The organism is Staphylococcus simulans (assembly GCF_002994445.1).
Lineage (GTDB): Bacteria > Bacillota > Bacilli > Staphylococcales > Staphylococcaceae > Staphylococcus > Staphylococcus simulans_B.
The window spans coordinates 1-57,671 of sequence record NZ_MRZJ01000007.1; the positions used below are offsets into that span (position 1 = coordinate 1).

A 57,671-nucleotide genomic window follows, 5' to 3' on the forward strand; every position below is an offset into this window, starting at 1 on the left:
CGTAAGTTATATATTTATGGATGCGATGAGCCGCATTGAGATCTCAGGTTTGAGGTCTTTTTTTATGCCTAAATTCCTGTGTATATAGCATTTAGTCTAGTAGTATTCTATTTCTGGAAGGATAGGCGATGATAATTAGAGCTTTATACATAAAAAGAGAAGCCATGCATCCTGAGGGGAAACACGGCTTCTCTCTGTGGTTTAAATCAATAATGAATACAACATTTTGTTTTCATTAATATAGATATTAGATGGATCGAACTCATGGACCTTTTCTTTAAGGCGAGTCAGATCATCATGATTGTTGAGCTGGATACCGATGATAACTGTACCTGTGTTTTGAGAAGACTTTTTCAAGTACTCAAATTTAGTAATATCATCATTCGGTCCTAATACATCATTTACGAACTCTTTTAACGCACCTGGACGTTGAGGGAAGTTGAAAATGAAGTAATGTTTCATTTCTTCAAAGAGTAAAGAGCGTTCTTCGATTTCTTTCATGCGGTTGATATCATTGTTTCCGCCGCTGATAATACAAACTACTGTTTTGCCTTTAATTTGATCACGATATTGTTCTAGAGCGGATACGCTTAAAGCACCTGCAGGTTCTGCGACAATTGCTTGTTTAGAATACATATCTAAAATTGTCGAACAAACCGCACCTTCATCGATTTGAAGATAATCATCAACGACTTTTTTCGCAATTTCAAAAATAATTTTGCCGACTTGTGCTACAGAAGCACCATCTACAAATTTATCGATTTCAGGTAGTTTCACACGTTTGTTTTCTAATACAACAGAAGTATACATACTTGCGGCACCTTTAGGTTCTACACCTATAATTTTAGTTTGCGGTGATTTTTCTTTGAAGTAGCTGCCTACACCAGAAATCAATCCACCGCCGCCGATAGCTGAAAATAGATAGTCAACTTGGATATCCTCTTGTTTCGCTTCTTGTAAAATTTCAGTCGCAATTGTACCTTGACCAGCAATTGTATTGACGTTATCAAATGGGTCGATAAAGTTCATTGCGTGTTTCTCAGTGTACTCTAAAGCTTCTTTTAAGCAATCATCAAAAGTATCGCCGACTAATACGACTTCTACATTTTCTCCGCCGAAGAATTTAACTTGGTTAATCTTTTGAAGGGGAGTAGTGACTGGCATAAAGATGACTGCTTTCAAGTCTAAACGACGTGCAGTAAATGCGACACCTTGTGCATGGTTGCCTGCACTGGCACATGTAATACCTTTTGCTTTCTCGCTATCAGATAAGACTTGAATTGCGTTGTAAGCACCTCTCAATTTAAAAGAACGTACCCATTGTAAATCTTCTCGTTTCAAATATACATTACAATCGTATTTTAAAGATAAATAGTGATCCTTTTCTAGAGGTGTTTCTTTTACAATCGGCTGTAATGATAAAAAAGCATCCTCTATATCTTTCGCTGATACAGCAGTTTGTACTGTCATTTCGCTCACTCCTTAATTTTGTTGGAATTTATGTTCATATTGTTCAATTTGGTCTTCATACTCTAATGTAATCGCAATATCGTCTAGTCCTTGAACGAGCTTGTTTTTCCAAGTTGAATCAATATCAAAATGTAATTCTCGATCAGGTGTTTTGATGACCTGATTCGGAAGATCGATTTCAAGTTCTTTATAGTTAGATAAGAACTCGCGATCTTCTTGGTTTAATACTATTGGTAATAAAGCATTTTTAGTTGCGTTCATGTAGAAGATGTCACTGAAACTGCCGGCAATAATAATATTAATACCGTAGTCTTTAAGCGCCCATGCCGCATGTTCACGGCTTGATCCGCATCCGAAGTTATCTCCTGTAATCAAAATGGAAGCCCCTTTATATTGAGGTTGGTTCAATTCGAATTCAGGATTGTCCGAACCATCTTCTAAATAACGCCATTCATCAAATGCATATGGACCGAGTCCTGTTTTTGATACGCCTTTTAAATGTACTTTCGGGATGATTTGATCCGTATCAATATTGTCGTGGAAGAGTAGTGCAGTTTTGCCTTTATATTGAGTAATCGGTTCAATTTTAAGCATGTTCAATCGCCTCCCATTTTCTTACATCTACAAAGCGTCCTTCAATCGCAGCTGCTGCGGCCATTGCAGGTGATACTAAGTGTGTACGTGCTCCCTTGCCTTGTCGTCCTTCAAAGTTGCGGTTGCTGGTAGAAGCACAATGTACACCAGCTGGTACTTGGTCAGGGTTCATACCCAAACACATTGAACAGCCAGGTTCACGCCATTCAAAACCAGCATCTTTAAAGATTTTATCAAGGCCTAATGCTTCAGCTTGATGCTTAACACTTCTAGAACCCGGTACCACAATTGCTGTGATATTTGGATGTACTTTATGGCCTTTGACAAACTTGCTTCTTTCAAGTCTGAGAGGCGGGCATTTGTACAAGATCCTAAGAAGACATAGCCCAATTCAATATCCTCTGCTTTCTCTCCAGGTTTAAGGTCCATATAGTGATATGCGCGTTCATCGTTGATATTTTCAATTTCTGGGAATGGGGTATTAAAGCTGACACCCATTTCAGGACTTGTTCCCCAAGTAACTTGAGGTTCAAGGTCTGAAACATCTAATTCAATAACACGATCAAATTGTGCATCTTGATCACTGTAAAGTGTTTTCCAATAATCTGCAGTTGCTTCATCGATATGTGCATAAGGACGTCCTTTCACATATTCAAGTGTAGTTTCATCAGGCTCGACTAAGCCGTATTTTGCGCCGGCTTCGATTGCCATATTACAGATTGTCATGCGTTCATCCATTGAGAGACCGCGAATCGTTGATCCTGCAAATTCAAGTGCATAACCTGTACCGAAATCTACACCGTATTGGTTAATAAGATAAAGAATAATATCTTTGGCATAAACACCTTTAGGCAATTCACCGTTAATATCAATCAAAAGGTTTTTAGGTTTTGTTTGCCATAGTGTTTGTGTCGCAAATACATGTTCAACTTCACTTGTGCCGATACCAAAAGCAATCGCACCGAAAGCACCATGTGTTGCTGTGTGAGAGTCTCCGCAAACAATGGTTTTACCAGGTTGAGTTAATCCCATCTCTGGTCCGACCATATGTACGATACCTTGTTCTTCAGTACCATTATCAAAGAGCTTAACACCAAATTCAGCACAGTTCTTTTGAAGCGTCTTGATTTGTGTTGCGGCAATTTCATCTTTGATGTTAAAGATATCTTGTGTCGGTACGTTATGATCAATTGTCGCAAATGTTAAATCAGGGCGACGCAGTTTTCTATGTTGAATTCTTAATCCTTCAAAGGCTTGAGGTGATGTGACTTCATGGATAAGATGCAAGTCAATATATAATAATTGCGGTTCACCTGCATTTCCTGTGAGTACATGTCTATTCCATATTTTATCGAACAAAGTTTGACCCATTTCAATCACCATCCTTTAAAGTTGTTGTAAAATTTTATCGAAAATTTCCGAAGTATGTGCATTACCGCCTAAATCAGGTGTTGTAAAACCTGATTTGAGCAAATCATAAACAATAGATTCTAATTCTTCTGCAGCTTGTACTTCATTAAATGTTTCTCTGCAGCACATTGCAAGTGAAAGAATCATACCTGTAGGGTTTGCTATATCTTTGCCAGCAATATCAGGTGCAGAACCATGAATAGGTTCGTAAAGTTTTGTTCCTTTTTGTCCATAGCTGACAGAAGGGGATACACCTAAAGAACCTGGAATGACTGAAGCTTCGTCACTTAAAATATCACCAAACAAGTTTTCAGTAACAATGACATCAAATTGTGTAGGATTAGTAATGAGATGCATACTGCACGCATCTACGAGTAAGTGCTGAACTTCTACATCAGGGTAAGATGCTGCGACTTCATTAATTGTTTTGCGCCATAATTTACTTGAGGCTAATACATTTTCTTTATCAACAGAAGTCAGCTTTTTACGTCTTGATTGTGCAAGCTTGAATGCTGCATGTGCAATACGTTCAATTTCTGCTTTAGAATATGTTAATGAATCAATCGCATGATCATCAGCTAGTGTTTTAGGTTCTCCAAAGTACAATCCGCCTGTTAACTCACGTACTATCACAAAGTCAGTACCTTTGACTCTTTCTTCTTTTAAAGGAGAGAATTTGCTTGCGCCTTCGACTACAGCAGTAGGGCGGAGGTTCGCAAATAATTCAAGGTTCTTTCTTAAAGCGAGTAAACCAGCTTCAGGACGTTTTGGACTATCATTCCATTTCGGTCCGCCGATTGCGCCTAATAAGATAGCATCAGATGCTTTGCAGGCTTTTAGTGTAGATGATGGAAGCGGGTCGCTATAGTTATCTATAGCGGCCCCTCCAAAATCATAGGTTTCTAATTCATAATCAATGTTATATTTTCTGCTTAATTTCTCTAATATTTTTAAAGTACCTTCTAGTATTTCGGGTCCGATTCCATCGCCTGGAAGGGCAGTGATTTTATAACTCATGCATTCACCCCATCATTCGCTGTTTGTTCAGCAATATGATTAGAATATGCTTCAACATAAGCTTTGCATGAAGCAAGCAATACGTCATGATCAATACCAATACCATAATAAGAACGGCCATGAATACTGATTTCTACATTAACTTGAGCTTGTGCATCAGATCCTTCAGTAATAGAAGTGATTTGATAGTTTAAAAGTTCTGACTTAGCATCAAAGATTAAATCAACTGCATTGTAAACAGCTAGGATAGAACCAGTGCCTGTTGCGGCAGATTGATATTCTTTACCGTTTTGGTCTCGAAGTTGAACGACTGCGCTTTGAACACCTTCAGCAACAAATTGAAGCTGTAAGTTTTCAACGTGATAAGCAGCATTTGTTTCGTGAGAATGACCTTGAACAAGGGCATGCACATCATAATCAGAAACATTTTTCTTTTTATCAGCAATCGATTTAAATTGTTTGAACAATTCAACTTGTTTTTCTGGACTGATTTCGTATCCAAGTTGTTTTAATTTTTCAGCAAAAGCATGTTTGCCCGACAATTTGCCAAGCGGCAATTCTGAAGTTTTGATACCGACTAATTGCGGAGTCATGATTTCATAAGTTTCACGATGTTTTAAGAAACCATCTTGGTGAATACCAGATTCATGACTGAACGCGTTTTGACCGATAACCGCTTTATTTCGAGGTACAGGAATACCTGCAAAGCGTGCAATCAAATCTGAAGTTTCTTTTGTACGACCAAGATCAAGATTAGATTCAATACCATAATGATCTTTACGAACATATAAACCTAAAGCAACTTCTTCAAGTGCTGTGTTGCCGGCACGTTCGCCGATACCGTTAATACAGCCTTCAATACGTTTCGCACCGTTTTCAATGGCAGCCATACTGTTTGCAACAGCTAAACCTAAGTCATCATGACAGTGCGCACTGTAAATGATTTCTTTGTCAGATTTCACATTTTCAAGCAATACTTTAAAGATATTTCCAAATTCAGCAGGGTAGCTATAACCTACAGTATCAGGAATGTTGATTATTGTTGCACCTGCATCTACAGCTGTTTGGACACTTTTAATAAGGAAGTCTAAATCTGTTCGTGTCGCATCTTCGGGTGAGAATTGTACAACATCGAATAAAGATTTGCCGTAAGCAACGTTTTCAGTAATTTGCTCAAGCACTTCTTCTTGAGTCATTTTCAACTTATACTCTAAGTGGATAGGGCTAGTAGCGATAAATACGTGTAATTGCGGATATTTTGCATCTTTAGTAGCTTCGTATACAGCATCGATATCTGATTTTTTACATCTTGCTAAACCAACTACTGCTGTTTTTGTTAAGGCTCTTGAGATCGCCTGTACTGAATCAAAGCTGCCTTGACTAGATGCTGGGAATCCTGCCTCAATTACATCAACTCCCCATTTTTCTAGCTGCTTTGCGATGGTCAGTCTTTCATCAAAAGAAAAACTGACGCCTGGAGTTTGTTCACCGTCTCTAAGTGTTGTATCGAAAATTTGAATATGACTCATTTTAATCAACCTCCTGATTGTGTATTATTCTTCAATAGTTTTATTTTCAACGAAAGGCATCATTTCGCGAAGTTTTTTACCAACGCCTTGGATTTGATGACCTTGAGCTTCTTTACGAAGTTTGTAGAATTCTTTGAATCCATTTTCATTGTCTTTGATGAAGTTATTAGCGAATGTACCGTTTTGGATGTCAGTTAATACAGCTTTCATGTTTTCTTTAACGTCTGGAGTGATAACACGTGGACCAGATACATAGTCACCGTATTCTGCAGTGTTTGAAATTGAATAACGCATAGTTTCCATACCGCCTTCGTACATTAAGTCAGCGATCAATTTCATTTCATGTAATACTTCAAAGTAAGCAAGTTCTGGTTGGTAGCCAGCTTCTACTAATGTTTCAAAACCGCTTTGGATTAAACGAGTTACGCCACCGCAAAGTACTGCTTGTTCACCGAATAAGTCAGTTTCAGTTTCTTCTTTGAATGTAGTTTCGATAACACCAGCTTTAGTAGCGCCGATACCTTTTGCATAGCTTAATGCGATATCAAAAGCATTGCCAGTTGCATCTTGGCCTACACCGAATAATGCAGGAACTGAGCTGCCTTCTACGAAAGTACGTCTTACAAGGTGTCCTGGACCTTTAGGAGCTACTAAGAATACATCAACATCTTTAGGTGGTTTGATTACATCGAAGTGGATGTTGAAACCATGTGCAAATGCTAATGCGTTGCCAGCTTCTAAGTTAGGAGCGATTTCTTCTTCGTATACTTTACCTTGGATTTCATCTGGTAATAATACCATTACTACGTCTGCTTGTTTTACAGCTTCTCCAACTGGATAAACATCGAAACCATCTTTTTTAGCTCTGTCGAAAGAATGTCCTGGGCGGATACCGATTACAACGTCATAGCCATTGTCTTTAAGGTTTTTAGCGTGCGCGTGACCTTGTGAACCATAGCCTAATACCGCGATTTTTTTACCTGCTAATGCGTCTTTTTTTACTGATTCGTCATAATAAACTGTTGTCATGATAAATTCCTCCAAAATTTTGTTTTATTTTAAATTCACAAATTTGCGAAAATTAAAATTATAATAATGCTGCTGTTCCTGTTCTTGAAACTTGATCAATCTGTTGTGATGATAGTTGTTCTAAAAATGCATCTAAAGCTTGTTGTGTACCTGAAGCTTGCAAATACGTATAACCATCTTCTTCATTTAATACTGAAACTAGCGCATCACTGCGATTGATAATATTTTCTAACACTTTTTGATCTACAGGTGTTGCTACTTTTACTAATAAAAGCTCCACATTGTAAAGACTTGTTGTAGTAATATCTTCTACAGATAATACATTGATTTGTTTTTCTAAATGGCGGATGAGTGATTGTGTCTCTGATTCATCATCGATTTCTGCTACAAAAGTCAAATCCGAAATGCCAGGCTTGATGCTTGGTGTTACGCATAGGGTAACGATATTGAATTGACGGCGTAAAAATGTGCTTGTCAATCTGTTCAATGTACCAGATTTATCGATTACTTGAGTTTTGAATGTATGTCTCATAGTACACCCTCCATTTCGTTATTGGCTTTACCGCTTGGAATCATTGGTAATACATGTTCTTTAGGTGAGATTCTTACTTCAATCATTGCAGGGCCTTTATATGCAAAGGCTGCATCTAATTGTGATTCCAATTGTTTCGGATCATCGATTAAGAATGCTTTCACACCATAAGCTTCTGATAATTGCTGGAAGTCAGGTTGTCCGTTGAATACTGAATGAGAGAAACGTTGGTTAAAGAACTTATCTTGCCATTGTTTTACCATTCCAAGTGTTCCGTTATTGATAAGGACAATTTTAATATCTAACCCATATTCATTTAAGATAGCCATTTCTTGGTTGGTCATTTGGAAGCCGCCGTCGCCTACGAAACAAACTACTGTTTTATCAGGTGCAGCAAGTTTTGCTCCGATAGCAGAAGGGATACCAAAGCCCATTGTTCCTAAACCGCCGCTTGTCACAAATTGATTATGATGTTTGAACGGATAGAATTGTGCTGCCCACATTTGATGTTGACCAACATCTGTTGTAACGACTGCTTCACCATTTGTGATTTTACCGATATATTCGATAGCTTGTTGCGGTTTAATGAATAAATCAGCATCTTCATCTGTATAAGCGAAAGGATGCTCTGTATTATTATTTACGCATTCATCCACCCAATCTTGATGGTCATCGAATTGCTTTGTTTCTTGGAGCAATGCTTCTAATAATAATTTACAATCTGCTACAACACCTAAGTCAGTTTTGATGATCTTATCGATTTCAGAAGCATCGATATCTACATGAACAACTTTAGCGTTTTTGGCAAATTCTTTAGGGTTGCTTGCAAGACGGTCATCGAAGCGGCTGCCTAAGTTGATCAGTAAGTCGCAATCTGATAATGCCATGTTGCTCGCATAAGAACCATGCATACCGCCCATGCCTAAGAATAGTGGATTGCTGTATGGAATAGTGCCTAAACCGTGCAATGTAGTTACTACTGGGATTTGATGACGTTCTGCAAATTCAGTCATTAATGGACCGGATTGCGAATGTCTGACACCAGCACCTGCTAAGACAACGGGTTTCTTCGCTGATTTTAACCAATCAAGAATCGTCAATACATCTTTAGGATTCGGTGCATCTGCTAAACGATAACCTGGTAAATCAAGTTCCTCGCAAACATCTGCTTCTGTTTTTAGGATACCTACATCTTTAGGGAAGTCGATAACAACCGGACCTTTACGTCCTGTATTTGCGATGTGGAAAGCTTGATGAACGACTTCAGGGATTTCATCTGGATGTTTAACTTGGAAGTTGTGTTTTGTGATTGGTGTCGTCATTGACAACAAGTCAGCTTCTTGGAAAGCATCTTTACCAATACCTGGTGTTGCAACTTGTCCTGTAAACACAACTAACGGTAGTGAGTCGCTGTAAGCATCTGCGATACCAGTAATAACATTTGTTGCGCCTGGACCGCTGGTAACAACGACTACGCCAGGTTTGCCAGAAACTCTGGCATAACCTTCCGCAGCGTGTACTGCACCTTGTTCATGTCTTGCTAAGATATGTCTGATTTTTCCATCATAGAATGTATCATATAACGGTAAAACTGCGCCGCCTGGATAACCGAAGATTTGTTCAGTACCTTCTTTTAATAGTGCTTCAACGAGCAGTTCTGAACCGCTTCTCTCTGTCGACTTGGCTGTTTCATTTTTTCGTTCTGCTTGTGTGCCGGGTGTCTCATTTTGATTCTTAGTCATTTGTGGGTTAGACATAAAGCATCACTCCTCATCGATTAGATATTCTGGAACTCTCATTACGCCGCCTGTGTTTGCACTTGTAACGAGTGCTGTGTAACGTGCAAGATATCCAGATTTTACTTTAGCTTTGAATGGTTTAAGTTCTGATTTTCGTTTGTCTAATTCTTCGCTTGAAACTTCAACATCTAATGTTCTGTTTGTTAAATCGATTGTGATTTCATCACCGTCGTTGATTAATCCAATCGGACCGCCTGAAGCTGCTTCAGGTGAAATATGTCCGACAGCGATACCTCTTGTGGCACCTGAGAATCTTCCGTCAGTGATTAAGGCAACATCTTTGCCTAAGCCGCGTCCTACGATTGAAGAAGTAGGGGCCAGCATCTCAGGCATTCCTGGTCCGCCTTTAGGACCTTCGTAACGGATAACAACCACATGTCCTTCGCGAACTGTATGATTATCGATAGCTTCAACAGCTTCATCATGTGAATCGAAGCAAATTGCTTTTCCTTTGAAGACTTTGATTTCAGGGTCTACACCGCCGACTTTGATAACTGCACCGTTAGGAGCCAAGTTGCCGTATAAGATAGATAGACCGCCTTCTTTATCATAGGGTTCTTCCAATGTATGGATAACATCAGTATTTTTGATTTCTTTGCCTTCATTGTTTTCACGAAGTGTTTTACCTGTAGCAGTGATTCTATCCGGATGCAATGTTCCTTCTTTTTTCATTAATTCGTTGATAATCGCTGGAACACCGCCGGCTTCATGAACGTCATGCATAGAATATGAAGAACTTGGTGCGATTTTAGATAAATAAGGTGTACGTTTTGCGATTTCATTGATGCGGCTTAAATCATAGTCAATGCCAGCTTCATTCGCAATCGCAAGTGTATGAAGTACTGTGTTTGTAGAACCGCCCATCGCCATATCTAATGCGAAAGCATCATCTAATGCTTCTCTTGTAACGATGTCACGCGGTTTTAAATCATTTTTGATATTGTCTACTAATTTGAAGGCTGCTTCGCGAATCATTTCACGACGTTGGTCTGAAACAGCTAAAGCAGTACCATTATATGGAAGGGCTAGTCCTAAAACTTCCATTAAACAGTTCATTGAGTTGGCAGTGAACATCCCTGCACAAGAACCGCAAGTAGGGCATGCATTTTGTTCCATATCCAAGAAATCTTCCTTACTCATTGAACCGCCTTTAAATGCGCCGACAGCTTCGAACATTGAAGATAATGTTAAAGCTTTGCCTGTTGATGATAATCCGGCTTTCATCGGTCCGCCTGAACAGAAGATTGCAGGTACGTTGGTTCTGACTGCTGCCATCAACATTCCTGGTGTGATCTTGTCGCAGTTAGGAATGTAGAATACACCATCGAACCAATGGGCATTGATTACTGTTTCTGCCGCATCTGCAATGATTTCACGTGATGGTAATGAATAACGCATTCCTATATGTCCCATAGCGATACCATCATCGACGCCGATTGTATTGAATTCAAATGGAATAGCGCCAGCTTCTCTGATTGCTTCTTTAGCGATGTCTGCAAGTTCTCTAAGGTGTACGTGTCCTGGAACGATATCAATGTAAGAGTTGCAAATTGCTACGAACGGTTTGTTCATATCTCTTGGGTCTTTGATTTGTCCTGTGGCATGAAGTAAACTTCTGGCTGGAGCTTGTTGGTCTCCTTTTTTGATAGTGTCGCTTCTCAATATAATTCCTCCCGTATATTCAAATAAAAAAACGTCCCAATAATATTGGGACGTCAATGAAGTCCCATTCAATCGGAAATAGGACTTAAACATTTAGTAGTTTCAATTACTAAAGTTCGAGTCCTAGCAAATTAATAAAATGACTAAAATATTTGTTGTTGTCGGTAGTGTATTCGTATGTGTTCTGTTAGTCATTTCAATTTGCTCCTTTCGAATGGTTTTATGAATAAATTTGAATTGTCTAAAAATTTGATAAACTTAATTTACTACATGGGAAGGGCAATGTCAACAGATTTCAGAAAATTTTCTAAATTAATTTTTGAAAAGGTTTTCTTTAATTACATATTTCAATTTTCATGCAATCAGTCATTTGATGCTGAAGGTATTGCTTAGCATGTTACAATATAGAAGACGAATTTTCTGCAGTACGCAGAAACATAAATAGGAGATTTGAAAATGATAAAAATCAACAACATTGATCAAATGAATCAATTTGCTGAAATTCTGACTAAGCATTTACAACCCAAAGATTTAATTCTATTAGACGGTAATTTAGGTGCAGGGAAAACAACATTAAGTCAATTTATCGGAAAGCACTTAGGCGTGAAACGTACGATCAATTCACCGACCTTCAATATTATTAAATCCTATAAAGGAACAAACATGAAATTTCATCATATGGATTGCTATCGTTTAGAAGATTCAGAAGAAGATTTAGGATTCGATGAATATTTTGAAGACAATGCTGTCATCGTAATCGAATGGAGCGAATTTATTAAAGACTTGCTGCCGAACGCATTCTTGCGTATTCAAATCACTGCTCAAGATGCGCAGACAAGAACGCTTAATATAGAAGCAAGCGGACAACATTATAAAGCATTAAAGGAGGAAGTCGAACGTGAACTATCTGCTGCTGGATACATCCAATAAGCCTATGTCGCTTGCAATTATGCAAGATGATACAGTTTTAGTTGAACATACTACGAATATTAAACGCAATCACTCTGTACAGTTGATGCCTGCGATTCAAACAATTATCTCAGAAGCAGGAATGACAAAGCAGGATATTGATGCCATTGTTGCCGCAAAAGGACCGGGTTCTTATACAGGTTTAAGAATCGGAGTAACGATTGCTAAAACATTAGCGTATGCACTGAATACGCAATTGTATGGTGTATCATCTCTTGCTGCTTTAGCTGCAACGATACCAAACATTCATGCAAATCAACTGATTGTTCCAGTGTTTGATGCGAGAAGAGAAGCGGTTTATACCGGCGTTTATCGTTATGAGCAAGGCAAACTTGTCACTATGCTGGAAGATCAGTATATGACAATTTCTGAACTTAACAACTATCTTGAACAAAATGCATTGCCTTATGTATTTGTCGGATATGATTTAGAAAACATCCAAGATCTGCTCCATGGGAATATCTTGCATCAACTTCCAAAAGCCAGTGCTATGCATGCATTAATCGAAAATCCTGAAGACATTCATACCTTTAAACCAGACTACCTGAAATTATCTGAGGCAGAACGCAATTGGTTAAAAACACAACAGGATTAGACAATTTAAATATACGATTAATGACTTTGGAAGATGTACCGCAAGTATTTGATTTAGAACGTACCTGCTTTAATGACAGCTCTTGGACAATTGATGCGTTTTATCATGAAGTAGAGAAAAATAAATTTGCACGCTATTTTGTGATGGAATACAACCAAGAAATCATCGGTTATATCGGAATGTGGGTTGTGATTGATCAAGCACAAATCACAACGGTAGCCATTACTGAAACGATGCGCGGTTACGGTTTAGGAAAATTGATTATCGAATATGCAATGAGCTATGCAAGACAAACATGTGATGTAATGAGTTTAGAAGTACGTATAGAAAATCGTCCGGCACGCCATGTTTATGAAGCTTTAGGCTTTAATTATGGCGGCAAACGCAAAAATTATTATGGAGAGGGTGAGGACGCACTCGTAATGTGGGTGGATTTATAATGGAAAAAGATACATTAATTTTAGCAATAGAATCAAGCTGTGACGAAACTAGTGCTAGTGTGATAAAAAACGGTAAAGAAATTTTAAGCAACGCAGTATTAAGCCAAATCGAAAGTCATAAACGATTCGGCGGTGTTGTACCTGAAGTCGCAAGCAGACATCATGTAGAAGGTATTACAGGTACAATTGATGAAGCGTTAGAAACAGCACAAACAGATATGAAGGATATAGATGCGGTGGCTGTAACAGAAGGACCGGGACTTATCGGTGCATTATTAATCGGCATCAACGCCGCAAAGGCTTTAGCTTTTGCTTATGATAAGCCTTTAATCCCAGTTCATCATATTGCAGGGCATATCTATGCGAATAATTTAGAAGAACCTTTTGCATTTCCGTTAATGGCTTTAATTGTTTCAGGCGGTCATACGGAACTTGTATATATGAAAGATCATTTGAACTTTGAAGTTATCGGAGAAACAAGAGATGATGCAGTGGGGGAAGCTTATGATAAAGTTGCACGTACGATTGGTCTGCCTTATCCAGGCGGACCAAAGGTAGATCAATTAGCAGCAAAAGGCAAAGATGTATATGACTTTCCGCGTGTATGGTTAGAACCAGACAGTTTTGATTTCAGTTTCAGCGGACTTAAAAGCGCAGTTATTAATAAGCTGCATAATCTAAAACAAAAAAATGAAACAATTGTCCCTGAAGATGTAGCAGCAAGTTTCCAAAACAGTGTCGTTGAAGTATTGGTTGGAAAAGCAATTAAAGCGTGCGAAGCATACGAAGTCAATCAATTGATTGTCGCTGGCGGTGTCGCAAGCAACAAAGGATTGCGACAAGCTTTGAAAACAGCATGTGCAGAACATGATATTAAGCTTTCGATTCCTAACCCTAAACTTTGTACAGATAATGCGGCTATGATTGGCGCAGCAGGCTACTATATGTATGAAGCAGGGATGAAAGCTGACTTAGATTTAAATGGTAAAAGCAGTATAGATATCGAAGAATTTTCAGTTGAATAACATTGAGGTGTCTTGAATCATTTCTATTCAAGGCACTTTTTTTATACCATGACATAGTAATATTACTAGATAATGAACTTTAAAAACACTTTACAAAGTTAATGGTTTGTCAATAGCGAACGTGCGTACTTATCAACAGAAAGTGAATAACTTGTGGATAGTTGTGTGTAATTATGTGAATAACTGTAGATTTAGATGTGAATTGTTGAAAAAACAGTGTCTTTTTACTTGTGGATAAAGTGGATAACTCTGTGGATAGTTGATGTAATGGGGTTTCGGATGTGCATAATTTTGTTAAGGAATTGTAATAAAAGAGGTGCAAAAATGAGTATTCATTTCTGCACCTCTTAAACTATTATTGCTTATATCATTTTTTCTTGTAATTCTTCCCATTTCAACATCACTTGTTCGAGTTGCTGTTCGATTGTATCTTTTTCTTCAGCTAATTGTGCTGCTTTTTCTGGATCATTAAAGACTTCAGGTTGTGTTAAAGCAGTATCGATCGCTTCTATTTGCTGCTCGAAGGATTCAATCTCTGATTCGCAGCTTTCAATTTGACGTTCCAATTGGCGCAATTCTCTTCTTTGCGCTTTTTGGTCTTCATATGAATGGTTAGTATCGTCTTTGGCTGTTTCGACAGCTTGTTCAGCTTCTTGTTTGGCCAAAATAGCAGCTTGTTCCTCTGTTTTATCTAAGTAATATTGATAGTCGCCGGCATAAACTGTACCGCCATCTGGCTGCATATCAAAGATTTTATTCGCAAGCTGATTAATAAAGTAGCGGTCGTGCGAAACGAAAATTAATGTACCCTCAAAGTTTTGCAGCGCTTGTTCGAGCATTTCTTTAGAATCAATATCTAAGTGGTTAGTCGGTTCATCTAATATTAAAACGTTGTTGCGTTCTAACATTAATAACGCCAGCTGCAAACGTGCTTTTTCTCCGCCTGATAAGTCATTGATAATTTTTTTAACATCTTCTTGTACGAATAAGAAACGGCCTAATACCGCACGTACATCTTTTTCAGGCATCGTAGGATATTGATCCCATACATAATCTAGAATCGTTTTGTTAGATTTGAACTCCGCTTGCTTTTGATCGTAGTAACCGACACGCAAGTTTGCACCGTGAGTAATCTCTCCGCCGAGTTTAGGGAGTCTATCCGCAACGGTTTTAATAAAGGTAGATTTGCCGATACCGTTCGGACCGATAACACCGATATGATTGCCTTTTGTGACTTCCATCGTAATAGGGGCAATGACTGGTTCTGTATAACCGATTTCTAAATTGCGGATATGGTAAACGTCATTGCCTGTATTGCGGTCGAAATCAAATTGGATGTTAGCACTGCGTGCATCGAGCATAGGTTTATCGATACGTTCGATTTTTTCTAATACTTTTCTTCGGCTTTTAGCCATGCCGCTCGTTGAAGCACGTGTGATATTTTTTTCGACAAATGTTTCTAAACGTTTGATTTCAGCTTGTTGACGTTCATATTCTTGCATACGTTTTTGATAGTATTGATCGCGCTGTGTGATAAATTTACTGTAATTGCCTACATAGTGCTGAACTGCACCTAAAGCCACGTTATAAATTTGGTTGACGGTTTTGTCTAAGAAGAAGCGGTCGTGACTGATAATCACAATAGCGCCTTTAAAGAAGTTCAAATAATCTTCAAGCCATTGTGTAGTTTCCATATCTAAATGGTTGGTAGGTTCGTCAAGCAGTAATAAGTCCGGTTCGCTGAGCAGCATTTGTGCAAGTGAAAGACATGTTTTTTGTCCGCCGCTGAAGTCGTTTACAGGACGGTGAAAGTCTTCTTCATTAAAATTCAGACCATGAAGAACTGTTTTGATTTTACTTTCAAATTGATAACCCTCTAAGCGTTCAAATTGATTGGATAACGATTCGTATTTGGCCATATGTTCTTTAAACGTATCAGTTTCATATTCATCCGCATGCTCAGCAAGCCATGTTGTTTCTGCTTGCATCGCTTGTTCCATTTGTTTCAAATGAGCGAAAGGTTTAGACATTTCTTCCCAAACTGAGTGGTGGGTATCGAGTGTCATTTGTTGGGTTAAATAACCGACTTTCAAATTTTTGATTTTTGATACATTGCCGCTGTCGTAGCCATCGACACCTGCAATGATTTTCATTAATGTAGATTTGCCGGCACCGTTTCTGCCGACAATTCCGATTTTTTCATGACTCTTTACTTCAAAGTGGACATCGCTAAAGATTTCTTCACCATCGAAGGATTTTGAGACATTGTTAAGTTGCAGTAATATCATTCTTTTGTTTACGAGATGAATCTAATTAATATCTCGTAGTCCTCCTTCCTAAAAAAGCGTCGCTTAGTTACTATTATAAGCGCTATCGGCATTATTTCCCAACATATCATGTCAGACATTATTTTTTGTCGTTTTGCATCGATTCGGTGTGATTTTAAAGTAATTTTGGACAAGTAATTTTGATTTGTTTCGAAAATATGTATTCAAAACAATAATATAATCGTATAATAGTTACTATATTGCTGTAATTTGTATAGGCAAGTTTCATTAATTCTGAATACGGTAGGGAGATTTCACGAAACTGTTGATATTACAGTCATTCCTTTTTTTGATACCATGGGGTATACTTAAGTAATAAAAAACGTTTACAGAATTTTTGTCAGATGCAATATAACAAAATAAAAACTATAAGAACACTATAATCTGCTTGATCTGCGTAAATGATTCAATATTTGCGCAACTCCATCACTGTGCTATCAAAATTGTACTATAAGAAGCAGTATTAATATGGGTAAATTGAAAAGTTCTAGGATAGTAGTTTGAAAGATTTGGAGGAAAACAGATTGGCAAATCAAAATAATAAAATTCCTCGCGCGACTTTGAAGCGATTACCACTATATTACCGTTTCGTGAACACACTGCATATTAAGGGCATAGACCGCGTGAATTCTAAAACAATCAGTGAAGCATTAGACATTGATTCAGCTACAATCAGACGTGATTTTTCCTATTTCGGAGAACTTGGAAAAAAAGGTTATGGTTATAATGTCGAAAGCTTAATGGAATTCTTTAAAGGTGAAATCAGCGAAAGTGATGTTATAAGTATCGGCTTAGTCGGCGTAGGTAACTTAGGTAAAGCGTTGCTTTCATATAACTTCTCAATCCATGATGATATGGTGATTACCGAAGCTTTTGATATTAATCCCGATGTGATCGGCAAACAATTCGGTAAAGTAACAGTCAAAGATATGAAGGATATAAAAGATATCTTAGATAAAGGGAATTTGGATGTAGTTATTTTAACAACACCGGGAGAAGCGGCTCAAACTGCAGCGGATGAGCTTGTTAAAAGTAATGTGAAAGGTATTTTGAACTTTACACCTTCACGCATTGATGTTCCTGATGATGTGTCTGTTCATCATATAGATTTAGGGATTGAATTACAGTCATTGTTATTCTTTATGAATAACCTTAATCGTAAATAAAGAAAAGGAGTTTGCATGAATTATTGAATTCATCGCAAACTCCTTTTTATATTAAGCTTTTTGAACTGTGATTGTCCAAGAAGCATCGCCAAGTTGTTCGTAATTAGTTACGGGATAAGCTTTTTCAGCTGCCCAGTTTGGAATTGCTTCTGTTGCTTGAGTGCAATCAAAGTCGATTTTCAATTCGTCTCCGACATTCAGTTCTTCCATTTTCTTTTGTGCTTCAATTAAAGGGAAAGGGCAAACCATTCCTACAGTACCTAATTCGTATACCATAATTGAATCCTCCTTGATTTATAATGCATTCGTGTGAATAGCTTATGATTGAGCAGCAGGTTGTGCTGATGATTGTGCAGAGGCTTTACGTGCCGCTTTCATAGGTTTGATGAAAATGAAGTAACTCATTAACCATGTACCTAAAATCATTGATGCTAATGCAATCCAACCTTGCCATGAAAGTGCTGCTGTTGCAACTAATCCGTTACCGATAGAGCAACCGCCGGCTACAGATGCACCGAAGCCCATTGCCGCGCCGCCGATAACACTGTTGCGCAATGTCTTTTTATCCGGTAAACGCCAAGCAAATTCTCTTGAGCCTTTTGCTGCAATATATGATCCGATAAAGATACCAAGTACTAAGAAAACGCCCCAGTCTAAGAATGATGTCTTACCAGATAAAATAAATTGTACCAAGTTCGATGAAGGTGTTGTGATACCAAGTCCGCCTTCACGTCCAGTAGAATAACTCATAGGCCAAGCAATTAATGCAATCAGACCTACAGCAATTGCCGCAACGAAAGGATGGAATTTCTTTTCAAAGAAGAAGTGGCGTACACCTGTGAATTTTTGTTTTAATTTCGGTACTGCAATTTTAGGTTTAGGCTTGCGTAATGTTTTCGTTACTAAATAACCTGTAATTGCGACAAGTGCAATCACCCAAATCCATGATGGAATACCTGTGCTTGTTGCCATGTCTGCGTTAACATTCGTTTTAGAATTCAAACCTTCCATAACGGGTTTGAGTAAACCGACTTTTGTAATCGCTGAGAAAATCGCATAAGAAATTAATGCTAACCAGCTGCCGATTAATCCTTCACCTGCACGGTAGTAAGTGCCTGTTGCACAACCTCCGGCAAGTACGATCCCGATACCGAAAATAAATGAACCTACAATTGTTCCGATAATAGGGAATGTGCCGTTATCTAAAGGTTTGCCGATAATGGCTGTAAATGCTAAAAGACCAATTGCTTGTACAGAAATCGCAATAAGCAAAGCATAAAACATTTTATTGTTCTTTTGTATATACATATCTCTGAATCCGCCAGCTAAGCAAAAGCGTGTACGTTGCATAACAAAACCGAGCAAAATACCCACGATTAAGCCGCTGATAATCATCCAAATCATGAATCTCCCTCTTTTCCGATAATGTTAATATGTTTTATCCTAATACAGAATGGTATTAATTGCAAGGTGTAAATTTTCCGTAACGCTTTTTAATTTGATTTCGAACTGAAAACTGTTGTTATGTTCAATGGAATGAGATAGGTGAGGGGCTGAAAATATGCTAAAATAAAGGAAATGACGATTATCGATGTTTTAGGAGGATATGGTAGATGCAAGATTTTACAAATGAAGAAGAATTTCAACGAATTGAACAGCTCCCTGCTGAAAGAATTACTGAACTCAAAGAAAAGTTCGCACAATCACCTTATAAACAAACCTTTCATTTACAGCCTCCATTTGGTTCAGCAGGCAAACCTAATGGTCTAATCTACGACAACAGCCAATATATAATGAGTCACGAATGGTATCCGTTTGCGATAAATAATGGTTTAAGCTACAGCTATGCTTACTTAAGTGCAGCATTGAATCACTTTGAATCTGAACATATATTGCTAAAACCTGATAGCGCTTATGATAATGAAGGAATTAAAGGAGGCAGTGCACTTAAAATAAATGAGCAGGTGCATTGGATTTATTCCGGCCAAATTTCTGATGCTGCGAGAGAAGGGCAATATACTCAATTGCTTGCACGAAAAAATCAAGAACAAGAGATTGTGAAGCAGACAACACCGATTGAACTAGAAGTTCCAAAAGGCTATCAAGATAGTCTGCATGATCCGAAGGTCTTTGAAAAAGAAGGACAACGCTATGTATTTATCGGTGCACAAACTGAGAAGCAGCAAGGAAGACTGTTAGCTTATGACGCAAATCAAGTCGATAAGTGGCAATTACTTGCACCGATTTATACGAATTTATCCAATTTCGGCAAGTATTGGCATTCACCTGATTATTTTGCGATAAATGGATATGATGTGCTGATGTTTACTGCTGAATCCGAAGGTCATGCTTTAAGAGCAGGTTATTTAATGGGACACTTTGATTTTAATCATTTAAAAATGAACCATGGCGACTTTAAATTATGGGATGACGGGTTTGGATTTGTGTATCCTCAAACTTGTGTCGGCCAGCATGGTGAACGTATCCTTATCGGATTGCTTCAAACAGAAGGAGAGTATGAAAACATTTCAGAAATTGATCAAGTCCCATGTCTTGCTTTGCCGCGACAATTGAATGTAATGAAAGGCAAAATGTATCAACAGCCGCATCCTAGCTTAAAAGCGTTGAGATTTAATAAAGAATCGGCATTAGGTTATGCGAATAAATTTGCGAAACAGCTGCATCCATACGAAGGTACAAACTTTGAATTGCATGTTGATATTTTAGAAAACGATGCGACTGAAATTTATTTTGAAGTGAAGGTTTCAAAATTCAATTCCACAAAGATTATTTATAATACACATTCAAGATTAGTAACTTTAGATTGCAGCGAAAGCGGGGAAGTTCCGTTAAATGATGCTGAAACAAAATGTTCAGTACAACTCAGTCAAGATTTAGAACACTTGCAGATTTTTGCAGATCAATCGAGCATTGAAGTCTTCTGCAACCATGGAGAGCGTGTGATGTCATCACGTATCTTCCCGCCTGAAAATAGTACAGGTATCAGAGTAGGGACTGAATCAGGTCAAGCTTACTTGCAATTTACAAAATATGATTTGCATTCGCTATATGAAGAAAATGACAGTGAAGTTTAGAAGGGGACGTTGAAGCGGGGATTATAATAAATAGTAATAACCAATAAAGAAGGGCTGAAATCCAATGCGATTTCAGCCCTTAATGTTATATTTTTTTAAGATTTCTTACAGATATATAGCAATGTTCGCCATTTTTAAAGTAGACTTCACGATCTTTAGAAATGACTTCTTCAATATTATTGCGATTGAGTACAAAACTGTTGTGGCAACGGAAGAACCGTTCATCTAATTGACTTAAATCTTTCAAACTGCCGTAAAACTCAATTTGGCGATTGTCTAAATGTGCAATCAGACGGTGTGATTTTGATGAGGATTCAAAGAACATCACATCATCATAATTCACATACACAGAATTGCTGCCGCGTTTAAGTTCAATAGTTTCGACACTTGATTCTTTTGAAAGCAGCTGCAAGCGTGTTAAAGCCGTTTCGATACAATCAATAATACGTGTTTTCATTTCTGAAGGATCATCTTTAAATATGAAATCCATTGCTGCTACCTTATAAACAAATGTGAGATAAGTTAATTCACTATGACTGGTAATGAATATGATACTGCCGACAGAATCATAGTTTCTCAGTTCGCTGCCCAATTTAATGCCGTTAATATCTGCATCTAATTGAATATCTAAGAAATAGCAGCAAATCTCATTAGTAGATTTCGCAAATTCTAATACTTCATAAGGATCTGCTGTAGAAAGTGCGATTTCTAAAGGTTTCTCTTCAATCATAATGTAATTCTCAATAATTTCTTCAATATGTGCACGTTGTTGCGCATCATCTTCACAGATTATAATTTTCACTTCTATTTCACATCCTCGCGACCTGTATTCATGATTTCAAGCTTTTGAATAAAGTAATGATTTTCAATTACTGTATCCAATAAGATATTGTCGGCATTATCCGCAATTTCTCGTAACGTTGATAACCCTAAACCTCTGTTCGAACCTTTTGTTGAAAAGTTCTCTTTAAAGAGTTCATGTACTTTAGGGATATCTTTTGCACATTTATTCATTACAATAATCGTAACCGCTTCTTCATTCTTCATAAATCCTATTTGAATTAAAGGATCTATAATCTCAGTAGAAGCCTCAATCGCATTATCTAAAATAATGCCCATGATTCTAGACAAGTCAATCATATTCAAAGATATTTTAGTAATTTCATCTGGTACTTCTACACTGACTCTAATATTGTTTTCTTGTGCTTGAATAATCTTAGTCGTCAATAATCCTTTCAGCTCTCTGATCTGCAATCTTTCCAGACCATTGATTTTAAATGAATTCGTTTGAATATTATCCTTCAAAGGCACAATATTTTTATCAAAATACTCCTTCAAACCAGGCATATCATCATCTCTGATATATTCAGACATAGATAATAATATATTCACATAATCATGTCGGAACTTACGCATATCGTTATTAATCTTTTCAATACGCAACGTATATTTATAGTAATTCTCTATTTCTTGTACTTGACGTTTATACTTCATTTCTCGTAATACAGTGAAGCTGATGACAATCACAAGAATAACGATAGCTATGATAAAAGCAACATATACTAATACGACAAACTTGAATGATTGGCTAGAACTAATATTAGATGGCATCAGTAAGTATATAACCACAAATGTTACGGCTAAAAATACTGTTACAGTACCGATATAAAATTTGTTTGTCGAAAGATATGACCTTTTTAACTTCTTAGTTAAAAATCGAACTGCATATGCCAATAGAATAGATACAATCGTAAACATGAATAAATAAAGGAAATTAATAAATATTCTTTTAGGATCATATGCATCGAGAAGTATAAAAACAGACATGGCAGAAAGGTTACCTAAATATAAAATCAGGACGCTTCCTACCATTGCCAGTAAAGAGTATAATTTAATTTTTTTGTATAAATAGATTGTGGTAAGTAGTATCACGATAAAAAGCGCGTATTTACCAATGATAAAATATGAAAAGCTACCCAATATATTTATGACTACCATCATTGCTATTTCTTTATAAGAATAACGTAAATTCAAAATAATTTTAGCTATTAAGAAGAGTAACATCCCTTGGTAAGTAGCTATGAAAATACCATTTAATAATTCCATGTTTTACACACTTTCTCTCACAATAAAGAATATACTTTTATTTTATTTCTCTTCTTCTAACAGTTCTTTAGGAATTTCTGATTCATCGAAGTAGCCCCAGCAAGGGTTGTACTTAGCCAAGTTTCCAATTTTTTCAAAGATAAAAGCAAATAATTTAAAAATAGTGTTTAAAATGTCCATTACAATACATCCTTTCTGTTTTTAGGGAAGAATATAGGCAATTGTGAACCACCTTGTAAAATGAGTCCTAACAAAATAAGTTGCTGATAAGGACTCGGTACAAAGAATGACATTGCGAACATTAACGTTGCAAGAGTGATTGCCATAATTTTCTTTTTCTTTATAAGTCGTGTGGGAATTGGTTGCTTAACTGTGGCAGCGGGTGCATATATAAATAGTGCAATTAATGCCATGACTGCCAAAATAATGATAATGCTGCTGGGAATGTTAAAGGTTACTAATCCTAACGGCAACATTACAAATAAAACAATACTTTCTATATAGCATGCAAAAGTAGATTTAGCATGCGCCCCGTGTGCGTAGTGTCTAATAATAAAATAGCTAAGATGAACAGTTAGTGTGTATAAGAAAACATGGAATAGAAGAGCAAGTCCATAAACGACAATAGTTTTGAACAGGTTATTGAAAAAGACTTCTAGACCGAGCTTTATTTTTAAATAAGCGATACGATCAAGATTATTTCTCTTTTGCAGCGCTTGCGCCCAACGATCAATTTGTCTATTAAAAGCCTTTTGCATAGCCCCACTCTCCTTATTTTCATTATACTACCAAAACGTATAATATAATGATTCATTGCCCAACTGTTCATTTTTCATTCCAAACTGTAGGAAATCTACTAATATGGTCATTTTAACATATTTTTATAGACAGTTATGATTGAAAAAACATAAGTTAGGGATTATTCAACAATTTCTTTGGAATCGATGTTTTAATAAGGATGTATCACAGAGATGTGATAGGAAGTTGCGATAGCAAATTGCTTAGAAACAAATCGTTGTCTAAGGAATGTTGACTATCAGACTTTTACTTAAGATTGCAAAGTAATCAGTTTACGGCATCGTTAATATTCTTCGTAGAAATAACATGCTTTAAACTAACTGATCATCCAACATGAAAATGAAAGGGGGCAATCAACATGGCAGGCGATATCGTAGGTACTATCGGTGAATTCGTAAAATTAATCATCGAAACAGTTAAAAAATTCACTCAAAAATAATCCCTTATTTTTGTTGTCCTTTGAGTATAAGCACTAAATTGTTTAATCCTTTAGCAGGCATTAATGTTTGTCCTTGCATTAATGCTTGCTTCTCTCAAAATTTGTACATCGAAAATGAAGCGTTCGATGGGCGAATAATTGTAGTTAAAAAATTATCGTGAGTAGCATTTAATTTATCAAATATCGGTAAATTCACTAAAATTTTTTCATAATTAATAACATCCCCAAAAATAGATAGAAAAAATAACTGTAAACATTCCCTTAATAATAAGTTAAAACCCATGAGTTACTCCCAAACTCATGGGTTAATTTTTGCCTTGAAATAAGGATATTAATCATGTTGATATAAATGCGGACGACGATTATCAAAAACAGGAATATTTTTACGCTGTTGTTTAACTTCATCTAAATTAAGCTCAACAGTTAAGACTTCTTCTTGTGTTCCAGCTTCTGCCAGTATTTCTCCATTAGGATTAATGACAATAGAATGACCCGCATATTCAGTACTGCCGTCTTTTTCAAAGCCGCATGTGTTGCATGCTACGACAAAGATATCATTCTCGATAGCACGGCTTTGAAGCAATGTACGCCAGTGATTTAATCTTGCCATCGGCCATTCTGCAACATAGAAAAGAATATCTGCACCTTCAACAGCAGGATGGCGTGCAATTTCAGGGAAACGCAAGTCATAACAAATAATCTGAGATGCTTTCACTTGATCAGAGAGAGAAAAAAGGTAAGGTACTTTTTCTCCGCCTGTTAAATACAGGTGCTCATCCAACATAGGAACGAGATGGATTTTATCATATTGATAAATCAGTTCGCCTTCAGCATTAACAGTGAAAGCTGTGTTATACGTGTTGCCTTCTTTTTTATTTGAAACAGAACCTGCCACAATTGTGACTTGGTATTTTTTAGATAACTGTTGAATGAAAGCAAGACTTTGCTTCAATTCATCATCTGCAAGCTGTGATAATTGTTCTAATGCGTAACTGTTGTTCCACATTTCTGGTAAAACAGCGACATCTGTATCATTTTCAAGATGTTCTGAGAATAGTGCTTCTATTTTATTTTGGTTTGCTGTTGCATTACCGTGTACTAAATTAAATTGAAATAATTGGACTTTCATAGTTCTTTCACTCCATTCTTCATAGTATTACTGTACTAGACTCTAAACAGGATTTCCAATTTTTATAATAATCTGATTATTTCGATGTGTTACAAGGATTGTTACAAAGTGTTAAATATATTAATACTTCTTTTCATTCGCACATACATATAGAATTTAAAGAAAACTTCTTATATACTTAAGTTGATTGCTATATTTCTAAAAAAAGGGGGTGCTTTGAACATGAAAAAAAGATTATGGAAACTTTTGACTGTCACGATTGCGACAACAGGTATACTCTTTCCAAATGCGGTAACAAAAGCTGCCGAAACAACAACTGATACTATGACAGAACAAACTGAACAGACAACAGATTCAACAAATACAAATCAACCAGTGCAAGATACTACACAAGATACACCTAATGCAAATACGACAGAATCCGATACACAGTCATCTGATCCAACAACTGATACAACACAACCAGAAGCTGAACAGAATACAAAGCCGACAACAGATAAAACGAATACAGATGCTCAAGCACCTGACAATTCAACTTCTGGTGATACAACACAAAGTGAAACGGATGCCACGCAAAATAGTCAGCCAGCTGATAATACAACACAGCCGGATTCAGAAACGAATACAGATACAAACACTGACTCAAATACAGGTACGAATACGGATACTTCAACGGACTCAAATACTGGCAGTTCAGACAGTAATCATACAAATGATGGCAGTACTGGCACAGGTGACGGTACAGAAACGAATACGGATAGCAGCGGAATTACAGATAATGGTACAACAGATAACGGTTCAACAGACGGCGACGGCGGGAATACAGACAGCGGTTCAACAGATACTAGCAAGCCGTCTGGGGGCAGCTCATCTTCAGATTCAAATCAAGAAAAGCCTAAGCCTGATAAACCAGATCAAAATGTGCCGTCAGAGAATCAGCAAGGCTCAAGTTCTAACTCTGGCCAAAATGGCGGTTCAACGATACCTCAAAAAGGGGAAGGACAACAAAAACCAGATTCTGATCATCAAGAAGAACCGACACCTGAAACACCAACCAATCCTGACGGGCCTTCAGAACAGCCGGATGATTCATCTAATCATCAAGATACACAATTTCCGCAAGCACAGTATCCAAACCGCCCGAATCGACCTGACAGATCTTCGGTGAACGTTCCGTCACAAAGCAGACCACAAGGAAATTATGATGCTGCTCAATATGGATCAATTCCGAATTACAGCAGTAAGCTGAACCCGCTTCCTTGGACAAATCGAAGCGGACAAAATGCGGACAGTACTTATTCAGATTACAGCAGCATGCCGTTTGCGGCTTATGGTCTGAATACCGACAGGTTCGGTCATTTGATTACCGGCTCTTTTAAATACAATCCGTTTATCGTGCATCAAGTAGGAACATTAAGCGAAGATACACGTGCAACAGTGAAAGATGTCAACGCTGTATTGAAACCGCAAAATTTCAGCAGCAACCAAAATTTAGATCACTTACAGCAAAGTACCGGTTATTTTAAATATCAATACTTCAGTCCTGCTCATGCACAGCAATATTATGCAAATCTTGACTTGCAGATTTTAGGGCTTGTGACAAGTGACTTAGGTTCAATGCCTGACTTGAAAGAAATCAAAAAAGATAAAAAAGCACATACGCAACAAACGAAAAATGAAGACAAAACTGCAGACACTTCAAATCAGCAATCCTCAAAAGAAAAACAAGGCAACGATGAAAAAAATGCTGATACGAACAAATATCCAAGAATGATGAATGCTTTATTAATTGCATTCGGAGCAGCATTTGTATGGTTTGTAATACTCATGATCATGAAGCGCAGAAAAAAAGATGATAAAGATGAAGTATAAGGATAGGACCTTATTGGTCTTATCCTTATTTCTTTAGAAAAGAAAAATCACCTAACAAGCAACGATGACTTGTTAAGTGATCAGGTTTAAAAGTGAATCAGATGAAAAATAAAAGAAACAGACTCTTGCATCTTCTTGATATCATCTGCAAAAAAGATTTGTATTGCGACGACATAACTGTTCATGAAAATATGAATCAAGACAGGTACCGCAATTCGTTTGGTAAATACATAAAAACCCGCTAAAATGAAGCCCATACCAAAATAAATAATAATGAAGTCCGGGTCATTATGCGCTGACGCAAATAAAGCCGAACTGACTGTTCCGGCAATGATAAATCTGATGATTTTATTTCCTTTAAGGATATTAAAAATCTCACCGAATATAACTTTGCGGAAGACAAATTCTTCCATCAATGGTCCGGCAATTGCGACCAATACTATAAATATAGGGGCTTCTTGAATAATTTTCATAATCCCTGTCGTATTCGGACTGGGTTGATCAATTTTAAATACAAAATGATTAATTAGAGAAGCAATTACTTGATAAATCAGTACAGCAACGAGTCCTAAAAGCGCCCATGGTACTACAAAACGTTTTTGTACTTTCTTTTGCAACTCTAGTTGTGTTTTGTTTTTTACTTTATAATTCATCCAAAGAATGATAAGTGCTGCGGCAATCATTAATATGACTTGTGTATATGATGTCGCAAGCATCAATTGTTTACCTTTAAAATTATCATAAACACCTGCACGGTATAATACTTGAGGACCGAACAGTGCAAGACCGTATACTATTAAGGTAAGAATTGAAAACCAAAGTCGTGACATTGTCAAACGCCTCCATGTTATCTTGTTATTATACCTATTCTAAACTAAAAGCAGGTGTGAGGAAAATAAATTCTAATTGCTTGATGTATTGACCAATTTTGATTAATATAGGAAGTGGGTTAGCACTCGTGATATGAGAGTGCTAAACGAGATGAAATTGATCATAAAAATTAAATTAAAATATTTTTGGCAACAATAATAGGAGGAACGACCATGCTTAAACCATTAGGAAATCGCGTAATAATTCAAAGAGTTGAAACTGAACAAACAACAAAGAGCGGTATCGTATTAACTGATAAAGCGAAAGAAAAATCTAATGAGGGTAAAGTTATCGCAGTCGGACCAGGCAGAACTTTAGATAACGGCAATGTGATTGCACCTGAAGTTAAAGAAGGCGACACTGTGGTATTTGAACAATATGCCGGCAGTGAAGTACAAGTTGGCGATGAAAAATACCTTGTTATCAGTGAAGAAGAAATATTAGCTATCGTTCAATAATACAATTACAAACTACTCATCAATCATATAACAGGAGGCTATTATTTTATGGCTAAAGAAATCAAATTTTCTGAAGATGCACGTCAATCTATGCTTCGCGGTGTTGATCAACTTGCGAATGCAGTAAAAGTAACAATTGGACCTAAAGGTCGCAACGTAGTATTAGATAAAGAATACACTGCGCCATTAATCACAAATGATGGGGTTACAATTGCGAAAGAAATCGAACTTGAAGACCCTTATGAAAATATGGGTGCAAAATTAGTTCAAGAAGTTGCGAATAAAACAAATGAAATCGCTGGTGACGGTACAACAACTGCAACTGTACTTGCACAAGCTATGATTCAAGAAGGATTGAAAAACGTAACAAGCGGTGCAAATCCGGTTGGATTGCGTAAAGGTATTGATTTAGCAGTTGGAGAAGCGGTTAAAGCTTTACATGATCAATCACAAAAAGTTGAAAATAAAAATGAAATTGCGCAAGTCGGTGCAATTTCTGCAGCTGATGAAGAAATCGGCAGATATATCTCAGAAGCAATGGACAAAGTCGGTAACGACGGTGTAATCAGTATTGAAGAATCTAATGGCTTCAACACTGAATTAGAAGTCGTAGAAGGTATGCAATTTGACAGAGGTTATCAATCACCATATATGGTAACTGATTCTGAAAAAATGGAAGCGACATTAGAACGTCCATACATTCTTGTGACTGACAAAAAAATCAGTTCATTCCAAGATATCCTTCCATTACTAGAACAAATTGTTCAATCTAATCGTCCTATTTTAATCATTGCGGATGAAGTAGAAGGCGATGCATTAACAAACATCGTATTAAACCGTATGCGCGGTACATTCACAGCAGTAGCTGTTAAAGCACCAGGTTTCGGTGACCGCCGCAAATCTATGTTAGAAGATATTTCAATCTTAACAGGTGCACAATTCATCACAGATGATTTAGGTTATGATCTTAAAGATGCGACTGTTGATATGTTAGGTACAGCGAATAAAGTAGAAGTTACTAAAGACAACACTACAATCGTTAACGGTGCCGGAGATAAAAACTCTATCGACGCACGCGTATCTCAATTGAAATCACAAATCGAAGAAACAAATTCAGACTTTGATCGTGAAAAACTTCAAGAACGTCTTGCAAAATTAACAGGCGGTGTTGCAGTAGTTAAAGTAGGCGCAGCAAGCGAAACCGAATTAAAAGAACGTAAATTACGTATCGAAGATGCTTTAAACTCTACACGTGCTGCAGTTGAAGAAGGTATTGTAGCAGGCGGAGGAACTGCTTTAGTAAACGTTTATAAACGTGTAAGCGAAATTGAAGCAGAGGGAGATGTTGAAACAGGTATCAACATTGTTCTTAAAGCATTAGAAGCACCAGTTCGCCAAATCGCTGAAAACGCAGGTTTAGAAGGTTCAATTATCGTTGAAAAATTAAAACATGCTGAACCAGGTATCGGTTATAACGCAGCTACAGGCGAATGGGTCAACATGTTAGAAGCAGGTATAGTAGACCCTACGAAAGTAACACGTTCAGCATTGCAAAATGCCGCAAGTGTCGCAGCAATGTTCTTAACTACAGAAGCTGTTGTTGCTAAACTTCCAGAAGAAAATAATGATGCAGGCAATCCAGGAATGGGTATGCCGGGAATGATGTAATAGAGTCTCTCTAGCATCAAATTAATTTTAATAAAGATAAGGACGTTCTCTAATGTATATTTAATACTTTGGAGAACGTCCTTTTTATAATGAAATTTATTCTAAATATGATTTTTCAAATAATCAACATCTTCTTCTCGTGTTGCCCAACTTGTCGCAAATCTTACAATTTTATGTGCGTCATCATATTTTTCCCAGCATGTGAATTTTACAAATTGTGAGAGTTTATCAATAGTAGCGTTATCCATAATGAAGAATTGCTGATTGGTTGGTGAATCTAAATACAATTGATAACCTTTGTTCACAAATGCTTCTTTTAGTTTTAATGCCATTTTGATGGCGTGTTTACTGATATCAAGATAAAGGTGATCAGTAAACAATGCACTGAATTGAACACCGATTAAGCGGCTTTTTGCGACCAAAGCACCATGTTGTTTAATGATAGAAGTAAAGTGCCTAGGCTCATTATCACGCGTAAACACAATGGCTTCCCCGCATAATGCGCCGATTTTAGTACCGCCTATGTAAAAGACATCCGCAAAGTTAGCAATATCCTCCATGGTCACATCAGATTCTTGACTGACCAAAGCATAACCTAACCGTGCACCATCGATATATAAGGGAATATTGTAAGATCTGCAGGTATTGGATAGACTTTCCAATTCTTCCTTAGAGTATAGCGTACCGTATTCAGTGGGATAGGAGATGTAAACCATACCCGGATATACCATATGTTTATAATTTGAGTCTTCATAAAAATCATCTATATAGGCTTTAACTTGCTGAGATGTGATTTTACCATTGTCAGAAGGTAATGTTAGTACTTTATGTCCGCTGAATTCAATCGCTCCTGATTCATGTACACTGATGTGCCCTGTGTTCCCGGCTATCACCCCTTCATATTTATTCAGCATCGCATTAATAACTACTTGGTTTGTCTGCGTACCGCCGATTAAGAAATAAACTGAGGCGTTTGGAAGGCCGATTTCTTCTCTGATCTTAGCTATGGCTTCATGTGTATATTCATCATTGCCATATCCAGATTCTTGTACATAATTCGTTTCTACTAATTTCTCTAATACTTTTTCATGTGCACCTTCTAGATAGTCGTTTTCAAAAGATATCATTTTCTTTTCCTCCAATATAACTTGATGATAGGGAACTTCAAGGCTGTACTATTGAAGTAGTGCTAATATTCTGAATTTAATAGCGCTGCTTCAATAGTGGGCGATTTAATGTTTTTATAATATAGCTGTTGGTTGAACGTGTCAACTATTCTCAGTATATGAATGAATGTGTGAACTCTGTTGAAGCAGCTTCAAGCCCTTAACATCCAACGATTATTGAATTTGTATCAGTTTTTCAACAATTACAAAATCAGCTTGAAAAATAACAAGAAAATATAATTGACACTACCAACTATGAAGGAATGATGTATAATAGAGAATACATATCAAAATAATAAGGATTAAAGGGGGAGGAAGCTCGATGAAGAAGTATTTATTAGTTTTAACCATTATTTTAGCGGTGGTATTGAGCGGTTGTGGGAATAAACAAGAAAGCAAAGCCAAGCAAAAGAAGTTTACGATTGCATTTGGGGTTGGTACTTATGAGGAACAGTTCAGAAAAGGTATCTTGCCGATCTTGAAAAAAGAAGGCTATGATGTGACCATTAAAACATTTTCTCAAAATGACCAAGTTAATCCAGCCATGATTAAAGGGGATGTAGATGCTTCGGTTTTCCAAAGTCGTGCCTATATGAACAGTATTAATGATAAATTAGGAGGCCATATGATTGTGAATAATGATGTGCCGACTGCACCGCAATCATTATGGTCTAAAAAACATAAATCTATCGATGAAATTAAAGATGGACAAACCATCGCTGTACCGAATGATCCTGTTAACCAAGAACGTGCGTTTCGCATTTTTGAAAAACAGGGATGGGTTAAAATCGATAAAGATGCTGGAACTGTCAACTTTAATCAAAAGAGTGTCAAGCCCGGCAAATATGATTTGAAATTCAAAGAACTGCATCCAGCACAAATTTTACGTGCACTTGATGATGTGGATTATGGTGTTGTCAACGGCAACTATATTGCGGATTCAGACCGTGTCATTGCGGATGGATTATTAGTTGAAAAGACACCTGAGCAGCATAAAGTAGTATTAACAATCAATGAAGAAGATAAAGACACAGAATGGGCGAAGGCTTTGAAAAAAGCATACTATTCTAAAACATTCCAAGATTGGTATCAAAAGCAAGAAAAATACAAAGGATTTATTGTTCCGAAAGAGTGGAAGTAAGCATAAATTAATGGAAAGGAAACGAAACAATTGAAAAAAGTCATCACAATTATTTTAAGTTTAGTCTTTAAAATGATTGTGATTCATTTGCTTATAAACAAAAAATGCTAAGAAAATACCTAAAATTATTTACAAAATAAATAAAAACGTCTTCAAAATAACCATTCCTTTTTAATAAACTGTACCGCAATGATAATTACTTTACAGATCTAACTTTTATCATTATAATCTAGTTAAATCCTTTAAGTACACGCTTATACGAATTTTAATTCGTGTGCGAAAACTGTAATCGACCTTCGTCGATTTTTTATTCTAATTTCAAGGAATCGGCGTTGTGGCGCAGATATAAAAATTAATACTGCACGAACTAGAATCGGCGTTGTGGCGCAGATATAAAAATTAATACTGCACGAATTAGAATCGGCGTTGTGGCGCAGATATAAAAATTAATACTGCATTTACAGAATCGACGTTGTAGCGTAGATACAAAAATTAATACTACATCCAAATCTAAACAATATTTAAGCCACTAGTTTTTTTGCTAGTGGCTTGCTTTTTTATTAAGTTCCAATTCCCAGTTCTTTAAATTATTCATCTACCACTAATGGTAGAGAACCTTCAATAAAGAGTAGGTGGGAAAATATTTAATCTGATGGACTTTAACCTCTTAAATCTTCAATACCTTTAGCAATAGATTCAAAGACATGAGGAATATCTTGTTTTTCAATACAGCTGAATGCGACACGAATATCTGTTTTGTTTAAAGCGATTGTGCCGATTGAGTATGCTTCAATTAAGTGTTTGCGCAATGCTTCCGCATCTACACCGCTTACTTGGATAGCCATGAAGTAACCTGAGTTGAAATCGTAAGGTCTCCAATAAGTTGCGAATTTTTCATCATAAACAACTTCTTTAGTGACTTCATAACGTTCGCGTAATGTGTCGATATGGCGTTGAATATCTGCTTCAAACGCTTCGCGGTTTTCAGGCTGCAATACATATTGAACTGCACTTTGAGATGGCATAGGTCCGCTTGAAATGTTGCTGCGGATTAAGCCTTTGACTTTCGCTTCTAATACAGATTTTGTTGCTTTGTCTGTTACACCGAAAGTAATGAAGCCGACACGCAAGCCCCATGCGAAGAATTCTTTTGTTGCACCGTCTAAGCGTACAGGCAAGATATTTTCAGACTCAAGTTGAGTAAGTGCTGAGAATAAAGATTGTGTGTATACATCTTCATAGAATAAACCGTAATATGCATCATCTACGATTGTAATCACTTTTGTACCGCGATCAGCTAATTTTTTAATTGCGTCTGCAATCACTTTAACTTGATCTGCAGTAGGTGTATAACCTGTCGGGTTATTCGGGTAGTTCAACAATAAGATGACTTTATCATTTTCATAGTTTTCCAAAGCTTCCACAAAGCCGTCTGTTGTATAGCGGTTATCTTTGTCGAAGATGGAATAAGTTTGAATATCTGCACCATGGCGTGTATTAAAGATTAATTTATAGTTGCCCCAGTTTTGAACAGGTAATAATAATGTATCGCCTGGATTAACAAACAAATCAGCTAAGATAGACAAACCATGTGTCAAAGCATTTGTGACGATAGGTTTTGAAATTTGTTCACCTGTTAAATCCGGGTTTTCCTTTAAAATCTTTGCTTGCCATAATTCACGCAATGTTTCTAAACCTTGCGGTGGTGCATAAGGGAAAATTTCATCTGGATCCAAATGTTGATATAGATCAAAGATAGTTTGTGAATACAGTTTTCCATTATCATCTGTAGCCATACCGATAGTTGCATTATACTTTGTTGCTTTTGCTTCTGCTGATTGAGATAAAATACCTTTAGGATAAAACATATGTTTACCTAAATCAGATAACATATCTAATATGACTGGATTGGATTGTGTAAGTTGCTCGTTTAAATCAAGCGCTAATGGATTCATAATAATTCCGCCTCACTTTTTTAAGTCTTCATACATTACTATATTATCTTGAATAGGCCTAAATAGAAAGTGGGAAAGGCAATTTTAATAAAATGATAGAAGTTTTCTAAAGTAGTGCGATAAGAAGCAGAGAAGATGAATCGATGAACAGCAGACTATAATTTGTTATACTTGCTTTGTTTGGGGTGAAAACAGTGAAGCATTTAACTAAAATTTTTGTCATCATCGCAATAATCACCTTTTTAGTAGGTGTATATTTTCAAACGGCAAATGATGAAGGCACAAGCATAAAGATGTTTTTAGCAGCGATTATGTTTATGATTTGTGCATTTATCAGTCGAAATAATGATCGCAAAAAAAGAGAACAAAATCGAAAGAAGTAACTGCACAAAATGGATGTGCAGTTCTTTTTTTGCTTAAAGTATATATACTCTATATACAGTTGGAGGTGTTTTTGAACTTTTCCATACAAATTTAGTAGAAATAGTGGACAAAATTGTTATATCTGTGTATAGTGTGTATATACAGTTAGGGAGGAAGTTAAATGAAAATACTGCTTAAAAATAATAGTGAATATCCGATATATGAACAAATCAAGCAGCAAATCAAAGAGAACATACTCAAAGGTTATATTTCTCCCGGTGATCACCTTCCATCTATGAGAGAACTTGCGAAAGATTTACGTGTGAGTCTTATTACTACAAAACGTGCATATGAAGATTTAGAAAAAGATGGATTTGTGACTACTATCAGGGGAAAGGGCACTTACGTTAAAGAACAAGACAATGCAATATTAAAAGAGAAACAATTCATAGTTATTGAAGATTTAACCAAGTCATTAGTAAAGGAAGCCAAAACAATCGGCATGCCTTTAGAAGAGTTAAATGAAATCTTAGCACTTATCTATGAGGAGGAAAATGAATGATAGAAAAAGCAATCGATGTTCAGTCACTAGATTACCGCAGAAAAAATTTCGCGCTTAACAATATTTCTTTTCATGTACCTCAAGGATTTGTGACAGGTTTCATCGGGGCTAACGGTGCAGGCAAGACCACAATTATCCGATTGATTATGAATCTGCTTCAACGTCAGTCCGGCAGTATTAAGATATTAGGCCAACCGCTAACCCAAGAAGAAAGTGCGATTAAAGCACAGATTGGTTTTATCTACTCTGAGCTTTATCTCAATCAAAAATGGAATATTGCTAAAATCGAAAAATATATTGCTCCTATGTATGAAAATTGGGATTCTGAGCTGTTTCATCATTACATAGCAAAGTTTAATCTTCCGCTCAAAAAGAAAATCAAAACATTTTCTACTGGAATGAAGATGAAACTTTCTTTTGCGATAGCATTCAGCCATCATGCTAAATTGTTTATTTTAGATGAACCCACTGCTGGTTTAGATCCTAATTCTCGTAATGAAGTGTTAGAGATTATCCAAGACGAACTGATAAAAGAAGATGTTTCAGTGTTCTTTTCAACGCATATTATTTCAGATATCGAAAAGATTGCAGATCATCTTGTCTATCTTAAAGACGGTGAAATCATCTTTAATGAACAAAAAGATGTCTTGCTGACGGATTATCAAATCGTCAGAGGCAGCACAGAAGATTTGGATGAAGAGTTGAAAAGCTACTTTATCAATCTGAAAATCAAACAAACAGGTTTTGAAGGCTTAACCACAGAAGCAAGTGCCTTCAAGGAGTTATTCGGCAACCGTGTTGAGATAACGCAGCCCTCAATAGAAGAGCTGATGGTCAATATTGAACAAGCAGGCGTCAGTTTTAATGAAGCAGGTGAGTTAAGATGAAGCGATTAGTACTTAGAAATTTAAAGCTTAGAAAATATTCAATACTGCTCTATATAATATTACTCTTGCTGTCGCCGATTTTTTACTTTTTCTATAATCCGCTGGTTGGGTCAGTACTCTATGTGATTTTAACAGCATTCATCAGTTATATCGCTATTATAGAGTCAGGTCAGCCTTTCTTGCTGCATGCGCAACTCGGCAAAAATGAGAGTTATTATTTTCATCATAGTCTGCCGTTTAATGCGATGCAACAGTTGAATGCACACTATCTTACAACTTTAATAATGACACTTTTTGCTGGAGCGATTCTTTCACTGTATGAAAGAGTACCGACAGGAGTAGTGTTAGGAGACAGTCATATTACGACTCCCATGTACTTCATAGGTGTGAACTTGTTTGGTCATGCGTTAGCATTTCCAAAGTGTTCAGAAGTGAAAAAAGATTATGTCCCATTTATTTTGTATGTCATCGGAATGAATATCATACTGCCTATCATTTATGTCATAGGCATCGGTTTATTTATGAAATTCTGGGGTGTCGGATGGGATCATCTGCCAAGTGTAGACGATTTAGTCAATATGATATCAGTCGTAATTTTTGTCGTCGGAATATTGAGTTTTATACTCACATACTTATATCAATTCAAGAAAATAAAACAAACAAAGCAATTGGATTAAAGGAGGCAATGCAATGAAACTGGAACAAATAACTAAAAAGTACGGTACAAACAAAGTATTAGATGCAATTGATTTTGATTTCGGTCAAAGCCGTATTGTAGGTTTAATCGGTAAAAACGGTGTTGGTAAAACGACTTTGATGAAAGTAATGAACGGTAATATTATCAATTATCAAGGAAAGGTTAATTTAGGTCCTGAAGAACGCATAGGGTATTTAATTGAACATCCTAAACTCTATGATAATAAGTCAGGACTCTATAACTTGAAAATCTTTGCACAAGTTCTTGGTAAAGGCTATGACAAAGCCTATGCCCAAAGCATTATTGATGCCTTTGGTATGTCGCCTTACATTAAAAAGAAAGTGAAGAAGTATTCAATGGGGATGAAGCAGAAACTAGCGATTGCAGTATCTCTGATGAATAAACCGAAATACTTAATCTTAGACGAACCGACAAACGGAATGGATCCAGACGGCTCTATCGATGTATTAGAAACAATCCAAAGATTAGTGAAAGAGTTGGACATGAAGATCTTGATTTCGAGTCATAAATTAGAAGATATCGAATTGATTTGCGACCGTGCAGTATTCTTAAGAGACGGCCATTTTGTACAAGATGTCGATATGGCACAAGGTACACCGACAGATACTACAGTATTGGAACTAGGTACAGCACTTTCAGACGAACAATTCAAAGCAGTGCTGGATTATTTGACGGTACATTACAGTATTCTTCAAAGTCATAAAGAATCTGGGGAAATTTCATTGAAATCGATTAAAGATTACCAACCTTTATTAAAAGGGCTTGCAGGTTTAGATGTCTTTCCTAAATACATTGAAACACGCAAAACTTCACTGCGTGATACGTACTTCAATATTAACCAAAGAGGTGAGAACAAGTGAATCTATTTCAATTAGTCAAACATGATATTATCAGTATTCTTAGAAGTCCTTTAACATATTTAGCATTCGTGTTAACACTGCTTCCGATTATCGGTATGACAGCGTTAGTCAATCAGCAAATGAAAAAAGTAGACGGTGATGTCATCTTAGCGATGGGAAGCTGGTTCTTCTCAATTGTAGGTTTGCTCTTTGTGATTAAAACAATTACACGAGATATCTCTCAAGGGACGATTCAACTCTACTTAAATAAAGTCAGCAGCCGTATTAAATATTTTATTGCAAAAACATTATCAATCGCATTTATCGCTGTTTTTATCACAGTAATTTTGGACGTATTGGTATTAATTATCCAAGCCGTAACAAAAGGACCAGATGTGAAAGATGAGAAGCTGATTGAGATCTTATGGTTCTACTTGGTGTTCTTATTGTTCTTTGGCTTATTGCTTTTCTTAGTCGCATTAATTGTGCCGAAACCGGCATTGATTTACGCTTTAGGTATTTTCTTAGTCTTGATAGTACCTTTTGCGGAACCGTTCTTGCCGATGATTCCTAAAATCGGCGATGACATCCAAAAATCATTGAAATATATTCCATTCAGTTACCTGACAAGCAAAACAACATCAGGGAAATATACTTTCAGCAACTGGCAATGGTTCATTTCAGCAGCTTCTATCGTTATATTCTTTATAGCGAATACATTCTATATCTCTAAAAAAGATATTTAGTCAAAAAAAGAGCCGGAATGTTAGACAATTGTCTAGCTTCCGGCAATTCTTTTACGGGTTTAATAATTTGTCGATAATGGAATCATATACTTCTTTCCATAAGTTAGAGTCTGTTTTGAAGCGGTTGCTGATAACAACATGCGAATGTTGTACGGCTTCATCATAATCAGGTGCATCTTTTTTTGGTACTAATTTGCTTCTTGTCTTTTCCACAAAGACTTGTGCTGCTTTAGCACGCGGACCCCAAACGTTTTCTTGTTCGAACTTATCATTTAAAAAGATGAAAATCGGAATCGAACGAGATTTACCGTTTGTTAAGTAACGATCAATCAAATCTGTATCTTGATCTCTATGGAAGACATGAACTTCTAGATTAAGCAATTCGCTGATATGCTTGAGAATTGCAACGTTCATCATGGCATCCCCACACCAGTCTTCAGAAATCACAAGCACTTTATCATAATTTTTCTGCTTAATCTGATCAATGCGTGTATCATTTTCAGGCACTTTAAAATCTTCATAGATTTTAAGCAAGCCTTCTTTATTCTCTTTCATTTGTGAGATATAAGTATCTAGATCTTGGCTGTCTTTATAATATGTTTCTAATTTTGCCATCGATATAACCCCCTTCGCTTATTGATAACATTATAGCAACATTTGATTCAGATTTAAAAGAAAATGTTGTGAAAATTCAAAACAATATATATTATTGTAAATGTTGTTCATAACTTTTGTATTTATCGTATTATATAAGTTGAATAGCACAGTGCAATTGCTAAAAAAAGTAGTATGATTAAAAAGAGACAATACAAACGTCAACGACATCAAAGAGGAGTGATTCTTTTGAAGTATAAATTGGTTGCTTTCACAGTATTTTCAATATTGAGTGTAATAACTTTATTGATTTCAGGGTATATAAGTAGTACAAAATCCGTCGATTTGTCGGAATTTACCATTAATGATATGAAGCCCAACCAAACATTCAATCCATCTGGTTTTAAAGAAAACCGCAATATTCAACTCGAACGTTATCGATTCTACTATAATGAAAAACATCCTGATTTTATTGTTAAAGTGAATAAGCATAAAAAAGCTATTTCAGGCATGGTAGTCATTAAAGATAGCAGTATTAAAACAAATATGGATTTTCAAGTCGGCGCGTCAGTTGATGATGCGATACAAGCATTAGGCAACGGCTACCAATTGACTGAAGGCAAAAATGGTTATAAAACATTGAACTTTGTAGATAAAACGCATCATCTCAAACTCAAAATTTTATACCAAAATGATGAAATCAGACGAATTGAATATTTTAAATAATCGTGATGTATGAGATGGCAAGCTGGAATTGTTGAAAAGGGGAGCCATCTTTTTAATATTTTTGCTTTGTTGTGAAACTATCAAAAAATAGCAGATATAATTATTTTAAAAATTATATAAATAGCAGTATAATTCAAGTAGATTTCGGAGGTGACCATTGTGAACAAAATTACATTTTTAAATGATTTAGAAAGTGAACTGAGATGGTTGCCTAGACATGAACAAGATAAGATCATGTATGAGTATGAAGATATCTTTTATGAAGGCGAAAGGGAAGGCCGTTCTGAAGTTGAAATTTTAAAAGGAATGGAGAGCCCAAAGAAAATTGCTAAAGAAATATATGCACAAAAGGCAATTAAAAATGCGGAATATGCGCCGAATGCGCAAAACGTCACAAAAGCAGTATTGGCCACGCTTGGTATAGGTATTTTAACGTTAGTGATTATTTTGATTCCATTGCTGTTTGTAGTGATGTTTATGGTGATTCTGTTGTTAGCCTCGCTAGTCTTGCTGCTGTCGCCTGTGATTATGCTGAGTGCTAATATCTTAAGCGGTTTTGCGCATTTTATCTTCAGCGACTTTTTATTCGCTTTTGGTTATTCAGGATTAGGCATTATATTTATTGTCTTAATCTTTAAATTAGCTGAAGTGATTTATAAATTGATATTGAAGTACTTGCGTTGGAACTTGAAATTGATTAGAGGGAGCATAAATTCATGAAGAAATTATTATTAATTGGAATGATTGTATTTGTAGCCTTCTTTTCGATGGGGACGTTAGTATGGTTCGTACATGATCGCAGTAATTTACCGCAAGAGAATGTTAAAAAGACATTTCATAATGAAAGTATCCGAGATATTTCTATTAGCGGTAATCGTTCAGATATAAAGATAGTACAAGGGAATGAGCTGAAATTAAATTATAAAGGACAGCGTCCGATTAATTACTCTGAACATAATAACATTCTGAAAATATCAGAAGACAAACAAAATGATTTTGCACCGAACATCAACCCTTTTAAGAAAACTAGGCAGGAAATGATTATCGAAGTACCGAAGAAACAATTAAATGATATTAATATTTCGACCGATATCGGCAGAATCGAAATTGATAATATTCATTCAGCAACGACAACCATTTGGAACAACATTTCAGATGTTACTATCAAACGTTCAACTTTAGAAGATGTTGAAATGAAATCAGACAGCAGTAATTTAACTTTTGAAGACAGCAAAATTAAAAACGGCTATTTCAAAATTAATTCCGGCAGTGTTTTAGGCAAACATGCATTAGCGAAAGAGAGCGTGTTTATCTTAGGACAAGGCAGCATTACATTTGAAAAAATGGAAAGTGCTTGTGACATAAAAGCCTCTACGAAGAGAGGGGATATCATATTGTCTTATGAACAACCGCCTCAAAACACATTGTTGAAATTAAATCCTGCAGAGGGTAAAAAGATTGTATCGAATCCGCATTTCAAAAATGATAAAGTCGGAAATGGCGATAATGTGTTAGAGTTTTATACCAATAAGGGCAATATCAAAATTGAATAATGAACGTTCTAAGCCATAGTGGTTTTAGAATGATTGTATTAAAGTAAAAAAACGATTTTCATCAAAAGTCAGATGAAAATCGTTTTTCTTTATTCCTTTGATATATTAAGACATTTATTCTGAGGCAAATTGAATCTCTGTATCGATTTCGCCATGCAGTTTGGTAATATCTAATTCATTATGGTTCAACCAGTGTTCAAAATCAATACATACAGGTGTTCCATTCTCGCCTAAAGCAATCCAAGCTTTCATCTGATCTGGTTCATACATAGAAGTGTGTATAGTACCTGACCAGCTGCCAAAGAGCTTGCTGTAGATGTCATATTTTGGATCATTGAAGAGTTCTAATGCTTTCATTTTATCCATATGGATATCTGTTTGTTTTAAAGTACGTGCTAAACGTTCTTTGGATTCTTTAGTGTAATTGCGGTTTTCGTGCGTCAACAATTTAAAATGGTTCGTACATGTGCGATCGTAACGAATGTCTAAGCCTCTTGGTGTGACTTCGATAATGGCATGCTGATTATTTTTATCCATGACGATATAACTAAATGAACTGCGGTGCGGAATTTCTTTGAGCAGACGAATTGCTTCATCGGTATCTTTGCATAATTCTAAAATCAATCTGCCAATCATATAGCAGACAAATCCATCTTGCGGGTGTTTGCGATGCATAAAGTTGTAGCCCATAGCCAAGCCTGCTGAATTCAAGCCGTCCATTCTGCCTGTAATTCTTGAAGTAGGACCGATTTGTTCTAATCCTCCGTCATTTGGTTCATAGAGCAGATAACGGCCGTCATAGGTTGCAGGGTGGTAATCGTAGTTGCGTACTAAATAATTATCCCCAAGGAAGACCGTACATCCGCTGTCTTTCTTGATAGGGGTGAAACGATAATGCGCAAAGTTGAATACAATTTGTCTCATCGGCAATTCTAGTACCTCGCGCATACCCATTAATTCCTCCCAGATTTGAGGGGCATAGAGATTGAATATATCGTGTGTTGCATTGATATCTATATCAAAACGCGGCAGGCGTTTTTTCCATTCTTTTTCTCTGTTTTGCATCAGGCGTGTGGATTGCATCCATTTACCGGTTTCAACGCCTAAATCATAATGCGACCCTTTAAAAGTCATAATATCTGATTGTACCTTTTGCATATGAAATAACTCCTTAACGTGTTCTTTTATAGTTTGTTACAATAATGTAATTTATTGTTAATAGACTTCAGAAATCAATCCGTATTATAATATATTTGTAGAGAAAAACCTGTAAATACGGTTTGATAATGTCACTTGAAACGCAGAGATTTTTCGTTTAGAGGTGATAGTGATGGTGCAAGATTATTATAGCAAAGCATATGCTGTTGTATACAGATGGTGGAGGGGCGCTTGAATAATCTTATATTTCCAAGGGTTAACCATTTAGTGTTAGCCCTTTTTTTAGTATAATAGAACTTGTATATGCTTGAACATTTTTATTATAGGGTATATGTTTTAATGACCAATTTAAGTATGCTATCATAAGAGCATGCAGGCGATTATTTTTATAGAGGTGAAATCAAAATGTTAGACTTTATTAAAGGCTTTTTTAAATTCTTCTTTAGTTTAGCACTCATCGTTTCAGTAGTAGTTGGCGTGGGTGTAGCCGTATTCGCTTTCATTTTCAAAAAAGATTTTGAAGATATCGAAAGAAGAACAAAAGAAATTGTTGCTGATATTGAATCAGGCAATAATTAATGATGATGAATTAAAACACTTGCTGGGTGATAATCCAGCAAGTGTTTTTTTAGGTTCGGCATAATGTAATTTGAACGATATCCAACAAAGAAAGCTGGATGTGCTGCTGTTTTAAAGTACTGCCGATGAGCAGCTGATCCAGGTAATCAATCTTTTTCGGTACCATTTCTAAAGCGCGGATCCAACCGTCTCTGAAATAACGTATTTTAATTGTGCATTGTTCTTGAAAGGCAATATGAATCTGCTGATTCAATTCATTGATTTGATCCTCAGATAATATAGGACGTTCAATTTTAGTTTGGTCTACCGCATACTGATGCAATCGTTCGAATTGTTCAGGCAAGGTCGCAAAAGGAGCCCATTTTACCATGCCTCTGCCTACTGGAATATTAGAATCTAATTGACTTCTTGGAATTTTACGATAATCTGTTTCCGTATTTTGTGCTTTCATCAAATATCACCTGCTTAAGTAGAAGTTGATAATTCCATTATACGAACACTTGTTCGCTTTTTCAAGTTAAAGTTATATTGTGCGAATAATCACATCACTTAGACTGTAGGATTATCACTTTTATTTAGAATCCCGTACAATAGTAGGTAATACGAGGAGGTAATAATATGACGAAATCAGGTTATATTGGATCTTACACTAAGAAAGATGGTAAAGGAATTTATCGTTTTGTTTTAGATGAAGCAAATGAAAAAGTATCAGAAGTTTCAACAGCTTATGAGATTGAAGCATCAACATTTATTACACGCTGCAATCAATTCTTATATGCAATTACAAAAGAAGGCGAACGCTGCGGTGTTGCGAGTTTCAGAGTAGAAAACAACGGTACATTGACACTGTTGAACAAATGCTTGGATTCAGTAGAAGGTACAGGATGTTATATTTCAGTATCTAATGATGGCGGTTATTTGTTTGAAGCGGTTTATGGTGCAGGGATTATTCGTTTATATGAATTAGATGCATCGACAGGTGAAGTGGTACGCTTAATCGAAGAATTGAAACATACGTATCCGGTCGGCCCGCATGAACGCCAAGACCACGCACATGTACACTATGCACAAGAAACACCAGATGGTAAATTTGTAGCAGCATGCGACTTAGGTACAGATAGAATCGTCGCTTACAAATATGATGAAAATGGTTACGAGGTTGCTGCTGTTTCAGAATTTACTGCAGGACACGGGCCGCGTCACATCGCATTTCACGGTAACGGCAAGTATGCGTATGTAGTGCATGAACTTTCAAATATTGTGAGTGTCGCAAAATATGTGAACGGTCATTTCGAAGTAGTTAAAGAATATACTACCATTCCAAAAGACTTTGAAGGGGATACAAAATTAGCAGCAGTACATTTATCACATGACCAGCGCTTCTTATATGTTTCGAACCGCGGCCATGACAGCATCGCTGTATATGAAGTAACAGATGATGGGGATGATTTAATTCCGGTTGAGATTGTTAAAACAGGCGGAGAATTCCCAAGAGATTTCAATATTTCAGATGATGATCAATTCATCGTATGTGCACATCAAGAAGGTACTTCTCCAGTCACAGTGCTTAAACGTGATAAAGCAACAGGACGTTTAACATTAACAGATGAGCAGCAACAAGCTGCAGAAGGTGTTTGTGTCATTTTCGACTAATCCGTCATCAATATATACAACCAGCTCTTTAACAGGGCTGGTTTTAATTTTGCCAAAATATAAGAAAATATTATCAAGAAAATTGGAAATATTTATGTAAACGTTTGCAAATTTTGGTTAAATATACGGAAAAATGTGATAAAATTAAAAATAAACATGTTTAGGGGTACTTTAAATTTATATGCAACTTAAATTGTATTTTGGTTTAAGGTTAAACATGTTGAAAATAAGGGGGGATTGTTATGCATCAACAACATAACAGTGATTATCACATTCCAGGACGTCTGACATTCTTTTCAAAGCAGAAAAAGAATAAGCCGTATAATAAAGGTCAGATGATCGGATTGATTTTGGGACCATTATTATTTGCGTTGATTTTAATGTTTGTACATCCAGAAGGCTTGCCGTATCAAGGGGTATTCGTTTTAGCAAGTACCGCATGGATTGCAGTATGGTGGATAACAGAAGCGATCCCGATTCCGGCAACCAGTTTAATGCCGCTGGTATTAATGCCGATAGGGCATGTAATGGATCCGGCAGAAGTCACTTCTGAATACGGAAACGATATTATTTTCTTATTCCTGGGCGGATTCATTCTTGCGATTGCCATGGAACGTTGGAACTTACATACACGCGTTGCTTTAATTATTATTAATAGTATCGGTACAAGTACAGGTAAGATATTATTAGGCTTTATGCTCGCAACCGGCGGTTTATCAATGTTCGTCTCAAATACAGCGGCGGTTATGATTATGATACCTATCGGTTTAGCGATTATTTCAGAAGCTAAAGCCTTAAATGATGGCGAACACAGTCAAAATAACTTGTCAAAATTCGAGAAATCATTGGTGCTCGCAATCGGCTATGCAGGTACTATCGGTGGTATGGGTACTTTAATCGGAACTCCGCCGCTGATTATATTAAAAGGCCAATATAATAGTGCCTTCGGCGAAGAAATCAGTTTTGCGAAGTGGATGATTATCGGTATAACGACGGTCATTATCTTATTATTCTTAGCTTGGATTTATTTAAGATTCATTGCCTTTAAACAAGATATGAAGCACCTTCCAGGCGGAGATGATTTAATTAAGACAAAATTAAAAGAGTTAGGCAAAATTAGCTATGAAGAAAAAGTGGTCTTCGCTGTCTTTGCGTTAGCCAGTATCTTATGGATTGTACGCGAATTTCTACTGAAACAATGGGGACCGACTTCGTTAGTGGAAGATGGGACCATCGCCATGTTCGTTTCTATCTTACTGTTTATTATTCCGACTAAAAATAACACAAAACATAAACGTATCATTGATTGGGAAGTCGCCAAAGACTTGCCATGGGGCGTATTAATTCTCTTCGGAGGCGGTTTAGCGTTAGCCAAAGGCATTTCAGAAAGCGGCTTAGCAAAATGGCTGGGTGGACAATTAACTGCTTTAAACGGTGTAAGTCCATTACTTATCGTTATCGTGATTACGATGTTCGTACTCTTTTTAACCGAAGTAACTTCAAACACAGCTACAGCAACTATGATTCTGCCTATTCTTGCGACATTATCTGTAGCAATCGGTGTACATCCGCTATTACTTATGGTACCCGCTGCGATGGCCGCAAACTGTGCTTACATGATGCCGGTCGGCACACCGCCGAATGCCATTGTCTTCGGTACAGGTTTGATTTCTATTAAGAAAATGGCAAGTGTCGGTTTCTGGGTCAACTTAATCAGTGCCATTTTAATCATCTTAGTAGTTTACTTCTTAATGCCTTTAGCATTAGGCATCGATGTCAGCCAACCGCTTAAACCATTGAAGTAATAGAAAATGCACTGATACAATATGCATCAACAAAAAAAGACATATAAGTTAAATGAAAAAAGTCAGCCTTATCATCATATAGGGCTGACTTTTGTATGTTATTACATTTTTTTATTTTAAGATTTAATGCATAGCTGCTGATGATCGACATTGTGCATTTTAATTTGTGCTTTTGTGACTTGGGGTTGGTTGAAGTAAAGGCCGTTAATATCATTTAAAGTAAATGTATGGGTTGGGTCGAAATGATTTTTTGTAATGAAAACATCTTGATGCTGCGTATTGAAATAGCCGCGAATGTTAATGGCATCTTTTGTCATTGTACCTTCGAAGCGGTTGTTGATGATATTTAAATCACGTCCGCCTTGAGCGGTAATACGTTGTCCGGTTTGCACATCAGCGGTATGTTTATCGTCTTTCGTACCTAAGAAGCGGATACCGCCAGCGCAATCTAAGAAATGGTTATCTACGATATATAAACCGTCTGCTTTAAAAGGCGTTAAAGCAAAATCTAACGTTTGATGGAAAGTATTGCGATAAATAAAAATATCTTGATAGAACTTGTTATGACGTGTCGCATGAGAGCCGACAGCGCGGTTCCAGCTGGTAAACCCAGGTGTATCAGAAGGACCGAAATAACATTCTGAAATCATAACGTGACGCGTGATGGTACCGTCTCTTGTTCCGAATTTAGGGAAAGCACCTGGAACTTGAATGTCTAATTGAATGGCTTCTGAAAAGCCGCGATCTCCATTGATATCAAGGAATCCTTCAAAACTGCATCTGGTAATAATTAAGTTGTCTACACCGCAAGCATCAATCGCATGTCCGCCGACAACATCTTTGAATCTAATATTATATAAGACCAGGTCGTGTGCATGGCCTAAGCACATTGCAGTGTTATTGTCAGGGATGCGGCTGCCATTCATATCGAATGTACCGCCGATAATTGTAATATTGCTGTTGCCGTTGTAATGATGATAAAAGCCGTTTCGGATACCGTTTTTCAATAAAGCATCTTTGCCTTGGCGTTTAAGTACAGTATCCTCATGCATAAACAACGTAGTGCCTTCATAAATCGTTAATGCACGTTTGATATGGAATTCTCCTTTAGGAATAAAGATAATACTTCCAGGATGTTTTTTTGCAAGATTCAACGCGTGTTGAAGTGCTTTAGTGTCTTTATGTTTATGCTTGCCTGTAAGTCCGAATTCAGTTGGATGGATGATCATGATTTTGACCTGCTTTCTTAAGATTCTTTTTGATTGAGTGAAAGGGTAGTCGCTCGATAATTTGCGTGAAGTAGGTTATTCTATTAATTAACAAGATATCACAAAATTGGGGGTAACGCATTATGGCCAATAAAGCCTTGATTGTTGTAGATTATTCATATGACTTTGTAGCACCGGATGGTAAATTGACATGCGGTGAACCAGGTCAAGCGATTGATGGATTTATCGCAGAAAGAATGCAAGCGTATGATAAAGAAGGGGACGCAGTCTTTGTCATGATGGACTTGCATTATGAAGATGACCCGTATCATCCAGAAAGCAAATTATTCCCGCCGCACAATATCGAAGGGACATCAGGAAGGGATTTATACGGTAAAGTAAAAGAAGTTTATGCTGACATTAAAGACCATGAACATGTCCATTATTTAGACAAACGCCGTTATGATTCATTCTTTGGTACGCCTTTAGATAGTTTATTGCGCGAACGCGGCATCACTGAAATTGAAATTGTCGGTGTATGTACGGATATTTGTGTATTGCATACTGCAATTTCCGGTTATAATAAAGGATACACGATTACTATTCCGACTAAAGGTGTAGCATCCTTTAATCAGGAAGGACATACTTTTGCGCTAGAACATTTTAAAAATGTCTTAGGTGCGAAGGTAGAATAACAGTTAAGAATCGTGATAAAATAGTATTAATTAGATATGAATTACAATAATTAACGACAAGGAGTGTCTCAGGACATGGAAAGTACTTACATTTTCGGGCATAAAAGTCCAGATACAGACGCAATCAACTCAGCATTAATCATGGCTGAATTCGAAAGATTAAATGGAAACGAATCAGCAAAAGCTTACCGTTTAGGTGAAGTAGGCGCTGAAACACAATATGCTTTAGATTATTTCAAAGCAGAAGCACCAGAATTATTATCTGATGACTTAACAGGTAAAGACGTTATTTTAGTCGACCATAACGAATTCCAGCAAAGTGCTGATTCAATCGAAGGCGCAACTATCCTTCACGTAGTGGATCACCACAGAATTGCGAACTTCCACACAGCAGGTCCATTATACTATCGTGCTGAACCGCTAGGCTGCACAGCAACAATTCTTTATAAAATGTTCAAAGAAAAAGACTTTGAAATCAAACCGCAAATTGCTGGTTTAATGTTATCTGCGATTATTTCAGACAGCTTATTATTCAAATCACCGACTTGCACAGAGCAAGATAAAAAAGCTGCAGAAACATTAGCGAAAATCGCTGATGTCGATGCACAAGAATATGGTTTGGAAATGTTGAAAGCAGGTGCTTCAACAGTTAATAAATCTGCAGTTGAAATCATCAATGCGGATGCTAAATCATTCAATATGGGCGACTACACAGTACGTATCGGCCAAGTGAACACAGTTGACTTAAACGAAATTTTAGGCCGTCAAGCTGAATTAGAACAAGCGATTACTGAAACATTAAGCAATGCGGAATATGACATTTTCGTATTAGTTGCGACAGATATCTTAAACAGTGACTCAACAATCTTAGTACTTGGTAAAGACAAAGATAAAATTGCGAAAGCATTTGGTGTGGAATTAGATAATAACACTGCATTCTTGCCAGGTGTTGTATCTCGTAAGAAACAAATTGTTCCGCCAATCACTAACGAATTATCATAAGCGTCAATAATATAATCGAATAACTCGAAATTTTAACTGGAATGGATTAAGATGATAGGAATGATAACGTTCATTTTTATCATCTCCCGTTTTCCAGTTTTATTATTTTTTCTCACATATGTATAATATAAAAGGTATAGAAATGCATGATTACATTATAAATTTGCGAATCAGGGTAAATGAGTTATAAGCAGTTGAATGCGAAAGGAGTTTGAAGTGTATTGAAAACCATCGAAGAAAAATTCAATGATTGCCAAAGTTATTATCGTACACAAATCACTAAAGATATTAAATATCGCAGAAAACAGTTAAAGTCGCTTAAACGGGCAATCATTCAATATGAAAATCAAATTTTAGCTGCCTTGCATTTAGACTTAGGTAAAAATAAAGTGGAAGCTTATGCGACAGAAATCGGAATGGTACTGAAGAGTATCAATACGGCACGCAAAGATATACATAAATGGGCAAAGACAAAACAAGTCAATACGCCGTTATATCTCTTTCCATCTAAAAGCTATATCAAAAAAGAACCGCTTGGGACAGTATTGATTATCGGGCCTTTCAATTATCCGGTACAGCTTGTTTTCGAACCTTTAATCGGTGCAATCGCCGCTGGGAACACAGCCATTGTCAAACCTTCTGAACTGACACCGAATGTCGCTTCTGTCATCAGCAAAATCATAGAAGAAGCGTTCGAGTCCGCTTATGTGACAACAGTAGAAGGCGGTGTAGAAGAGACGCAAAGCTTATTGCAACACCGTTTTGATCATATCTTCTTTACGGGCAGTGAACGCGTAGGGCGTATTGTCTATGAAGCCGCAAGCCGCCATTTAACACCAGTGACTTTAGAGCTTGGAGGCAAGTCTCCGGTAATTATTGATGAAACAGCGAATTTAAAAGTAGCGAGCGAACGGGTGGCTTTAGGTAAGTTTATCAATGCAGGCCAAACGTGTGTAGCACCTGATTATGTACTCATCCATGAATCAGTACAAGATGAATTCATCAAAGCTTTGCAAGGTACGATTAATGAATTTTACGGCAAAGAGCCTGATAAGAGCTCGGATTACGGGCGTATTGTCAATGCACGTCATTTTGACAGACTTCAAGCACTGATTGATGATAATCAAGATCAAATTGTAATCGGCGGTCAAACACATGCACCTTCACGCTATATTGCGCCGACGATTATAAAAGATGTTCATGCAGATAACCCGACGATGCAAGAAGAAATTTTCGGGCCGATTTTGCCGCTGTTGACGTATCAAACATTTGATGAAGCGGTAGAATTTATTCAAGCTCGAAAACGTCCGTTATCGCTATATTTGTTCAGTGAAGATGAAAACAATACAGATCGTGTACTGAATGAACTTTCATTCGGGGGCGGTGCGATTAACGATACATTAATGCATCTTGCAAATCCAAATCTGCCGTTTGGCGGTGTAGGTGCTTCAGGTTTCGGCAAATACCATGGCAAGTATTCATTCTATACATTTACACATGAGAAATCGTATATTTACAAAACAACACGATTAGAATCTGGACTTGTATTCCCGCCATATAAAGGGAAATTCTCTTACATTAAAAACTTATTTAAATAAGGTACTGAACTGGTAGGAAACAGACAATTTAAAGAATAGAGCAATCATCGTATATAAAAAGCAGCAAGGCAAAGACGTGTATCAAAAGGTCTCAGCCTTGCTGCTTTGTTTGTATTAATCTTCGATTTGTTTGACAAATGAACCGATAATTTTAACTTGATAATCTAACGTTTCAAGAATTTTAATGACTTTGTCCAGTTCAGAATCTAAAGATGCATCGGCTTGAACGAAGAAGCGGTACATACCTAATTGTGTTTTTAATGGTCGTGATTCAATCCAAGATAAGTTGATATTGAAAATAGAAAATGTATTGAGAATATTCGCGAGCAAACCTGCTTTATCGTATTTCGGTGTAATCATCAGCATCGTGTCTGTGGCGTTGTCAGACAGTGTTAAACGATTCCCGATAACGAGGAAACGTGTCACATTATGCGGAAAGTCCTCAATATTTTCTTCAATCGTTTCATACGTTTGTGTTTCATTGATTCCCATGGGTGCGATTGCGCCTGTATGTGCGTCGATATAGTCTAAACTTTGTACAGTACTTTCAGAATAGCCGATACTGAATTGGTGCTGCTGGATAAAACGACTGGTCTGACTGATCGCAGGTGCGATAGAATAGACCGTTTGAATCTCTTCTGTTTTTGTGCCCGGCAAGGCATACAGACCAAAATGAATGTTGAGATGGATTTCGCCGATAGCATAAATATTTTGATGGGCTAAACCATCTGCAATGATATTGATGGTACCTTCGATAGAATTTTCAATCGGTACAATACCAACACTGTCAGAGTCGTTTTGAACAGCTTGTACGACTTCGTACAAATTGGATTTCGGCTGATAATGGATTTGGTCTTCTGAAAGGTATTGTTTAGATGCTAAATAAGAGAACGTTCCCCTTGGACCTAAATAATATAAATTCATGTGCATTTCCCCTTTGAAGCAAGGTGCAATTAATGGAAAGGACAGCCAGTACTTTCAGCTTTCTTCTTGTAGAAGAAGTTCGGTTCTTTCATCACATTTTTGTATCCGTGATGATAGTTGGATACAAGGGTAGGTGATAATGAAGGTACGAGCCATGACCATTTGCCTGTGACCTCACGATTTGCTTGTGCTTCATTACGTTCAAAGTGTTCGAATTGTTTTGCGGCCGTCAGATGATCGACAATCGATGCACCGGCCTTTTTGAATGAATGGTAGACAGCATCATTCAACTCTACCATCACACGATCTTTATTGAATGAAGTATTCTTAAGTGTATCAAATTCGAACGCTTCTGCAACTTTTTCTAACAAATTGTAGCGATACGTATCTGTAAAGTTGCGGACCGCAATCTCATTGACCATATACCAGCCGTTGAATGGAATTGTCGGATAAGTAATTCCGCCGATTTTCAAATCCATATTAGAAATAATCGGCACAGCATACCATTTAAGACCGAGGTCTTTAAGTTTTGGATAGCTGCGGTGTTCAATCGGCACTTCAAAGACAAGGGATTCAGGCAGTTCATGCATCCGTGGATGCTGCTCGCCGGGCAGCTGATAAATCAAAGGAAGGACGTCGAAGTCTGTGCCTTTGCCTTCCCAGCCCATATGTTGTGCGAGCTGTGTCATAGTTCTTTCAGCCGGGTCTCCTGCATTTTCATAACCTGCATAGCGAATCAGCTGATTATTATAAATAATCGGAGGATTATCATCTTCTGGTGCGAAGATTGTAATGTAAGATTGGATTTTGCCGTGGTTCGTTGCTTCGGCCAAATGCTTATGAATGGCATCGATAAATCCATCGTTGTCTTTAACATCTCGTGCATCTTGTACAATCAGAGTTTCCCAAAATAAACGTCCGATACAGCGGTTGGAGTTGCGCCAAGCCATACGGGCACCGTAAGTAAGCTCTTCTGAAGTATGACGGTATGTCCCTGTTTGATTGATTTGATTTTGAATGTCATCCAAGCGCTGTTTGATTGCTGTTTCATCATAACCAAGTTCTCGATACATTGTGTGAATAAATTCAGTTGCTTTCTCTATTAACATTTTCTTCACCTCATCTTTATTATAGAAGTTATCAGGGAAAACCCCTAGTGAAGATACAACAGACTGCTTGAAGAAATATAAAAATCTGACAAAATTCTTACATTGACGAAAAAAGTATTTACAAATATAATTTGTTAAATTCAAATTGGGGAAAACAAGAGAGGCGCTATGCAGCATTTGACTATAATCCGTATTATATAAAAGGCTGCTAGAATGTGATAAACTAAACAAAAAAGGTTGATTGGGGAGAAAATTATGTATCAATTTAAAGATGACAGCTTAATGCTTCATAATGACTTATACCAAATTAACATGGCTGAAAGTTATTGGTATGATAACGTCCACGAAAGAAAGGCAGTCTTTGATTTGTATTTCCGCAAGATGCCATTTGACAGTGGTTACGCTGTGTTCAATGGATTACGCAGAATCATTCAATTTATCGAAAACTTCCATTTTACAGAAACGGATTTAGAATACTTAAAATCAATCGGATATCAAGATGATTTCATCAATTATTTGAAAGAATTGAGATTTACAGGCAGTATCCGTGCAATGGAAGAAGGCGAGGTCTGCTTTAATAATGAGCCGCTTCTCAGAGTGGAAGCACCATTGATTCAAGCACAGCTGATTGAAACAATTTTATTAAATATTGTGAACTTCCATACACTGATCGCGACAAAAGCCAGCCGTATTAAGCAAGTTGCTCCGAATGATATTTTAATGGAATTCGGAACAAGACGTGCTCAAGAAGAAGATGCGGCATTATGGGGTGCACGTGCAGCCATTATCGGTGGCTTCAACTCTACAAGTAATGTCAGAGCCGGCAAGTTATTCGGTATTCCGGTATCAGGTACACATGCCCATGCATTTGTACAAACATATGGAGATGAATATGTAGCATTTAAAAAATATGCGGAACGTCATAAAGATTGTGTCTTCTTAGTCGATACTTTCCACACATTGAAATCAGGCGTGCCGAGTGCGATTAAAGTCGCTAAAGAATTAGGAGATAAAATCAACTTCATCGGCATTCGTTTAGATTCAGGCGATATTGCTTACTTATCTAAAGAAGCACGCAAGATGTTGGATGAAGCGGGCTTCACAGACGCTAAAATCATTGCATCTAACGACTTGGATGAACAAACGATTATGAGCTTGAAAGCACAAGGTGCTAAAGTGGATTCATGGGGTATCGGTACGAAATTGATTACAGGCAACGATCAACCTGCTTTAGGTGCAGTATATAAATTAGTCGCGATCGAAGATGAAAACGGCGATTATCAAGACCGTATCAAATTATCTAATAATGCGGAAAAAGTAACGACACCAGGCAAGAAAAATGTTTACCGTATTATTAATAAAGCAACAGGTAAAGCAGAAGGGGATTATATTACATTAGCGAATGAAGACCCTTATGCAGAACAACCGTTGAAATTGTTCCACCCTGTACACACGTATAAAAGCAAAAAAATAAAATCGTTTGATGCGATTGATTTGCATAAAGATATTTATACAGAAGGTAAGTTAGTCTATGATTTGCCTGATGAAAAAACAGCACAAGAATTCTTGCAAACCAATCTTGAACATCTATGGGAAGAAAATAAACGTTTCTTAAACCCTCAAGAATATCCAGTCGACTTAAGCAAAGCTTGCTGGGAAAACAAACAGCAAAAAATCTTTGAAGTAGCAGAAGATGTGAAAGAAATGGAGGAACGACATGAGTAATGAATTGCAGGAGATAATCCTTAACGAAATGAAAGTCAAACAGTCTATAGACAGTCAGCAAGAAGTGCATGAGATTGTGCAATTTATTAAACGTTATGTTCAAAGCCATAGTTTTATCCAATCTTTAGTGTTAGGAATTTCAGGCGGACAAGATTCGACTTTAGCAGGACGTTTATGCCAACTTACGGTAGAAGCTTTGCGTGCTGAAGACAGATCAGTTAAATTTATCGCAGTGAAATTACCGTATGGTGTACAAAGAGATGCGGATGAAGTAGAAGATGCATTGAACTTCATTCAACCGGATGAAACAGTGACAGTCAATATCAAACCTGCTGTAGATGCAAGTGTCAAAGCATTGAAAGAAGCGGGTATTACGTTGACTGATTTCCAACGCGGCAATGAAAAAGCACGCGAGCGTATGAAAGTACAATTTGCGATTGCGGCTAACCAAAGCGGTATAGTTGTCGGTACAGATCATTCTGCAGAAAACATTACAGGTTTCTTTACAAAGTATGGCGACGGTGCTGCAGATATTGCGCCTTTATTCGGTTTGAATAAACGTCAAGGCCGTCAATTATTAGAATATCTCGGTGCACCGAAACATCTTTATGAAAAAGTACCGACTGCTGATTTAGAAGACGATAAACCGCAATTGCCGGATGAAGAAGCTTTAGGTGTCACATATCAAGCCATCGATGATTATTTAGAAGGCAAACCGGTATCAGAAGCAGATCAAAAAGTAATAGAAAACCACTATTTGAAAAATGCACATAAGCGTGAATTAGCATATACACGCTACACTTGGCCGAAAGTTGAAAATGATTCAGAAAAAGAGTGACAAAATAGAACGCGACTGATAAAATAGGCTAGATTTCAATAAGAAAAGAGGTATGTATTTTGTCAGTTATTTCGGCAAACCCATGGTTGATGCTGTTAAGTATATTTATCATCAACGTCGCATACGTCACATGTTTAACCGTACGCACAATCTTAACGTTGAAAGGTTATCGTTATGTTGCGGCTGCGGTGAGTTTCCTTGAAGTACTCATCTATATTATCGGACTAGGTTTGGTTATGGCGAACTTAGATAAGTTCCAAAATATAGTTGCTTATGCATTAGGTTTCTCAGTCGGTATTATCGTAGGTATGAAGATTGAGGAAAAACTTGCTTTAGGTTATTCAGTCGTCAATGTGACAACGGCTAATTACGAATTAGATCTCCCTACACAATTAAGAAACTTAGGCTATGGTGTAACACACTTCCCGGCATACGGCCGAGATGGTGAACGCTTAGTCATGCAAATCTTAACACCGAGACGCTTTGAACTTAAATTGATGGATACCATCAAACAGTTGGATGATAAAGCCTTTGTGATTGCATATGAAGCAAGAACATTGCATGGCGGATTCTGGGTTAAAGGTGTTAGAAGTAAAAAATTGAAAGCGTATGATACAGATGAAATTTGAAGTAGAAGAAAACGAAACAATTCAAGAATGCCTTGAACGTATGAGAGTAGCGGGTTATATGCCCGTCAAACGCTTTGAAAAACCTGTTTATCGCGAAAATAAAGATGGCAGTATAGAAGTAGAACGCCAGCATATTCAATTTGTCGGCAAAAAAATTCAATAAACAAGCGAAAAGCCTGATTTGCACATGCGATGCAGATTGGGCTTTTCTCATAAAAACTTTGGAAAAGTTTATACATTTGAAAAACATTCTGTTAAACTAGAGAGTATAAGGGTAAAAGTCGAACGTTTTGCAGAGTTATTGATGAAATGTACATATTTTGCAAAGCGTCCACATTAAAAAATCAAACTTTAAGATAGGAGTTTATGAAATGATTGAACGTTATTCTCGTGAAGAAATGTCACAAATTTGGACAGACCAAAATCGTTATGAAGCATGGTTAGAGGTTGAAATTCTGGCGTGCGAAGCTTGGAGTGAATTAGGTTTTATCCCAAAAGAAGACGTTAAGAAAATCCGTGAAAATGCACGTGTTGATGTAGATCGCGCAAAAGAAATCGAATTAGAAACACGTCATGATGTCGTTGCATTTACACGCCAAGTCTCTGAAACTTTGGGCGAAGAACGCAAATGGGTACACTATGGTTTAACTTCAACTGACGTTGTAGATACAGCGTTAAGCTACCAAATCAAACAAGCAAACGAAATTTTGGAAAAAGACATTGAACGTTTTATCGAAGTTTTAGCTGCGAAAGCTAAAAAATATAAATATACATTAATGATGGGCCGTACACATGGTGTACATGCTGAGCCGACAACTTTCGGTGTGAAAATGGCACTATGGTATCAAGAAATGATCCGCAACTTCGAACGTTTCAAAGCAGTGCGCAAAGAAATCGAAGTCGGTAAAATGAGTGGTGCAGTGGGTACATTTGCGAACATTCCGCCAGAAATCGAAGCATATGTTACAAAACATTTAGGTATTGGCTATGCACCGGTTTCTACACAAACATTACAGCGTGATCGCCATGCATACTACATTGCGACATTAGCTTTAATTGCGACTTCATTGGAAAAATTCGCAGTAGAAGTGCGCAACTTGCAAAAAACTGAAACACGAGAAGTAGAAGAAGCATTCGCAAAAGGCCAAAAAGGTTCTTCAGCAATGCCGCATAAACGTAATCCTATCGGTTCAGAAAATATTACAGGTATCTCACGTGTCATCCGCGGTTACATCACAACAGCATACGAAAATGTTCCTTTATGGCATGAACGTGATATTTCACATTCATCTGCTGAACGTATTATGCTTCCAGATGTTACAATCGCATTAGACTATGCATTGAATCGTTTCACAAATATCATTGACCGTTTAACTGTCTTTGAAGACAATATGATGGCTAACATCAATAAAACATTCGGTTTAATCTATTCTCAACGTGTCTTATTAACTTTAATCAATAAAGGTATGGTGCGTGAACAAGCTTATGACTTAGTTCAA

General features: G+C 36.9%; 56 protein-coding genes and 1 pseudogene (1 of these 57 running past the window's edge). 31 read left to right on the top strand and 26 right to left on the bottom strand.

Annotated elements, in window-relative coordinates; translation table 11 throughout:
* Nucleotides 1-201: 201 nt before the first annotated feature.
* The 9 genes and pseudogenes from ilvA to ilvD all read right to left on the bottom strand — a co-directional run bounded on the left by ilvA (nt 202) and on the right by ilvD (nt 11,042).
* Nucleotides 202-1,470, bottom strand: coding sequence for a threonine ammonia-lyase IlvA (gene ilvA / locus C7N65_RS09230; protein ID WP_105994193.1), 1,269 nt, complete (start codon nt 1,468-1,470; stop codon nt 202-204).
* Between the two features lie 12 nt (nt 1,471-1,482).
* Nucleotides 1,483-2,064, bottom strand: coding sequence for a 3-isopropylmalate dehydratase small subunit (gene leuD, locus C7N65_RS09235; protein WP_105994194.1), 582 nt, complete (start codon nt 2,062-2,064; stop codon nt 1,483-1,485).
* Nucleotides 2,057-3,435: pseudogene (gene leuC, locus C7N65_RS09240) on the bottom strand (3-isopropylmalate dehydratase large subunit). The gene leuD and the pseudogene leuC overlap by 8 nt, the downstream one beginning before the upstream one ends.
* A 15-nt stretch (nt 3,436-3,450) precedes the next feature.
* Entirely contained in the window at nt 3,451-4,491 is a 1,041-nt protein-coding gene (leuB, locus tag C7N65_RS09245) for a 3-isopropylmalate dehydrogenase (RefSeq protein ID WP_105994195.1), read from the bottom strand.
* Nucleotides 4,488-6,020 carry a 2-isopropylmalate synthase gene (locus C7N65_RS09250; RefSeq protein WP_105994196.1) on the bottom strand — a complete coding sequence of 511 codons (1,533 nt, stop codon included), beginning with the start codon at nt 6,018-6,020 and terminating at the stop codon, nt 4,488-4,490. The genes leuB and C7N65_RS09250 overlap by 4 nt, the downstream gene beginning before the upstream one ends.
* Before the next feature lie 24 nt (nt 6,021-6,044).
* Entirely contained in the window at nt 6,045-7,049 is a 1,005-nt protein-coding gene (gene ilvC / locus C7N65_RS09255) for a ketol-acid reductoisomerase (protein ID WP_105994197.1), read from the bottom strand.
* A gap of 58 nt (nt 7,050-7,107) precedes the next feature.
* Complete coding sequence (gene ilvN, locus C7N65_RS09260) at nt 7,108-7,581, bottom strand: acetolactate synthase small subunit (protein WP_105994198.1); 474 nt, start codon at nt 7,579-7,581, stop codon at nt 7,108-7,110.
* On the bottom strand, nt 7,578-9,338 hold the full coding sequence (gene ilvB / locus C7N65_RS09265; RefSeq protein WP_105994199.1) for a biosynthetic-type acetolactate synthase large subunit: 1,761 nt from the start codon (nt 9,336-9,338) through the stop codon (nt 7,578-7,580). Before ilvB ends, ilvN begins: the two co-directional genes overlap by 4 nt.
* A gap of 6 nt (nt 9,339-9,344) precedes the next feature.
* Nucleotides 9,345-11,042, bottom strand: coding sequence for a dihydroxy-acid dehydratase (ilvD, locus tag C7N65_RS09270; protein WP_105994200.1), 1,698 nt, complete (start codon nt 11,040-11,042; stop codon nt 9,345-9,347).
* A 456-nt stretch (nt 11,043-11,498) separates the two neighbouring features.
* On the opposite strand from ilvD, the gene tsaE reads away from it, so the two are divergent.
* Genes tsaE through tsaD form a run of 4 tightly spaced genes read left to right on the top strand, consistent with a single transcriptional unit; the run spans nt 11,499 to nt 14,071 of the window.
* Nucleotides 11,499-11,972, top strand: coding sequence for a tRNA (adenosine(37)-N6)-threonylcarbamoyltransferase complex ATPase subunit type 1 TsaE (gene tsaE / locus C7N65_RS09275; protein WP_105994201.1), 474 nt, complete (start codon nt 11,499-11,501; stop codon nt 11,970-11,972).
* Entirely contained in the window at nt 11,941-12,606 is a 666-nt protein-coding gene (tsaB, locus tag C7N65_RS09280) for a tRNA (adenosine(37)-N6)-threonylcarbamoyltransferase complex dimerization subunit type 1 TsaB (protein ID WP_105994202.1), read from the top strand. Before tsaE ends, tsaB begins: the two co-directional genes overlap by 32 nt.
* A complete protein-coding gene (gene rimI / locus C7N65_RS09285; protein WP_415918794.1) occupies nt 12,582-13,046 on the top strand; it encodes a ribosomal protein S18-alanine N-acetyltransferase in 465 nt (154 codons plus the stop codon). Before tsaB ends, rimI begins: the two co-directional genes overlap by 25 nt.
* Nucleotides 13,046-14,071 carry a tRNA (adenosine(37)-N6)-threonylcarbamoyltransferase complex transferase subunit TsaD gene (gene tsaD / locus C7N65_RS09290; protein ID WP_105994203.1) on the top strand — a complete coding sequence of 342 codons (1,026 nt, stop codon included), beginning with the start codon at nt 13,046-13,048 and terminating at the stop codon, nt 14,069-14,071. Before rimI ends, tsaD begins: the two co-directional genes overlap by 1 nt.
* A gap of 362 nt (nt 14,072-14,433) precedes the next feature.
* Here tsaD and C7N65_RS09295 read toward each other — a convergent pair whose 3' ends face one another.
* Nucleotides 14,434-16,359: an ABC-F family ATP-binding cassette domain-containing protein gene (locus C7N65_RS09295; protein ID WP_105994204.1), complete on the bottom strand. Its 1,926-nt coding sequence runs from the start codon at nt 16,357-16,359 to the stop codon at nt 14,434-14,436.
* A 563-nt stretch (nt 16,360-16,922) separates the two neighbouring features.
* Between C7N65_RS09295 and C7N65_RS09300 the strand changes: the two genes are divergently transcribed.
* Nucleotides 16,923-17,564, top strand: a complete 642-nt coding sequence (locus tag C7N65_RS09300; protein ID WP_105994205.1) for a redox-sensing transcriptional repressor Rex — start codon at nt 16,923-16,925, stop codon at nt 17,562-17,564.
* Nucleotides 17,565-17,615: 51 nt separating this feature from the next.
* Here C7N65_RS09300 and C7N65_RS09305 read toward each other — a convergent pair whose 3' ends face one another.
* The gene (locus C7N65_RS09305) at nt 17,616-17,840 is read right to left on the bottom strand and encodes a sulfurtransferase TusA family protein (RefSeq protein WP_105994206.1); all 225 of its coding nucleotides are present in this window, start codon (nt 17,838-17,840) and stop codon (nt 17,616-17,618) included.
* A 42-nt stretch (nt 17,841-17,882) separates the two neighbouring features.
* Nucleotides 17,883-18,968, bottom strand: coding sequence for a YeeE/YedE family protein (locus C7N65_RS09310; protein WP_105994207.1), 1,086 nt, complete (start codon nt 18,966-18,968; stop codon nt 17,883-17,885).
* 209 nt (nt 18,969-19,177) lie between these two features.
* On the opposite strand from C7N65_RS09310, the gene C7N65_RS09315 reads away from it, so the two are divergent.
* Nucleotides 19,178-20,659 carry a GH32 C-terminal domain-containing protein gene (locus C7N65_RS09315; protein WP_105994208.1) on the top strand — a complete coding sequence of 494 codons (1,482 nt, stop codon included), beginning with the start codon at nt 19,178-19,180 and terminating at the stop codon, nt 20,657-20,659.
* 85 nt (nt 20,660-20,744) lie between these two features.
* On the opposite strand, the gene agrA is transcribed toward C7N65_RS09315, so the two are convergent.
* From agrA to C7N65_RS09335, 4 genes are read right to left on the bottom strand one after another with little or no spacing between them, the layout of a single operon-like run.
* Entirely contained in the window at nt 20,745-21,461 is a 717-nt protein-coding gene (gene agrA / locus C7N65_RS09320; RefSeq protein WP_105994209.1) for a quorum-sensing response regulator AgrA, read from the bottom strand.
* Nucleotides 21,462-21,463: 2 nt separating this feature from the next.
* Nucleotides 21,464-22,765: a quorum-sensing sensor histidine kinase AgrC gene (gene agrC / locus C7N65_RS09325; RefSeq protein WP_105994210.1), complete on the bottom strand. Its 1,302-nt coding sequence runs from the start codon at nt 22,763-22,765 to the stop codon at nt 21,464-21,466.
* 42 nt (nt 22,766-22,807) lie between these two features.
* The gene (gene agrD / locus C7N65_RS09330) at nt 22,808-22,945 is read right to left on the bottom strand and encodes a cyclic lactone autoinducer peptide AgrD (RefSeq protein ID WP_105994211.1); all 138 of its coding nucleotides are present in this window, start codon (nt 22,943-22,945) and stop codon (nt 22,808-22,810) included.
* A complete protein-coding gene (locus C7N65_RS09335) occupies nt 22,945-23,523 on the bottom strand; it encodes an accessory gene regulator AgrB (RefSeq protein WP_105994212.1) in 579 nt (192 codons plus the stop codon). Before C7N65_RS09335 ends, agrD begins: the two co-directional genes overlap by 1 nt.
* 398 nt (nt 23,524-23,921) lie before the next feature.
* Here C7N65_RS09335 and C7N65_RS12910 point away from each other — a divergent pair, with 398 nt between their 5' ends.
* The gene (locus tag C7N65_RS12910) at nt 23,922-24,002 is read left to right on the top strand and encodes a delta-lysin family phenol-soluble modulin (RefSeq protein ID WP_105994213.1); all 81 of its coding nucleotides are present in this window, start codon (nt 23,922-23,924) and stop codon (nt 24,000-24,002) included.
* 331 nt (nt 24,003-24,333) lie between these two features.
* Here the strand turns inward: C7N65_RS12910 and C7N65_RS09345 are convergent, their stop codons facing one another.
* On the bottom strand, nt 24,334-25,131 hold the full coding sequence (locus C7N65_RS09345) for a carbon-nitrogen family hydrolase (protein ID WP_105994214.1): 798 nt from the start codon (nt 25,129-25,131) through the stop codon (nt 24,334-24,336).
* A gap of 222 nt (nt 25,132-25,353) precedes the next feature.
* Between C7N65_RS09345 and C7N65_RS09350 the strand changes: the two genes are divergently transcribed.
* Nucleotides 25,354-27,003: an SdrH family protein gene (locus C7N65_RS09350; RefSeq protein ID WP_105994215.1), complete on the top strand. Its 1,650-nt coding sequence runs from the start codon at nt 25,354-25,356 to the stop codon at nt 27,001-27,003.
* Nucleotides 27,004-27,089: 86 nt separating this feature from the next.
* Here C7N65_RS09350 and mroQ read toward each other — a convergent pair whose 3' ends face one another.
* A complete protein-coding gene (gene mroQ, locus C7N65_RS09355; protein ID WP_105994216.1) occupies nt 27,090-27,833 on the bottom strand; it encodes an intramembrane glutamic endopeptidase MroQ in 744 nt (247 codons plus the stop codon).
* Between the two features lie 213 nt (nt 27,834-28,046).
* Between mroQ and groES the strand changes: the two genes are divergently transcribed.
* Together groES and groL are read left to right on the top strand one after the other, a co-directional pair.
* Nucleotides 28,047-28,331 (top strand): co-chaperone GroES, encoded by a 285-nt coding sequence (gene groES, locus C7N65_RS09360; RefSeq protein ID WP_105994217.1) that lies wholly within the window; start codon nt 28,047-28,049, stop codon nt 28,329-28,331.
* A 48-nt stretch (nt 28,332-28,379) separates the two neighbouring features.
* The gene (groL, locus tag C7N65_RS09365) at nt 28,380-29,999 is read left to right on the top strand and encodes a chaperonin GroEL (RefSeq protein ID WP_105994218.1); all 1,620 of its coding nucleotides are present in this window, start codon (nt 28,380-28,382) and stop codon (nt 29,997-29,999) included.
* Between the two features lie 101 nt (nt 30,000-30,100).
* On the opposite strand, the gene C7N65_RS09370 is transcribed toward groL, so the two are convergent.
* Nucleotides 30,101-31,126 (bottom strand): threonine aldolase family protein, encoded by a 1,026-nt coding sequence (locus C7N65_RS09370; protein ID WP_105994219.1) that lies wholly within the window; start codon nt 31,124-31,126, stop codon nt 30,101-30,103.
* Nucleotides 31,127-31,487: 361 nt separating this feature from the next.
* Between C7N65_RS09370 and C7N65_RS09375 the strand changes: the two genes are divergently transcribed.
* Nucleotides 31,488-32,306, top strand: coding sequence for a MetQ/NlpA family ABC transporter substrate-binding protein (locus tag C7N65_RS09375; protein ID WP_105994220.1), 819 nt, complete (start codon nt 31,488-31,490; stop codon nt 32,304-32,306).
* Between the two features lie 659 nt (nt 32,307-32,965).
* On the opposite strand, the gene C7N65_RS09380 is transcribed toward C7N65_RS09375, so the two are convergent.
* Nucleotides 32,966-34,261, bottom strand: a complete 1,296-nt coding sequence (locus C7N65_RS09380; protein WP_105994221.1) for an aminotransferase class I/II-fold pyridoxal phosphate-dependent enzyme — start codon at nt 34,259-34,261, stop codon at nt 32,966-32,968.
* Between the two features lie 194 nt (nt 34,262-34,455).
* Here C7N65_RS09380 and C7N65_RS09385 point away from each other — a divergent pair, with 194 nt between their 5' ends.
* From C7N65_RS09385 to pmtD, 6 genes are all read left to right on the top strand, one after another.
* Entirely contained in the window at nt 34,456-34,644 is a 189-nt protein-coding gene (locus C7N65_RS09385; protein ID WP_105994222.1) for an SE1626 family protein, read from the top strand.
* Nucleotides 34,645-34,805: 161 nt separating this feature from the next.
* On the top strand, nt 34,806-35,186 hold the full coding sequence (pmtR, locus tag C7N65_RS09390; protein ID WP_002481711.1) for a PSM export ABC transporter transcriptional regulator PmtR: 381 nt from the start codon (nt 34,806-34,808) through the stop codon (nt 35,184-35,186).
* Nucleotides 35,183-36,073 carry a phenol-soluble modulin export ABC transporter ATP-binding protein PmtA gene (pmtA, locus tag C7N65_RS09395; RefSeq protein ID WP_105994223.1) on the top strand — a complete coding sequence of 297 codons (891 nt, stop codon included), beginning with the start codon at nt 35,183-35,185 and terminating at the stop codon, nt 36,071-36,073. The genes pmtR and pmtA overlap by 4 nt, the downstream gene beginning before the upstream one ends.
* A complete protein-coding gene (gene pmtB / locus C7N65_RS09400) occupies nt 36,070-36,750 on the top strand; it encodes a phenol-soluble modulin export ABC transporter permease subunit PmtB (protein ID WP_105994224.1) in 681 nt (226 codons plus the stop codon). The genes pmtA and pmtB overlap by 4 nt, the downstream gene beginning before the upstream one ends.
* A gap of 13 nt (nt 36,751-36,763) precedes the next feature.
* Nucleotides 36,764-37,651, top strand: coding sequence for a phenol-soluble modulin export ABC transporter ATP-binding protein PmtC (gene pmtC, locus C7N65_RS09405; protein WP_105994225.1), 888 nt, complete (start codon nt 36,764-36,766; stop codon nt 37,649-37,651).
* Nucleotides 37,648-38,376, top strand: coding sequence for a phenol-soluble modulin export ABC transporter permease subunit PmtD (gene pmtD / locus C7N65_RS09410; RefSeq protein WP_105994226.1), 729 nt, complete (start codon nt 37,648-37,650; stop codon nt 38,374-38,376). Before pmtC ends, pmtD begins: the two co-directional genes overlap by 4 nt.
* Before the next feature lie 51 nt (nt 38,377-38,427).
* Here pmtD and C7N65_RS09415 read toward each other — a convergent pair whose 3' ends face one another.
* Nucleotides 38,428-38,991 (bottom strand): thioredoxin family protein, encoded by a 564-nt coding sequence (locus C7N65_RS09415; RefSeq protein ID WP_105994227.1) that lies wholly within the window; start codon nt 38,989-38,991, stop codon nt 38,428-38,430.
* 348 nt (nt 38,992-39,339) lie between these two features.
* Here C7N65_RS09415 and C7N65_RS09420 point away from each other — a divergent pair, with 348 nt between their 5' ends.
* The 3 genes from C7N65_RS09420 (at nt 39,340) to C7N65_RS09430 (ending at nt 41,249) form a co-directional block, all read left to right on the top strand.
* On the top strand, nt 39,340-39,696 hold the full coding sequence (locus tag C7N65_RS09420) for a hypothetical protein (RefSeq protein ID WP_234019077.1): 357 nt from the start codon (nt 39,340-39,342) through the stop codon (nt 39,694-39,696).
* Between the two features lie 159 nt (nt 39,697-39,855).
* Entirely contained in the window at nt 39,856-40,416 is a 561-nt protein-coding gene (locus C7N65_RS09425) for an HAAS signaling domain-containing protein (protein WP_105994229.1), read from the top strand.
* Complete coding sequence (locus C7N65_RS09430; RefSeq protein WP_105994230.1) at nt 40,413-41,249, top strand: DUF4097 family beta strand repeat-containing protein; 837 nt, start codon at nt 40,413-40,415, stop codon at nt 41,247-41,249. The genes C7N65_RS09425 and C7N65_RS09430 overlap by 4 nt, the downstream gene beginning before the upstream one ends.
* A 114-nt stretch (nt 41,250-41,363) precedes the next feature.
* Here the strand turns inward: C7N65_RS09430 and C7N65_RS09435 are convergent, their stop codons facing one another.
* Complete coding sequence (locus tag C7N65_RS09435) at nt 41,364-42,407, bottom strand: C45 family autoproteolytic acyltransferase/hydolase (RefSeq protein ID WP_105994231.1); 1,044 nt, start codon at nt 42,405-42,407, stop codon at nt 41,364-41,366.
* A gap of 405 nt (nt 42,408-42,812) precedes the next feature.
* Between C7N65_RS09435 and C7N65_RS12615 the strand changes: the two genes are divergently transcribed.
* The gene (locus C7N65_RS12615) at nt 42,813-42,986 is read left to right on the top strand and encodes a hypothetical protein (protein WP_162912127.1); all 174 of its coding nucleotides are present in this window, start codon (nt 42,813-42,815) and stop codon (nt 42,984-42,986) included.
* Between the two features lie 49 nt (nt 42,987-43,035).
* On the opposite strand, the gene C7N65_RS09440 is transcribed toward C7N65_RS12615, so the two are convergent.
* A complete protein-coding gene (locus C7N65_RS09440; protein WP_105994232.1) occupies nt 43,036-43,437 on the bottom strand; it encodes a YolD-like family protein in 402 nt (133 codons plus the stop codon).
* Nucleotides 43,438-43,604: 167 nt separating this feature from the next.
* Between C7N65_RS09440 and C7N65_RS09445 the strand changes: the two genes are divergently transcribed.
* Nucleotides 43,605-44,639 carry a lactonase family protein gene (locus tag C7N65_RS09445; RefSeq protein WP_105994233.1) on the top strand — a complete coding sequence of 345 codons (1,035 nt, stop codon included), beginning with the start codon at nt 43,605-43,607 and terminating at the stop codon, nt 44,637-44,639.
* 242 nt (nt 44,640-44,881) lie between these two features.
* Nucleotides 44,882-46,444: an SLC13 family permease gene (locus tag C7N65_RS09450; RefSeq protein WP_105994234.1), complete on the top strand. Its 1,563-nt coding sequence runs from the start codon at nt 44,882-44,884 to the stop codon at nt 46,442-46,444.
* Between the two features lie 116 nt (nt 46,445-46,560).
* Here C7N65_RS09450 and C7N65_RS09455 read toward each other — a convergent pair whose 3' ends face one another.
* A complete protein-coding gene (locus C7N65_RS09455; protein WP_105994235.1) occupies nt 46,561-47,673 on the bottom strand; it encodes a glycosyl hydrolase family 28-related protein in 1,113 nt (370 codons plus the stop codon).
* Between the two features lie 122 nt (nt 47,674-47,795).
* Here C7N65_RS09455 and C7N65_RS09460 point away from each other — a divergent pair, with 122 nt between their 5' ends.
* From C7N65_RS09460 to C7N65_RS09470, 3 genes are all read left to right on the top strand, one after another.
* Nucleotides 47,796-48,347 (top strand): cysteine hydrolase family protein, encoded by a 552-nt coding sequence (locus tag C7N65_RS09460; RefSeq protein WP_105994236.1) that lies wholly within the window; start codon nt 47,796-47,798, stop codon nt 48,345-48,347.
* A 75-nt stretch (nt 48,348-48,422) separates the two neighbouring features.
* Nucleotides 48,423-49,349: a manganese-dependent inorganic pyrophosphatase gene (locus tag C7N65_RS09465; protein ID WP_105994237.1), complete on the top strand. Its 927-nt coding sequence runs from the start codon at nt 48,423-48,425 to the stop codon at nt 49,347-49,349.
* A 221-nt stretch (nt 49,350-49,570) separates the two neighbouring features.
* On the top strand, nt 49,571-50,947 hold the full coding sequence (locus C7N65_RS09470; RefSeq protein WP_105994238.1) for an aldehyde dehydrogenase: 1,377 nt from the start codon (nt 49,571-49,573) through the stop codon (nt 50,945-50,947).
* A gap of 114 nt (nt 50,948-51,061) precedes the next feature.
* Here the strand turns inward: C7N65_RS09470 and C7N65_RS09475 are convergent, their stop codons facing one another.
* Complete coding sequence (locus C7N65_RS09475; protein WP_105994239.1) at nt 51,062-51,871, bottom strand: prephenate dehydratase; 810 nt, start codon at nt 51,869-51,871, stop codon at nt 51,062-51,064.
* Nucleotides 51,872-51,900: 29 nt separating this feature from the next.
* Nucleotides 51,901-52,980 (bottom strand): nitric oxide synthase oxygenase, encoded by a 1,080-nt coding sequence (locus tag C7N65_RS09480; protein WP_105994240.1) that lies wholly within the window; start codon nt 52,978-52,980, stop codon nt 51,901-51,903.
* Between the two features lie 255 nt (nt 52,981-53,235).
* Here C7N65_RS09480 and C7N65_RS09485 point away from each other — a divergent pair, with 255 nt between their 5' ends.
* The 5 genes from C7N65_RS09485 to purB form a co-directional block, all read left to right on the top strand.
* Nucleotides 53,236-54,705, top strand: coding sequence for a nicotinate phosphoribosyltransferase (locus C7N65_RS09485; protein WP_105994241.1), 1,470 nt, complete (start codon nt 53,236-53,238; stop codon nt 54,703-54,705).
* Entirely contained in the window at nt 54,698-55,543 is an 846-nt protein-coding gene (gene nadE, locus C7N65_RS09490) for an ammonia-dependent NAD(+) synthetase (RefSeq protein ID WP_105994242.1), read from the top strand. Before C7N65_RS09485 ends, nadE begins: the two co-directional genes overlap by 8 nt.
* Before the next feature lie 89 nt (nt 55,544-55,632).
* Nucleotides 55,633-56,172, top strand: coding sequence for a DUF2179 domain-containing protein (locus C7N65_RS09495; protein ID WP_415918795.1), 540 nt, complete (start codon nt 55,633-55,635; stop codon nt 56,170-56,172).
* Nucleotides 56,162-56,335, top strand: coding sequence for an NETI motif-containing protein (locus tag C7N65_RS09500; protein WP_105994244.1), 174 nt, complete (start codon nt 56,162-56,164; stop codon nt 56,333-56,335). Before C7N65_RS09495 ends, C7N65_RS09500 begins: the two co-directional genes overlap by 11 nt.
* A gap of 208 nt (nt 56,336-56,543) precedes the next feature.
* Nucleotides 56,544-57,671, top strand: partial view of an adenylosuccinate lyase gene (gene purB / locus C7N65_RS09505; RefSeq protein WP_105994245.1) — the 5' portion only. It continues 171 nt past the right edge of the window; 1,128 of the gene's 1,299 nt are visible here — the first part of the coding sequence; its start codon is at nt 56,544-56,546; its stop codon lies beyond the right edge, outside the window.

What these genes read in the sequence shown, in the direction of transcription:
- C7N65_RS09310 (WP_105994207.1), bottom strand. Translation starts at nt 18,968, where the DNA reads ATGATTTGGATGATTATCAGCGGCTTAATCGTGGGTATTTTGCTCGGT.
- leuD (WP_105994194.1), bottom strand. Translation starts at nt 2,064, where the DNA reads ATGCTTAAAATTGAACCGATTACTCAATATAAAGGCAAAACTGCACTA.
- C7N65_RS09335 (WP_105994212.1), bottom strand. Translation starts at nt 23,523, where the DNA reads ATGCAAAAGGCTTTTAATAGACAAATTGATCGTTGGGCGCAAGCGCTG.
- ilvB (WP_105994199.1), bottom strand. Translation starts at nt 9,338, where the DNA reads ATGTCTAACCCACAAATGACTAAGAATCAAAATGAGACACCCGGCACA.
- C7N65_RS09440 (WP_105994232.1), bottom strand. Translation starts at nt 43,437, where the DNA reads ATGAAAGCACAAAATACGGAAACAGATTATCGTAAAATTCCAAGAAGT.
- C7N65_RS09450 (WP_105994234.1), top strand. Translation starts at nt 44,882, where the DNA reads ATGCATCAACAACATAACAGTGATTATCACATTCCAGGACGTCTGACA.
- ilvA (WP_105994193.1), bottom strand. Translation starts at nt 1,470, where the DNA reads ATGACAGTACAAACTGCTGTATCAGCGAAAGATATAGAGGATGCTTTT.
- C7N65_RS09500 (WP_105994244.1), top strand. Translation starts at nt 56,162, where the DNA reads ATGAAATTTGAAGTAGAAGAAAACGAAACAATTCAAGAATGCCTTGAA.
- agrD (WP_105994211.1), bottom strand. Translation starts at nt 22,945, where the DNA reads ATGGACATTTTAAACACTATTTTTAAATTATTTGCTTTTATCTTTGAA.
- C7N65_RS09420 (WP_234019077.1), top strand. Translation starts at nt 39,340, where the DNA reads ATGAAGCCCAACCAAACATTCAATCCATCTGGTTTTAAAGAAAACCGC.
- C7N65_RS12910 (WP_105994213.1), top strand. Translation starts at nt 23,922, where the DNA reads ATGGCAGGCGATATCGTAGGTACTATCGGTGAATTCGTAAAATTAATC.
- C7N65_RS09475 (WP_105994239.1), bottom strand. Translation starts at nt 51,871, where the DNA reads ATGAATTTATATTATTTAGGTCCAAGGGGAACGTTCTCTTATTTAGCA.
- C7N65_RS09455 (WP_105994235.1), bottom strand. Translation starts at nt 47,673, where the DNA reads ATGATCATCCATCCAACTGAATTCGGACTTACAGGCAAGCATAAACAT.
- C7N65_RS09485 (WP_105994241.1), top strand. Translation starts at nt 53,236, where the DNA reads ATGTATCAATTTAAAGATGACAGCTTAATGCTTCATAATGACTTATAC.
- C7N65_RS09480 (WP_105994240.1), bottom strand. Translation starts at nt 52,980, where the DNA reads ATGTTAATAGAGAAAGCAACTGAATTTATTCACACAATGTATCGAGAA.
- C7N65_RS09350 (WP_105994215.1), top strand. Translation starts at nt 25,354, where the DNA reads ATGAAAAAAAGATTATGGAAACTTTTGACTGTCACGATTGCGACAACA.
- C7N65_RS09305 (WP_105994206.1), bottom strand. Translation starts at nt 17,840, where the DNA reads ATGGTATACGAATTAGGTACTGTAGGAATGGTTTGCCCTTTCCCTTTA.
- groL (WP_105994218.1), top strand. Translation starts at nt 28,380, where the DNA reads ATGGCTAAAGAAATCAAATTTTCTGAAGATGCACGTCAATCTATGCTT.
- C7N65_RS09445 (WP_105994233.1), top strand. Translation starts at nt 43,605, where the DNA reads ATGACGAAATCAGGTTATATTGGATCTTACACTAAGAAAGATGGTAAA.
- groES (WP_105994217.1), top strand. Translation starts at nt 28,047, where the DNA reads ATGCTTAAACCATTAGGAAATCGCGTAATAATTCAAAGAGTTGAAACT.
- nadE (WP_105994242.1), top strand. Translation starts at nt 54,698, where the DNA reads ATGAGTAATGAATTGCAGGAGATAATCCTTAACGAAATGAAAGTCAAA.
- ilvC (WP_105994197.1), bottom strand. Translation starts at nt 7,049, where the DNA reads ATGACAACAGTTTATTATGACGAATCAGTAAAAAAAGACGCATTAGCA.
- C7N65_RS09495 (WP_415918795.1), top strand. Translation starts at nt 55,633, where the DNA reads ATGCTGTTAAGTATATTTATCATCAACGTCGCATACGTCACATGTTTA.
- C7N65_RS09460 (WP_105994236.1), top strand. Translation starts at nt 47,796, where the DNA reads ATGGCCAATAAAGCCTTGATTGTTGTAGATTATTCATATGACTTTGTA.
- mroQ (WP_105994216.1), bottom strand. Translation starts at nt 27,833, where the DNA reads ATGTCACGACTTTGGTTTTCAATTCTTACCTTAATAGTATACGGTCTT.
- C7N65_RS09465 (WP_105994237.1), top strand. Translation starts at nt 48,423, where the DNA reads ATGGAAAGTACTTACATTTTCGGGCATAAAAGTCCAGATACAGACGCA.
- agrC (WP_105994210.1), bottom strand. Translation starts at nt 22,765, where the DNA reads ATGGAATTATTAAATGGTATTTTCATAGCTACTTACCAAGGGATGTTA.
- pmtR (WP_002481711.1), top strand. Translation starts at nt 34,806, where the DNA reads ATGAAAATACTGCTTAAAAATAATAGTGAATATCCGATATATGAACAA.
- C7N65_RS12615 (WP_162912127.1), top strand. Translation starts at nt 42,813, where the DNA reads ATGTTAGACTTTATTAAAGGCTTTTTTAAATTCTTCTTTAGTTTAGCA.
- pmtA (WP_105994223.1), top strand. Translation starts at nt 35,183, where the DNA reads ATGATAGAAAAAGCAATCGATGTTCAGTCACTAGATTACCGCAGAAAA.
- C7N65_RS09370 (WP_105994219.1), bottom strand. Translation starts at nt 31,126, where the DNA reads ATGATATCTTTTGAAAACGACTATCTAGAAGGTGCACATGAAAAAGTA.
- C7N65_RS09315 (WP_105994208.1), top strand. Translation starts at nt 19,178, where the DNA reads ATGCAAGATTTTACAAATGAAGAAGAATTTCAACGAATTGAACAGCTC.
- pmtB (WP_105994224.1), top strand. Translation starts at nt 36,070, where the DNA reads ATGAAGCGATTAGTACTTAGAAATTTAAAGCTTAGAAAATATTCAATA.
- C7N65_RS09415 (WP_105994227.1), bottom strand. Translation starts at nt 38,991, where the DNA reads ATGGCAAAATTAGAAACATATTATAAAGACAGCCAAGATCTAGATACT.
- C7N65_RS09345 (WP_105994214.1), bottom strand. Translation starts at nt 25,131, where the DNA reads ATGAAAGTCCAATTATTTCAATTTAATTTAGTACACGGTAATGCAACA.
- tsaD (WP_105994203.1), top strand. Translation starts at nt 13,046, where the DNA reads ATGGAAAAAGATACATTAATTTTAGCAATAGAATCAAGCTGTGACGAA.
- C7N65_RS09375 (WP_105994220.1), top strand. Translation starts at nt 31,488, where the DNA reads ATGAAGAAGTATTTATTAGTTTTAACCATTATTTTAGCGGTGGTATTG.
- pmtC (WP_105994225.1), top strand. Translation starts at nt 36,764, where the DNA reads ATGAAACTGGAACAAATAACTAAAAAGTACGGTACAAACAAAGTATTA.
- C7N65_RS09380 (WP_105994221.1), bottom strand. Translation starts at nt 34,261, where the DNA reads ATGAATCCATTAGCGCTTGATTTAAACGAGCAACTTACACAATCCAAT.
- C7N65_RS09430 (WP_105994230.1), top strand. Translation starts at nt 40,413, where the DNA reads ATGAAGAAATTATTATTAATTGGAATGATTGTATTTGTAGCCTTCTTT.
- C7N65_RS09295 (WP_105994204.1), bottom strand. Translation starts at nt 16,359, where the DNA reads ATGATATTACTGCAACTTAACAATGTCTCAAAATCCTTCGATGGTGAA.
- ilvN (WP_105994198.1), bottom strand. Translation starts at nt 7,581, where the DNA reads ATGAGACATACATTCAAAACTCAAGTAATCGATAAATCTGGTACATTG.
- C7N65_RS09250 (WP_105994196.1), bottom strand. Translation starts at nt 6,020, where the DNA reads ATGAGTCATATTCAAATTTTCGATACAACACTTAGAGACGGTGAACAA.
- tsaE (WP_105994201.1), top strand. Translation starts at nt 11,499, where the DNA reads ATGATAAAAATCAACAACATTGATCAAATGAATCAATTTGCTGAAATT.
- leuB (WP_105994195.1), bottom strand. Translation starts at nt 4,491, where the DNA reads ATGAGTTATAAAATCACTGCCCTTCCAGGCGATGGAATCGGACCCGAA.
- C7N65_RS09435 (WP_105994231.1), bottom strand. Translation starts at nt 42,407, where the DNA reads ATGCAAAAGGTACAATCAGATATTATGACTTTTAAAGGGTCGCATTAT.